The organism is Mucilaginibacter daejeonensis (genome assembly GCF_020783335.1).
In the GTDB taxonomy this organism is placed as follows: domain Bacteria; phylum Bacteroidota; class Bacteroidia; order Sphingobacteriales; family Sphingobacteriaceae; genus Mucilaginibacter; species Mucilaginibacter daejeonensis.
In genome coordinates, this window is sequence record NZ_CP086068.1 from 461,371 (window position 1) to 517,218 (window position 55,848).

Here is a 55,848-nt window from a genome sequence, read left to right on the forward strand (position 1 = left end):
TTGGCCATGATCTTCCACGGGAAAAGCGGACCCGGATCAGGTTTGCGTTTAGGCGCCCAGTCCTGGTGACCAATAAAGTTAGCGGTCGGGATGTTGTAGGTGGTCTTTAAATAGCCCAGTAACGCGATCAGGCTTTTCACCTGGCCATCGGTGTAAGGTTCAGAGCCGTTGTTATCGATCTCGATACCGATCGAGCAACTGTTCATATCTGTCACGCTGCCCCATTTGCCTATGCCCGCCTGGTTGGCGCGCAAATAATCGTTCACCATGTGCCATACCTTGCCATCCTTAGCCACTACGTAATGGGCACTCACCTGGCTCACTTTTACGGTGAACGTGCGCAGCGTTTGTTGGATCGAATCCTGCGCGGTATAATGGATGATCACATAGTTAGGCTTACGCATACCCAGGTTAACGGTGCCCACCCACTCTCCGGGCACGGCAGCACCCAAAGTGTCGATCAGGTTGGGTATAGCTGTTGAGGCCAGGTTAAGCGCAAAGCTATTAGCTACCGAGTCATAATACTTGTTAGTGACGGCGTACTTGCTGGCCACCTCCTTGTTGATAGTGCCTGCACCGATCTTCTTTTTAGAAGAGCAGGAAGCCAGTATGACGAGCGCTGTAAGTATGGTTAAGTAAGATCTGAGTTTCATAAACACTGCACACCAATTGATCAAAAGTGCAGAAAGCTAATATAGATCAAAGTGGTCACATTATCGGTCAACAAACTCAATTCAAACTCGCGCTCGTGAACGTGTTGCCTTGTTTGGGATCGCCGGTCTCATATCCTTTTTTGAACCAGTACATACGCTGCTCGCTGGTGCCGTGGGTAAAGGAGTCGGGCGATACTTGGCCTTTGGTCAGGCGGTCGTCGCCAATGGCGTTGGCCGCGTTCAGGGCCTCGTCAATATCCCCGGCATCCAGTACGCCTTTTTGCTGCTCGTAGTGGGCAAATACGCCGGCATAAAAATCGGCCTGTAATTCCAGTTTAACAGAGAGCTTATTGTATTCCTCTTCGCTCATTTGCTGGCGGGCCTGATCCATTTTGTCTGACACGCCCATGAGCTTTTGCACGTGGTGACCTACCTCATGAGCGATCACATAAGCGCGGGCAAAGTCGCCGCCTGCACCCAATTTTTGCTCCAACTCACGGAAGAAGGACAGATCGATATATACTTTTTGATCGCGAGGGCAATAGAACGGACCTGTTGCCGAGCCTGCAAAACCGCAGCCGCTCGTCTCTACCGCTTCCTCAAAAAAGTGAATGGTGGGTTCTTTATAGCTCGCGCCCATATCCCTGAAAAGCTTATGCCATATCTCTTCAGTATCGGCCAGTACCACCATCGAAAATTTTTCTTCCTGGGTACGGCCGGTGGCCAGCTTTTCGTTCTTTTGGTCGCCTCCGGATGGGTTGCCATCGCCACCACCCAATATTTGCGACGGATTAACACCTGTGAACAGGTAGATGATCACACCCAAGATACCTAAGATACCGCCGCCTGCGGCTATACGGCCACCGCCGCTGCTGCTTCCTGATTCGGCGTTACTGCTTTCACGCCTGCCCATCCATTGCATAGTGTTGTCTGATTTGGTCTTGTCAAATAACACCACCATGAAACAATTGTTCACAACGGGCAATAACAGCAGCAATTAAGGTAGTTTGGCTTTACCTATCGATCGCCGGTCTCTTCCTCAAAAATATAGCCCTCAACATGGTTACTTAAAATGAAGTCGTTATCGTATTCAGATATGCCTTCGGCGCCTTCTTCGCTCTCGTCGGGGTCGGCCGAAAAGTAGACCTTGCTGCCAATGTGATAGAACTTGCACGAATCGATCTGGTACTGGCCAATGGCTGGCGTTTCCTCAAAACCGTTCTTGAACACATCGCGGAACACCAGCATCACATCCGCCTCGGTATACGCCAGCTCGAACATGATACTGATCGTAGGGCTGCCCTCAACCTCATGCACTTTGTAATTCTTGACGATGGCGTTGAGCAGGGTAAGGTCGCCCGTGAGGTAGTTGATGATGTCCGAATCGTGGCCGATAAATTTCATGAGCAAGTGTAGGGTAAGTTCTATACACACTTACCAGATCTTGCTAATTTAGGCCAAAATATCATAAAGGCCGTGCACGAAGTTCTGGAAAGATACCTTACCGATAAAATAACGCTTACCACCGCAGATGTTGAACTGATTGGTTCGGTGTGTATCGTGAAAAAGTTGCGCAAAAAACAGTATCTGTTACAAGAGGGCGATGTTTGGAAGTACAATGCTTTTGTGGCAAAAGGCTGTATGCGCACCTATTCGGTAAACGAAAAGGGCCTGGAGCATGTCATTAATTTTGGTATCGAGAACTGGTGGATAGGTGACCGTGTGAGCTTACTCAGCGGCGAGCCATCAAGATTTAACATCGATGCGGTGGAAGACAGCGAAGTGGTACTGATCACCAAAGATAATTTTGAGATGCTTTGCAAAGCTATACCAGTATTTAATGATCTGGTGAACGCGATCATGAATAAAAGCTTTGCCGCCTCGCAGAACCGCATCCATGCCGCGATCAGCTTCAGCGCCGAAGATAAATACCTGGACTTTGTTAAACGGTATCCCGGTTTGGCCAACCGCATACCACAGGCCATGATCGCCTCATACCTGGGCATAACACCCGAAACACTGAGCCGCGTGCGCACGGCATCGGCCCGTAAGTAGGCTTGATGTATATCAATTTCTTTCTTATCCTATATCAATGTGCAGGCAAGCACGGCTACGCACCTTTGTAATGTTCTAACGAACGATAAACATTATAAAAGCATAATACCATGTCAAAAACTATTTTTATAACCGGCACCAGTACCGGTTTCGGCAAACTGACCTCCATCACCTTAGCTAATGCAGGCCACACCGTAATAGCCGGAATGCGCAACGTAGCAGGTAAGAACCAAGCAGCAGCACAAGAACTATCGGCCATACCCAACGTTGAGGTGGTGGAGATTGATGTGACCAGCGATGACTCTGTAAAACAAGCCTTTGATCAAGTGCTATCCAAACACGGCCACATCGATGTGTTGGTGAACAATGCGGCCGTAAGCGGCTTCGGTTTGCTCGAGGGCTATTCGCTTGATCAGGTACGCCATATGTTCGAGGTCAATTTTTACGGTGTGCTGCGTACCTACCAGGCCGTGCTGCCATCTATGCGTAAAGCTCAAAACGGCCTTATCATTAACATCACCTCCGGTGCAAGCGGCCACACCCTGCCTTTCATGGTGCCTTACCTGGCCAGTAAATTTGGGGTGGAAAGTATCACCGAGGGCGCGCAGGACGAACTGGCCGAATACGGTATCGAAAATGTGAGCATACAGCCGGGCGTATATCCTACCGAGGGCACCAACGGGTCAAAACAAGGTGTAAATGCCGATAAGGCTGATATCGTTGCTGAGTACGGCGACAGCGCCACTCAAAAGTTTAACGCGCTGGGTGCAGGACTGTTCGGTAAAATGGCCCAATTCGATATGGACCCACGAGTGATCGCCAACGGCATACTGGATCTGATCGAAATGAAAAAAGGTACTCGTCCGCTGCGGTTACCGCTGGATGCGATCGCTCAAGGCACCGACAAGGAGTTCATCGAAGCACGGGCCGCTATCAAAGCCAAATGGGTCGCAGCATATACTGCATAAGTGAACTTAAAACCAAAAAGCCGGCAAGATCATTGCCGGCTTTTTGATTTATTATAAGCCTTGTTCCTCAGCCTGATATTCGCCCAGATCGCCTACCTCTATCTCACCGATGAACACTTTTACGGCTGGGCCTTCCAGGAATATGTCGTTAAATTTCAAACCATCATAATGGAAGCGGATATTCATATCCCCGCCCAAAACCTTAATGGGAGTACTGATGTGGCCGGTCTGGTCGTTGGCCTGAGCCATGGCTAAAGCTACGGCCGTTACACCGGTACCACAGGCATAGGTCTCGGCCTCTACACCCCGTTCGTAGGTGCGCACAAAGTAGCCGTTATCCAAAGGTTCCACAAAGTTCACGTTGATGCCTTTAGAAAGGTAGGTAGTGTTATTGCGGATCGCGCGGCCTTCGGCAAAAACATCTTTATGCTGCAGGCCGGTGGTGAGTTGCACGTAATGCGGTGAACCTGTGTTCAGTACATAGGCCTCTGAGTCGCGGTCAACGGTATCCACATCGATCATTTGCAGGCTTACCCAGTCGCCACTATCTGAAATTTTGGCATAATGCGGACCATCTACTGCCAAAAAGTTGGTTTCAGAACCGATCACGCCCAAGTGCCTGGCAAAGGCCACTATGCACCGGCCACCATTACCGCACATGCTGCTCGGCTGACCGTCGGAGTTGTAGTATACCATCTCAAAATCAAAGCCTTCAACGTTTTGCAGGAACATCATGCCATCACCGCCTACGCCAAAACGTCTATCGCATACCTTGCTGATGAGCAATGGGTTACGGTGGTCGATGCTGCCGTCGCGGTTATCGATCAAAATAAAATCGTTACCGGCGCCTTGATATTTATAAAAATTAAGCTTCATTTACTACGGGGTGTTGCACGGGCCGACCATACGTAACAAGTGTGTAACAGCCTTGGCCCGACTTTAACATATTTTAACAAAAATGGCAATAACTTATTATTGTTCCTATCGTCTTAATGGTATTAAATTTGGAATGTACTACAGAACACAATAAAAGGATCAAGATAATATGAGAAAAATTGGTTTAACCTTGCTTACTGCCTTTGCTGGCGGGGCAATGGCCATCGGAGCCTATAAGGTATTCGAGAAAGATCCGGCCGAGGGAATGACCTTCGAGGATCGTCAGAAAGTTTATTTTGCCAGCAATAAAGGAAATACAGCTAACATGGTATCGTCGGCAGGCGATGTTGATTTTGTACAGGCGGCAGCGGCCGTAACGCCGGCCGTGGTATACATCCGCACCACTTATGCAGCCCAGCAGGGCCGTAGCGGCGGTGGACGCGATCCGCTGGAGGAAATGTTCGGCGATATGTTCGGGCAGCGTGTGCAGCCCCGTCAAAGCCAGCCTCAGCGTGCATCAGGTTCGGGTGTGATCATCAGTACTGATGGTTATATCGTGACCAATAATCACGTGGTGGCTAATGCCAGCAAGGTGGAGGTGACCACTAACGATCACCGCACCCTGCAAGCCAAAGTGATCGGTACCGACCCTAATACCGACCTTGCGCTGATCAAAGTAAGCGCTACTAACCTGCCTATCGTTAAGTTAGGTAACTCTGATGATGTTAAGGTAGGCGAATGGGTACTGGCCGTAGGTAACCCTTTTAACCTGAACTCTACTGTTACCGCAGGTATCGTAAGTGCCAAAGGCCGTAACATCGGTATCATTGGCAGCGAGCAGGAAGAGGAGCAAAGCCCATTTGGCAGCCGTACCCGTTACCAGCAGCAACAAGAGCCTCGTTTGAACAAGGCCATCGAGTCGTTCATTCAAACTGATGCGGCCATTAACCCTGGTAACAGCGGTGGTGCGTTAGTGAACACCAAAGGCGAACTGATCGGTATCAACTCGGCCATCGCTTCGCACACTGGTTCATATGAAGGTTACGGTTTTGCCGTGCCGGTTAACCTGGCTAAAAAAGTGTTGAACGACCTGGAGAAATTCGGTTCAGTAAAACGTGGTTATATCGGTGTTAACTTCAGAGAGCTGAACCCGGATGTGGCCGGCGAACTGAAGATCAGCACTACTAACGGTTTATACGTGGCCGACCTGGTAGACGGTGGCGGTGCTGCCGCAGCAGGCTTGCAAAAAGGCGACGTGATCACCAAGGTTGAAGGTCAGCCGATATACGAATCGTCAGACCTGCAAGAACGCGTAGGCCGTTTGCAACCTGGCGATAAGATCCGTTTGACCGTGTTGCGTGGCGGTTCTGAAAAGAACTTTACCGTGACCCTGAAAGGCGAACCGGCAGCAGGCAACCGTACATCAGCAGCCTCAAGATCGGCGGAAGAACTGTACAATAAATTAGGTGCAAGCTTCCAGCCGCTTACCCAACAGCAAAAAGCTAAATTCCGCTTGAGCTCAGGTGTGGTAGTTACCCAAGTACGTCGCGGTGGTTTCTTCGAGAACTATGATATACCAGAAGGCTCGATCATTACCAGCATGAACGGTATCGCGATCAACAGCGTGAACGACATCGATAAAGCGATCACCAACCTGAAGAATGGCCAAATGACCATTGAAGGTTATACCGCCGATGGTATGCGTTTCCGCAACAGCTTTGATGCCCGATAAGCATCGCTATTGATAGAAAGGTCCTTCCCCAAAAGGACCACAAAAAAAGGTCCGGCTACTGGAAACAGGCCGGACCTTTTTTATGGTATCTATGCAGATATGAATTCACAGCGAACTGTCCCCCAACAGTTTTGCACTGTTGCGAAGCATTGCTATTCGCTTATTAATATTCCCCTGTAGATAACATCACCAGCGTACAAGCCGATAGTGTTTCAATGCCTCGTTCGCGCGCCATGCGTCGCAGTTCGGGGTTCTCGGTACCTGGGTTAAAAATGATGCGTTTCGGGTTAGTGGCCAGTATGTAATCATACAGCGGCGGCTGGTTCTGCGGCCCAACGTACAGCGTTATGGTGTCGATATCGTCATGTACCGTTTCCGCTTTCTCGATAGCCACCCCGGCTACTTCTCCTTTTTTGATGCCCACATTCACGATCGGGTGGCCGGTACGCACCAAACGGTTGGCGGCCAGGTAGGCATAGCGCGATGGGTCGGGCGTGGCGCCCAGTATCAGGGTCTTTTTTTCGTTAGTAAGCATGGTTAATTCGGTTCAGTAAGGCGATCTGGCCGGCATGGTAGATCTGGTGTTGTATAAAGCCTTCAACAAGTCTTTTGTAGGTGGTCACCGGTTCTCCCTCTCCGCGTTCATCGTTGATCAGCTGATCCCACTGATCATTGGGCAGGGCTTGCATGGCTTTTACCAGATCGCTGTTGGCCTCATCCAAGTCAATAACCAGCTGATGCCATTTTTGTTCAGATGCCTCGCCCGGCTCAGGCCAGTCGCCACGGGCCGGGATCGCCGCATTGTTTCCTTTCAGGCGACTCACTGTCTCCTCGGTCCAGGCGGTCATATGCAGCACAATGTGAGCAATGCTATGCACTGCTCCGTGCGGTAAGTTAAAAGCTGCTATCCAGCTGCCTTCGGTAATGATGGTGCTGATCGGCGTTCCATACCAGGGGCGTCCTATAAATACATCCTCTAACTGGGCTTGTAATTGGTTGGCTGTTGTCATGCTACGGTCAACACTATGATCGTGCCAGATCTGGCTGTAACATGCGCCTCTCAGGTGGCTCTTACTAAAAAGTGACCGGCCAAGAATTTTTTTACATCGTTTAAAATGTTCGCGCCGGTGGTACGTCTGCCTTGATATAAACGAACGATATACACATTGATCACCGCCCTGATGCCCGAAGATAAGAACAGTTTTACCCTTAAAGCCATTAAAGAGTATGGCAAAGGGCTGCTGTCGTTCATACGGCGGAGGGTGAAAAGCGATGCCGATGCCGAGGACATACTGCAGGATGTTTGGTATCAGCTTACCTCGGTAGTGAATGCAGCACCCATCGAGCAAACAGGCGCCTGGCTGTATCGCGTGGCCCGCAACAAGATCACCGATAAGTACCGCAAGCGTACCGAAACACTGCTTGACGACCTTTTATTCGACAACGGCGAGGAGGATGAGGACAGCGCCGACCTGGCCGAGATGCTGATGAGCGAGCAGGCCACCCCTGAAACAGAGTACCTGCGCAGCCTGGTTTGGGAAGAACTTTTCGCGGCGCTGGATGAGCTACCGGCCGAACAACGGCAGGTTTTTGTTTGGCACGAGCTGGAAGACAAAAGCTTTGAGCAAATGGCCGAGCTAACGGGCGTGAACATTCAAACGCTGGTATCGCGCAAGCGCTACGCCGTTTTACACCTGAGGCAGCGGCTTAAACAATTGTATACCGACATTAAAGAACTTTAAGATATTAGTTGACACAACATGAAAAGAATATTTTTTGAACGGCCTTACCGGTTCGTGACCATACCGATCATGGCTGCCGCATTTTTAGGGCTCATTAGTTTGGCCGTAATGCAGCTTTGGAATAACCTGCTGCCACAGATCCTGCATGTGAGCGCCATTACCTTTTGGCAGGCCATGGGCATATTTGTGCTGAGTAAGATATTATTTGGCTTTGGCCGTGGTGGCGGCCGCTTTGGTGGTGGTGCTCCATGGATGAATAAGCGCATGGTAGAACGCTTTAAGAACATGACCCCCGAAGAGCGTATGCGTTTTAAGGAACGCTTTAAAGATCAGATGTGCCGTGGACGGGGCCGTGGAGGCTGGGATCAATACGAATGGCCCGAAACAGAGGGGCCGCGAGCCAAGGACGAGCAGGCCGATTAACACCGCTTGATGTTCTCCTCAAGACTTACACAGCTGACAATTTTCCTATCCAAATAGTAAAGCGAGGCGGCCGCGAGGGTCGGCTCGCTTTTTTTGCACCTTACCTGAACAGACCCCAAAAGATCTCCCAAAAAGTGCGCACCTGGCAGGGCACTTCCAGCTTCTCGTCTATCTGTGCCGAAAATTCTAAGAGTTCACGTTTCATAGCGGTAGGTATTTAAACAAATATAACTGTTTGTATACCAAAAACCAAAACGGTATTTTGGTAGGGTCTGGTAATTCAAAAGATACTTTATTCTACATCTTTCCTAATAAAGCCAACACCAAAGGAGCTATAACACAACAGCAAATAAAGCAATTAAGCCAGTCCGACCGTCGCTCATCGGTAAGACGTAGCCTTATGCTGCACTAACAAGCCAGAAGATCCCATACACGATATTGATCAGTGCCATGTAGAGAATCATAGATATCCAATAGCTCAACGTAATAAGGATCACTACATCTATGGTGCTGAAAACCATTGAGATACAGGTCAGTAAATAAATGCCTGTGAACGCATAAAATAAGCCTTTGTTAAGTTTAACAGTAGCGGTGGAGAATATCATGATCAGTAGTTGTTAAAAGGGAGCAACCATAAAGCTGCTCCCTTGGTGATATAGGTTAGGTTCAGTTCCAGTTGATCTTGCGCGAAAAGTACATGAGTGCAGCGATCACCACGAACAGGGCGATACTGCCCACAAGTAAGGAAAGCTCCTCCAGTTGAATGATCACGAACACAAAGCCGTAAAAGACACTCAGTATCACGGCAAAAAGTGCAGCTGCCTTACTGTTAAGTAACGATGCCGTGAACCATGCGATCAGCGCAATGGTGGCAACGGCCGCTATAAGATAGGCCCAATTGTAACCCACCTGCTCTGAAAAGGATAGCAGCAAGCTGTAGAAAACGATCATAGCCGCGCCGATCAGCGCATAATTGAACACGTGTACCGGCTTCTTTTGGATCACCTCGGTCAGGAACAAGGACACGAAAGTGAGCGCGATGATCAGTATCGCATACTTACTGGTGCGCATGGTCTTTTGATAATCATCTACCTGGATGTGCAGCTGTACCCCGAACAGCACATTATTATTGCGTTTAAAGCTGTTGAGCAACGTATCATTACCTACCCATTGCTGCGGGAACGGGCGGTTATAATTCAACATGCGCCATTTGCCATAAAATCCTGCCTTGCTGATGCTGCGCTCATTGGGTAGATATCTGCCATCGAATTTAGGGCTTGGCCAATTACCTTTCACTTCTACCTGGGTGGTCTTGGCCGCGTGGATGAATCGTAGGCTTTGGCTTCCTTTGAGTTGCAGGTTCAGGCTAAAAGGCAGGTCGCCGGGCGGGAGGGTGCTCAGGTCTATCTCCGCTTGCAAGCCACCTGTCAGCAGCCCATCGGTCACGGAACTGGCCGTGTATGAACGGTTCTGCACGCGGATGGTCGGGTCGGCCTTCAGGCCTTTCAGATCGCCCAGGCTGAACAGTAAACGCGCCTTTTGGTATTGGATCAGGCTGTTATCGATCTGCAGGCGAGCAATGTTGGCGGTGTTAAAACGGCCGTTCAGGCTCAGCAAGGCATCGTAAACGCCAATGTCATAAATGCCACGTTTAAGCGTGTCGCTTTTTACGTTGGCGCTAATGTTCAGGTCATCGGACAGCAGGTATAGGTTCTGCGTGTATTCCTTGATCACTTCTTTACCGGTGCTGTCCTTTTCGCGTACCGCCTTTTTGTAAGGGATCACTAACACGGGACCTTGTATCAATTGCCGGCCCGACCATTTGTCGGTATCCTCGTTCACGATCTGTTCCTGCCGGTCGCTGCGTTCGCGTACCAGTTCCTGTATCCATGAGGAGGGGATCAAAAGCAGGAGGGCGATCACCATGATCAAAAGCAGTTTCAGGAGTACCGACTCGCGGAGCCAGTTACCGGTCGGGTGTGGTTGGTCTATCATAATGTTATTTTTAAAAGAACTTTGAAAATGAAAGTTATTAGTCAAAAAAAACAGGCCGCTGCAACCTGGTCTTATTTTTTTTGTTGTTGAATGAGTTGTTCCAACGCATTTAGGTGTTCCTGGAAAGCCGTCTTTCCTTTATCTGATGCCTGGTAAGTGGTGTTGGGCTTACGGCCTACAAAACTCTTGTGTATGGTGATATAGCCCTCTTTTTCCAACGCTTTAAGGTTAGATGCCAGGTTGCCATCGGTAATATCGAGCAGATCGCGCAGCGAAGTAAAGTCGTACGACTCGTTCACCATCAGCACGCTCATGATCTGTAGCCTTACCCGATTCTCAAAGGCCTTATCCAGTTTATCGAACGGAACTTTCAACGTTCGTATTTTATATACATTAAACTACCGTAAACAATGTGCAGTACCCCAAAACCGATCGCCCAAATGAACAATCCGAAACCGGGAAGGGCCGCTGCGATGATGCCCAGCACGATCTGGCACAAACCTAAGTATTTTACGTCATTATAGGTATAGGCGCTGGCGCCTACCAGCGCAAGCCCATAAAAGGCCAGGCATGCGGGCGATATGATACCCAGATAGCCACGCCCCAGCAGCAAAATGATCAGCACCCCGCCGGTGATCAGCGGTGTGGCCATTTGGAATAAGAGCGCGCGGCTGGTCTTTCCCCATACGGGTTGCTTTTGCTTTTTGGCCTTACGTACCGTTAAGTAATAACCGGTAAGTAACGAGGCGAACAGCACGGCAAAGGCCACGAAGAACAATTGCAGGATCACGGGCGAGAACACCAGATCCTCCCAGAGTTGCGATTGCAGGTATGGACTCTGGCCCGGTGGCGCATAGTCGAACGAGTGACGGCCGGCAGGGTCATAAATGATCCGATAGGCCAGGCCTGCGCCAATAAGCGCATAAACTCCGGCCATTACGCCCGAAAGCCCGCTCAAGGAGATGAACTTTGATGAGCGCTCCATCATGTTGCGTATAGAGGCGAGGTCGTCGTGTAACTTTGAGTTTTCCACCAGAAAAGTACTTTTGTTTTCAAAGTAATGGAAAGTATTTGAGGTGTGCAAGAGTGAAATGAAAATAAATATGTGAGACGACATTTTATTACCCTCTTGAGAGGGCTGAGGGAGGTATGTGTAGTGGAAAGTGGGTGTGTTTAGATAAGCGATGTTTTGCATAGCGTCTAAACACACCCCTGACCCCTCTCAAGAGGGGAAGTATAGTGGCGATGCATGGCTTTTTGATAATGTACTTTTCATCCCCTCTTGAGAGGGGGCGCGTTGGGCAAGTGTAATGGAAAGGGGTGTGTTTAAATAAGCGATGAGACTCAAAACTTCCTTAGCTTTTTGTTCTTTCCTCTAAATAAGCTTCCAATGTTCGCAATACATTGATCATGTCTTTCATGACCTCAACTTCTGTAAACCTGAGAATCGTAAGGCCATATCTCATCAGCTCTGTATCCCTCAATTCATCAAGGTCTATCACATTCTCGTGATAATGCCCGTCCAGCTCGATCACTAATTCCAATTCTGCACAATAAAAGTCGACGATGTATCTCAACAACGGCTTTTGCCTGTGAAAGTCATAGCCGTGAAACCTCTTACCTTTCAACTCCTGCCAAAGCCTGATCTCGCCAAGTGTACTATCGTTTCGAAGTTTGGTTGCCAGCGGTTTTAAATTTGCATCATATGGGATGATCTTGCGCGGCATGGTCGAGTGATAACTGCGGTATTATGGTCTTATCTTTTTCATTCCCCTCTTGAGAAGGGGCGCGAGGGGAAGTGTTATGGAAAGGGGTGTGTTTAATGAAGCGATGTTTTGCATTGCGTCTAAACACACCCCTGACCCCTCTCAAGAAGGGAAGTATGATGGTATCTAAATGAATACACCTTAATGAGCTTCCAGCCAGTTGACGCCGGTACCCATCTCGACCATGATCGGCACTTCGGTCTTTATAGCGGTGCGCATATGGTGAGAGATGATCGGTTTTACGGTCTCCAGTTCATCCTTGCGTACATCGAACACTAACTCATCATGCACTTGCATGGTCATGCGACTGGCCAGTCCCTGCGCCTTGAACTCTTTATGAATGTTGATCATGGCGATCTTGATCATATCAGCCGCGGAGCCTTGGATAGGGGCGTTAATGGCATTTCGTTCGGCAAAGCCACGCACGGTGGCGTTGGCCGAGTTGATATCACGCAAGTAACGGCGACGGCCCATCAATGTCTTAACATAGCCGTTCTCGCGGGCAAAGTTCATGGTATCGCTCATGTAATTCTTGATACCCGAGTATTGCACAAAGTACTGCTCAATGATGTCGTTAGCTTCCTTACGTGGTATACCTAAACTTTGCGATAACCCGAACGACGATTGACCGTAAATGATACCGAAGTTAACGGCCTTGGCATTGCGGCGTTGATCGCTGGTCACATCGGCCAGGGCCACGCCGTACACATTGGCTGCCGTAGCGGTGTGGATGTCGAGGTTCTGTGCAAAGGCATCCAGCATGTTAGGGTCCTTGCTGATCTCGGCAATGATGCGCAACTCGATCTGCGAGTAATCGGCCGATAGCAGGATGTGGTCCTCATCGCGGGCAATGAACGCTTTACGCACCTCTCGGCCACGTTCGGTACGGATCGGGATGTTTTGCAGGTTGGGGTTTTGCGAGCTCAAACGACCGGTAGCCGCCACGGCCTGGTTGTATGAAGTATGAATGCGGCCGGTCTTTGGGTTCACCATCAGCGGCAGGGCATCCACATAGGTCGATTTCAATTTTAGCAACTGGCGAAAATCCAAAATATCACGCACGATGTCGCTCTTGGTGGCCAGGGCCAGCAGCACGTCCTCACCGGTTTGGTATTGGCCGGTCTTTGTCTTTTTGGCCTTAGGGTCCAGCATCAGTTTCTCGAACAGTACCTCACCCAGTTGCTTGGGCGATGAGATGTTGAACTTGACACCCGCCTTTTCATGCACGGTGCGCTCCAAACGGGTGATGTCGGTCTCCAGCTCTTTCGAAAATTCTTTTAGGGTCGGTTCATCAACGCGTACGCCCTCAAATTCCACGTCGGCTAAAACGTAGATCAGCGGATGCTCCATCTCGCTCAATAACTTGTCGGCCTCCACTTGTTGCAGTTTAGGCTCGAACACTTGTTTCAGTTGAAGGGTCACGTCGGCATCCTCACCGGCGTACTCTTTTACCTTTTCTACATCCACATCGCGCATGGTGAGCTGGTTCTTGCCCTTGGGGCCGATCAACTCAGTGATGGATACCGTTTTGTAGCCCAGGTAGTTCTCGGCCAGGATATCCATGTTATGGCGGGTATCAGGGTCAAGCACGTAGTGTGCCATTAGGGTGTCGAACAGTTTGCCTTTTACCTCGATGCCATACCACTTGAGCACGAGTATATCGTACTTAACGTTCTGGCCTACCTTGTTAATGGACTCGTTCTCCAACACCGGTTTGAACTCGTGCGCAATGGTCCTGGCCTCCTCAAAGTTGGCCGGTAGCGGTATATACCAGGCCTCGCCCGGGTTAATGGCGAACGACAGACCTACCAGCTCGCAGTTGTTGGCGTCGAGGCCGGTGGTCTCGGTATCGAAGGTGATCTCCGGCTCTTTCAGTAACGCAGCGATCAGCTCGGCGCGTTGCTCGGCGGTGGTCACCAGGTGGTATTGGTGTGGTACGTTGCTGATATTCTTGGCGGCAACGGGTGCTTCGCTCTCGGCAATATCGGTCACGGTAACGGCCAGGGTACGGCCGGTGCCTGGTGCCGGATCACCGAACAGGTCTTGCTGACCACCAACGGCCTTGATCTCGGTAATGCTGAAATCATCGCCAAATACGCGGCGCCCCAGCGTACGGAATTCCAGTTCGGCAAAGAGGGGCTCGAGCAGGTCCTTACTTGGAGCACAGATGGCCAATCCTTCTTCGTCCAGTTCCACCGGTACATCCAATATGATAGTAGCCAGCTTTTTCGACATAAGGCCCTGATCGGCAAATTTCTCCACGTTCTCGCGCATCTTGCCTTTCAGTTCATGGCTGTTCTTGATGATGTTCTCCATGGAGCCATACTGCTTGATCAGCGCCTTGGCGGTCTTCTCCCCAATGCCCGGTATACCCGGAATGTTATCCACGGCATCGCCCCATAGGCCCAAAATATCGATCACCTGGCAAACGTCGTCAACTTCCCATTTCTTTTTTACTTCCTCCACGCCCAGGATCTCCATATCGTTACCCATACGGGCCGGCTTGTAAATAAAGATGTTGGGCGACACCAGTTGGGCAAAGTCCTTATCAGGGGTCATGCAATACACCTGGTAGCCCTGCTGCTCGGCCTTTTTGGCCAGCGTGCCAATGATGTCGTCAGCCTCGTAACCGTCAGACGTGATCACCGGGATGTTGAAACCCAGGATCAGTTTGATCACGTAAGGCATGGCCTTGCTCAGATCTTCGGGCATGGCCTCGCGGTGGCCTTTATAGTCGGCAAAGTCGGTATGACGTTCGGTAGGGGCATCGGTATCGAAAACCACGGCCATGTGCGTAGGTTTCTCTTTACGCAACACATCCAGCAGGGTGTTGGTGAAACCCATCACGGCCGATGTGTTGAGCCCGCCTGAGGTGAACCGTGGGTTCTTGCTCAATGCAAAGTGGGCCCTGTACATCAGCGCCATACCGTCTAACAGAAATAGTTTCTTCATGTGTTTTGAACCGGAATTTTATGAATTCATAGAAGTACAGAATGGACCGTTATGCTTCTACGAACTACGGTCACAAAAATAGGATTAATGCTCATAACAAGCTTACATATGTTTATCGAACGAACAACCCTTGGTAAAGCATTCTGTTCATTCGGAAGATCCTTAAAATTCCGGTTCGGCTACTTGAACGCGCAATCCACCACGTGATCGTTCACCATGCCGGTGGCTTGCATGTAAGCGTAGCAAATGGTGGTGCCGAAGAATTTAAAGCCGCGCTTTTTCATATTCTTGCTTATCGCATCAGATATGGGTGTGCTCACGGGGATGCTTCCGGGTAAGTTGTTGACAGACCGACCATCGGGCATGAAGCTGTACAGGTATCGGTCGAACGAGCCAAATTCTTTTTGCACCTCCATGAAGAGTTTAGCGTTATTGATAGCGGCCAGTATCTTCAACCGGTTACGGATGATGCCTTCATCCTGCATTAGGCGTTCCACATCTTCGTCATCAAAGGCCGCTACCTTTTTCACATCAAAGCCAGCGAATGCTTTTCGGTAGCTTTCGCGGCGGCGCAAAATGGTGATCCAGCTCAAACCTGCTTGTGCCGATTCCAACACCAGGAACTCAAATAACACGTGGTCATCATGTGTTTCCTTGCCCCATTCCTCGTCATGATATTTCATGTACAAAGGGTCGGTGCCGCACCAGGAGCAGCGTTTGAGTTGGTTCGATTCTTTATTTGTCACAGATGGAGAAATTATTTAACGTTAGGCTTCCCGCTATTTAAGATCAGAGAGAACTTATTGATGTTTTGGGACTGTAAATTAGCGATCAGCAACTTTACTATAGAATAGGACTCCGCAGCGTCGGCCGCTATCCCTATCCGCATGTTGTTGCCATATTTGTGTTGGTATACTGCCTGCGTTTCCTTAATCCAATCAAATAACTCATTATTACGGCCATCGTTGATCGGTATGCCTTGGTTATTCTTGGCGTAAAGTAGTGGATGGGGTTGATGGATATACATTTTCAGGCTTTGCATAGATGCGCCAAAGGTTCCCATCTTAACGAATCGATCCTGTTCCTCGTCGGTGATGCTGACCCGATAGATCCGAGCCATGTTCTTAACGGCTTGTTTCTTAATTTCAGGGTCGGCTATGTCAATATATATCTTGTTGTCCTTTATAAATATAGTGGCCGGCATATTGTTCAATGAGCATTGACCAGGGCCATAGGCTTGTGGCAGTGCTACCTTGACCACATCTTTCTGGTTAAAGTGAGGAAACACCATAAAGAACACCAGCAATAAAAAACCTACATCGGCCATGGCGGTCATGTCGAGCGATAAGGTTCTTTGTGATGTTCGTTTGGCTAACATAGAGACAAGTTCGATGCAATATAGTCTTGCTGTTGTTATAAAGCAATCGTAAAAGATGTGATAACCTTTTATTTGTTGCACTCGCCACCATCGAATAAAAAAGGCGACCCCGGTCATGGGGTCGCCTTTTTTGTTGTTTGATAAGCTCGAGCTTACCAAGGGCACTCGTAATTATTTTCAGGGAACTCGTGGCTGAAGTATTTGCCGGTGGGGCCACCTGCGCCAAGGGTGGCGTAACTGGTCACGAACGCGGCCGAATCCTCCACCTTGAACGGGCCTGAGTTATTATTAAAATCGGTAGCGGTGTAACCAGGGTCGACCACGTTCACTTTAAAGTTGGTGTCGCGCAGCTCGTAAGCCAGCACCACGGTGTAGGCGTTCAACGCGGTTTTTGACGGACCGTAAGCCGCTGTTTTAACATGGTAGAACTTCGACTCCGGGTCGCTGTGGATGGTGAGCGAGCCCAGGCCCGAGGTCACGTTCACGATTACCGGCTGCTCTGAGTTCTTCAGCAGCGGCAAAAAGGCTTGTGTCACGTTGATCACGCCAAAAAAGTTGGTGTCGAACACCTCGCGGATCAACGCGGTATCAACCGTTTGGGCGCTCTGGTCATATCCGCCTAAAATGCCGGCGTTGTTGATCAGGATATCCAGCCCTTTACCTTTTTCGGCCACCGAACGTTGGGCAGCGTCAATCGAGACTTTATCGGTCACATCAATAAGCAGGAACTCCACATTGTCGATCCCTTCGGCCTTGATTTTTTCTACCGCCTCGTTGCCTTTGGCCGCATCACGTGCGCCCAGGTAAACGTGGTATCCTTGTTTGGCTAATATCTTAGCTTTTTCGAAGCCAATGCTTTTGTTGGCCCCTGTGATCAATACTGTTCTCATAGTTATTATTTGTTGAACAAATATAAGTGGGCCTACGGCTACCCGTACGGTACTTGCACAGGTTTCAATGGTACATTTCGCGGGTGGTTTGGCGGTAGGCCACCGGCGTGTCGCCGGTGAGGCGTTTAAAGAAGCGGTTAAAGTATGAGGCATCCTCAAAACCCAGCTCAAAGGCCACTTCTTTTACCGATCGCTCGGTATGGAAAAGCAGCCGGCGCGCTTCTACGATCAGCCGTTCATGAATGTGCGCGATCGCCGGGCGGCCGCTCTGATCTTTGATCAGCTCACTCAAATGACCGGCCGATAGGTTCATGAGCCCGGCATAATGCCCCACCTCATGGTGTTGCTTGTGCCAGGTATCTACATGGGCCAGGTAGCGGTTGAGCAGGGTGCGTTCGGGCAGTACCTTGCTATCGGTCAGCTGTTCGGTGTATAGCCGGCTCAGGTGTATCACTAATACCTTCATGTAAGCCAGTAACATGCTTTGCTGCCACTTGCTTTTGGCATGGTACTCGGCCATGATCTTGTTGAGCAGGTCATCAACAAAGGACACATCGGCATTGCTCAGCTTTAACTCATGCCCATGATCAGGGTTAGCGATCAGCGGCAGTTGCTTCAGGGTGCCGCTCTCATCTAACCCCAGGAACTCCTCAGTAAAGCTGAGGGTGATGCCGGTGAACGGCTGGGCGGCCTCTTTAAGGTGGATCTGCTGGGGCACCGTAAAGTAAAAGTGATCAGGTTTGATCACATAAGGCACCTGATCGATCCAATGCCTGCTGCTTCCGCGCCGCACCAACGACATAAAATAGTAGTTCTTGCGATGAGGCACCAGCATGTCTGACCGGCGGTAGCTCATAATGCAGTCGTTACGATCTATTCTGAATAGGGTGTTGCCCATTACCGCATCGGGTTCAAAGCTATACTGCGGAATGGTGGCGTCGGTGATCAGTTGCATATGATCAGGCTTCTGAAGCGGTCTCGTTCAACTCGTCCCAGTACTCAACAGCACGGCGGTAATGCGGGATCACGATCGATCCGCCCACCAGGTTGGCGATCATGAACACCTCATTCATCTCGGCATCGTTCACGCCCGCCTCGTGGCATTTGCCCAGGTGATATTTAATGCAGTCATCACAACGCAGCACCATACTGGCTACCAGGCCCAGCATCTCCTTGGTCTTTACGTCCAGGGCGCCGTCGGCGTAGGTAGTGGTATCTAAAGCAAAAAAGCGTTTGATGTTGGTGTTGGCCGTTTCCATGATCCTATCGTTCATCTTGGTACGGTAGGCATTAAAGTCGTTTATGAGTTGTCCCATGGGGTGTAATTATCGGTTAATAAAGCGGTATAGCTTACAAGCACAATGTTCGTTAAAATTTTGGTGCGGATAAATATCATGCTGCTATCTTTGACAGTAAAGCAACACAGCATGATCAAATTCAAGCGCGCCGATCACATCCACATTTGCGTACCTGCACAACGGCTGGAGGAGGCCCGACGCTTTTATAAAGACGTGATCGGCCTCACCGAAATGACCCGCCCGCCCGAATTGAAAGATAAAGGAGTGTGGTTAAAGATGGGCGACATAGAGCTGCACATTGGCGTGGAGCGTTCACGCTCGCCATCCATCAGGCATACGGCTTTTGAGGTAGAGGATGTAGATGCGGCGCTCAAACACCTGGAAGACCATGGTGTGCCGATCAGTCCGCAAACTTTGTTGCCCGGTCGCAGGCGTTTTGCCTTTCATGACCCTTTTGGCAACCGTATGGAATTATTGCAAATGGATGCTACAGATCAATAATCGAGCTCGATGGATGGGTCCCAGTTCACGGCCTTGAAGTTCTGGATCTTGTTGCCCACAAAGCTGATCCCTTCTTTTTCGAGCAGGCTTATGCGGTACTCGATGTTATCGGTGCTACCCGATAGGTGGCCCGAGCCGCTCACCACCCGCTGAAAGGGTACCGGTTCGCCCTCTGTAGGTAGCTGACCCATGGCATGCCCCACCTTGCGCGACCAGGTAGGCGCTCCCAAGAATTTGGCAATGGCACCGTACGAGGTCACCCGGCCCGGCGGTATCTGCCTCACCACCTCAAAAACATGCTGGTAAAAATTAGCGTCGTTGGCCATCGCTTTGTTCGTTATTCAAAGGAGAACTGTAGGTAATTGATGTTCTTATTGTCTTTCAGGTATTTCTTTTCGTAGTAGGTCTTGATGTTCAGCACCTCGTTGGCGTAAGGCGAATGATAAAGATCCTCGGTCTTGATGTGTAGTTTCAAACCCAGTTCTTCGATCTTTTCGGCGGTGTAAGCATGCAGCCCGTCATTATCGGTCTTGAGGTTCATGAGGCCGCCCGGTTTCAAAAGCAGTTTGTATTTCTCAAGGAAACGGGGAGAAGTAAGTCGCTTTTTCTCACGGCTGATCTGCGGCTGGGGGTCGGGGAAGGTGATCCATATCTCGTCCACCTCGCCGGGGGCAAAATAGTCGAGCAGGTTCTCGATCTGTATGCGCAAAAAGCCTACGTTGGTGATGCCTTCCTCTAAAGCCGTTTTGGCGCCGCGCCATATGCGGTTGCCTTTGTAGTCGATACCGATCAGGTCCTTTTCGGGGAAAAGCTTGGCCAAGTTGACCGTATACTCGCCTTTACCGCAAGCCAGCTCCAGCACTACCGGGCTATCGTTCTTAAAAAAATCACTTGACCATTTACCTTTATAAGGCTGGCCAGCCTCCAGCTGTACCACGTTGCTAAAGGTATCTACTTCGGCAAAACGTTTCAGTTTATCTTTTCCCACGTTAAAAAATGAGCTGCAAAGTTAACGAATGCGCTGATGAACGCCAAAGAGCGCAGGGCCTTTCGCTTGTGAGTAAGCACGGGAAAAAATTCCCCAAACGATAATTGTTGCAACACTTATCTCCCCATCGTTGTGGAATTGTGTCAACGCTTTCGCAACTAAATATGGCTTTGCCCCGTATGAATGGCCATTGGAATACCTTTTGCCTACCGTTCAACAATTATCAATATTTATATGAAACACCTTTTTACATTTGCCCTTTTAGCAGCCGCAGTATCATTTACGGCTTGCAAAAAAGATGGTGCCACCCAAGGAACGACGGAGCCAACTGCTCCCGTTAACAAGATCGCTCCTGACGGTTTCAACTTTTCGACCTCTAAGAATGTGACCTTGAACCTAAGCCTGAAGGCCGGTAATGATGAGGCACTGAGCGGCGTGGTAGTAAGCGTTTACCTGCCCGGCTCTACTTCTCCAATTTATAAAGGAGCTACCAATAAGAGCGGTGTGCTGCAAGGCGTGATCACCGTACCAAGCTCAGCTACCAAACTGATCATCGATCCTGCTTACGTAGGCGTGATGCGTAACGCACAAGCCGTGATCAGCTCAAGCAATACTATCACTGCTACCATAGGTGGCAAGGACGGCTTCAGCGGCGATGTGCAGGCCGAAGAGATCGTGGTGAACACCACCGGCGGTGCTGTTGCATCAAGCAAAGCCTCTAACGCAGTAGGTGATCCAACCTTTGCTTACCCAAGCCCTTACACCGCCTCGTCTAACGCGGTGATCAACACCAGCGCGTATCCGTTCAAATTAGGTCGTCCGGCTTATTTGGAAACTACTCCTGATAACATCGACGCTTCATTATTATCATACGTGAACGCATCGTTACCAGAAGGTAGCCCATTGCCAAGCACTCACCCTGAGTACCTGACCACCAGTGCCGTTCCTAACCTGAACATCACTGCCACCTCTGACGTTTGGATCACATTCGTAGCAGAAGGTGCCGGTTACATGAACTCACTGGCTTTTTATACTTACAAGACAGGCAGCGCACCTAACAGCCCGTCTGACATTGCCAACGCTACCTTGATCTTCCCTAATGCTTCGGCTTATGGTTCAGGTGGTGGCCTGCGCTCAGGCGATAAAGTGAAGATCGGCCGTTTCTCGGCAGGTACTTCTATCGGTTTCGTACTGATCCAAAATGCATGGACCGGTTCAGGTGTACAAACCGGCAACGCCAAATTCTACTCAGATTACAAGCTTAACCCTGAGACCAACGTTGCTAACAAGAAACACACTGTTACCCTTTGGGATGATGTACACAAATTGTTCCTGATCGGTTTCGAAGATATCAACCGTGAGAATGGTTCTGACCATGACTTTAATGACCTGGTGATCTACGCTTCTTCGAACCCGGTAACTGCTATCTCTAACGACGGTGTACCTGCTATCGATAAAGGTGGCGACAGCGACGGTGACGGTGTACAAGACGAACTGGATGCTTTCCCGACCGATCCTACCAAAGCTTACGTAAGCTACTATCCATCGGCTACCGGCTACGCCAGCATCGCCTTTGAAGATAACTGGCCTAAAAAAGGTGACTTTGACCTGAATGACCTGGTGGTTAACTACCGTTACACTTTCACCAGCAATGCCAGCAACCAAGTTGTTGAAATGAAAGGTGAGTTCACTCCTCTTGCTTCAGGTGCTTCTTTCCACAATGGTTTTGCGGTACAATTGCCGGTAGCAGCTTCGGCAGTTAGCTCGGTGAGTGGTCAAAAACAGATCAGCAACTACATCAGCTTTGCAGGCAACGGCGTTGAGGCCGGCCAAACCAAAGCCGTGATCGTACCTTTCGATAACCACGAAGCGTTGTTGAAGAACCCTGACGGTGCTTACTTCATCAACACCCTGATGGACAAAGCCAAAGTTACCGGCAGCACTGCTACTGTTAACGTGACCTTTGCTTCACCGGTGTCAGCAAGCTCATTGCAAGTGTCTTCTTTCAATCCGTTCCTGATCAGCGATCTGCGCCGCGGTTATGAGATCCACCTGCCAGGCTTTGCACCTACCGATAAAGCCGACGCTAAACTGTTCGGTACTGATGATGATACCTCAGTTCCTACAGCTAACAAATACTACTTATCAAAAGAGAACTATCCTTGGGCCATCAACTTTGTGGGCGAATACAAATACCCTGTAGAGTTGCAACCGGTTAACTCTGCTTACCTGCACTTCTCAGAGTGGGCACTATCAGGCGGTACTAACTTTGCCGACTGGTACAGCAACAGCACTGCCGGTTTCAGAGATAACTCTAAGATCTACTCGAAGTAAATTAGGTTGTTGTTATATAAGCGAACGGGACCGCCTTAAAAAGCGGTCCCGTTTCGTTTTTGGTGATGTGTAAGGTTAATAGGTAATATATAGGGTCAGTGATCAGCAGGCCAGCCTGTGCTGGGCGCGCATCGCGATCTTGCTTAACTTATTCTTCAACACGCCACGTGCACGGTGCAATGTGGTACGTGATACCAGCTCACTGATGCCCAGCGCCTCGCCGATCTCCTGGTGCGAGTAGCCCTCGATGGCATACAGATTGAACACGTTGCGGTAGGTATCAGGCAGCTCCGCGATCATGTTCAACAACTCTTTCTCTTCCATGCCGCTCTCGTTGTAGCTCATGTGTATGGTCACGCCTTCGGGTAATTCGTCGGTAAGCACTACTGGCTTTTGCTTGCGGAAACGTGATATGGCAGTGTGCACCATGATACGGCGGATCCAACCCTCCAGGCTGCCCTCGCCACGGTACTTGTGCATTGAGCCGAACACTTTGATGAAACCTTCCTGCATTATATCCTGCGCCTCGTCACGATCTTGGGCGTAACGGTTGCAGGCAGCAAGCATACGTGGGGCCAGTACCTTGTACAACATCTCCTGTTGTTTGCGGTCTTGTTTCAGGCATCCTTCCCATATGCGGTTCAAAGTTTGTTCGGTGATCATGGCTGTTGTTGTTATGTTGATACACCTATGCCAACTTTGGCACCAAATAGTTAATTAATTGATTGTCAGTTGTATAAATTTATGTTGACCGCTATGACCGTCCGCTACCGAACGGTATTCGCGCACAGCCGAACACTTTTTGCCCTGCCGTACAATGTGTATCTTTGCACCATCCGGGATAAAAACCCGGCAACGTTATGATGAAAGAGACCGAGATCGTGTGCCTGCCCGAGGAGCACGAAAATGAAGAAGCATTGACCAAATTAGCTGCCGCCTCCCTCAAGGTGCCGGTGCAGCGCATCACGGCCATTAAGGTCCGCAAGCGTTCTATTGATGCCCGTGGCCGCAAGGTAGTATACCGCATGCATGTGCAGGTATTTATGAACGAGCCTGCTCCCATTACCAGTTTTAATATCGAATACCCCAACGTGGCCGATCAAAAGCCTGTGGTGATCGTGGGAGCCGGTCCGGCCGGGATATTCGCGGCACTGCAGTGCATATTGTCAGGCCACAAGCCGATCGTGATAGAGAGGGGTAAGGATGTGAAGCAACGCCGCCGCGACCTGGCCAACATCAACAAACAAGGCCTGGTGAACCCCGAATCAAACTATTGCTTTGGCGAGGGCGGTGCCGGGACTTACTCTGATGGTAAATTATATACCCGCTCCACTAAACGCGGCAACGTGAACCAGGTACTGCAAATGTTCGTGGCGCATGGTGCCGATGAGGATATTCTGGTGGATGCACGACCGCACATTGGTACCAACAAGCTGCCGCAGATCATTACCGCCATGCGCGAGACCATCCTGAACGCGGGCGGCGAGTTCTTATTCGATACCAAGGTCACCTCTTTGGATGTCCAATTTAGTAAGATAGCCGGCGTACATACCGCCAACGGCGGCCACATCAAGGCCGAGGCCGTGATCCTGGCCACGGGCCATTCCGCCCGCGATGTATTTTACATGCTGCATGATCAGAACATATCGATCGAGGCTAAACCCTTTGCATTGGGCGTACGCATCGAGCATCCACAGCAGGTGATCGACCAGGCGCAATATCATTGTGATGTACGCGGACCATACCTGCCGCCATCGTACTACAGTTTGGTAGAACAGGTAGAGGAGCGGGGCGTGTTCTCTTTTTGCATGTGCCCTGGCGGCATTATCGCGCCGTGCTCTACCGAACCGGGCGAGATCGTGGTGAACGGCTGGAGCCCGAGCAAACGCAATAATCCCTTTGCTAACTCAGGCACCGTGGTGCAGATCGATCTGGGCGATGTGGCGGGCGATGAGAATGACCCTTTCCGGCTGTTGAAGTTTCAACAGCGAGTGGAACAGGCCGCATTTGCAGCGGGTGGAGGTGATCTGGTAGCGCCTGGCCAACGCATGGTCGATTTTGTGCAACGACGTAATTCGACCAGTATACCGGCCAACTCTTATTTACCGGGCGTTACCAGCGCCGATCTGAGCGAGGTATTGCCTAAGCGTGTGCACGAGCGGTTGCGTAAAGCGTTGCCGGTGTTCGGTAAAAAGATGAAGGGTTATTATACCAACGAGGCCTTGCTGGTGGGTGTCGAGTCGCGCACTTCGTCGCCGGTCAAGATCCCGCGTGATCCGCAAACCTTGCAACACCCGCAGGTGGCGGGGCTGTACCCATGTGGCGAAGGTGCCGGTTATGCCGGGGGTATCATCTCCGCCGCCATCGATGGAATGAACTGCGCACTGGCCGCTATCAAAAAATAATTAACACCTACCGGAATAAATTTTTCAAGCTGCCATCAAAATTGCCATGATGTCCATGGATCCTCAAAAAGTGTGTTTAGACATACATATGGGCACATAATGAGTTACGCCGAACAGATCTTGATTCGTAGATGGCATTAATAAATTGTAAAATAGATGTAACATCACGGCTACTTCTCTCATTTTTTTAAGTACTTCTATAGGTAAATCCTTTACAATGTATATATTTGCACCATGTAAGTTATTACTTACATATTGTGATAAGGTTTAGGTTGAAACCCTCCGAGCTGCAAGAGCAAGGAGGGTTTTATTTTTTGTACCGATCACATCGCCTGTTGCAGGTTAGCAGGCACAAAAAAAGGCATCACTTTCGTAATGCCTCACTGATCAGTATGATCATGTTATCCTGTTATTTTTTGATCAAAGTTTTGATCCAGGCCGCAAGGTCCTGAGCGGCCTTATCGTTCTCGTAACCGGCCGGTAGCCTTCCGTTGGTATACTCGTTATAAAGCCATGGATCGGCAATGGCTATAGCGGTTCCCTTACCATGACGGGCCATGGCGATCAGGGTGGCACCGGCGGCGTTCTTCAGCACCGGTTTAGCGGCACCGGTGGTGGTAATGTCGCAGGCATCCTTCATAAATATCTTACTGGCTGTTTTGAACACCGGGTTGTTACGGGTACTCACAGCGCCATCTTCAAAGTGGGCATCATCGGTAACATGGTTGGTGCGATCGTTGGTAAAGTGCATACCAAAGGCGGCTGCCAGGGTGTTAAAGTGTGGTAACTCCACGTTAGCGCTATCATTGGCCAGCATCACCAGCACTCCACCTTTTTTAACCCAGTTCGCTATGACGGTCACATGGGATGGCTCGATATAATTGGGCAAAGGATTCTCTTTTTTACTGTCGGGGTCAACGATCAGGTACACATTGCTGGCCGCCAGGTTAGCAGCGGTAGGGGCCGCATCCAGCGAGGCCAGCTTAAAGCCATGGGCCTTAAAGGCATCGCCCAATATCGAAAAGCCGGCATCATCCTTTTCTTCCCACAGGTAGTGGAAGCGTTCGGCCTCGCCTTTAACGTTCTTGCGCATTTCGTGATTAAAATGCTGGTCAAGAGTAATGGTTTGCGCCTGCAAGCCGGTGGCCGCTGCACATAATGCTGCCCCAAGGGCAAAACTCAATATCGATCTCATAGTTAAAATGGATATAATGGGTAACGCCCCTAAGCTAAATAATTTGAACCGAACTCCGGTACAATGTCAGCAGTACCCGGGATCGGCATTAGTTGGTAAGCCTTACTTTTTGACCGTTGGCGCTTTTTTTTGCTGTTCGCGGGTGCGGTCCTCGGCTTTCTTCACTTCATCTTTCTCACTGATGGGTTGCTGGGTCTCCAACTTTTCCTGTTCTGTGTTCTTCTTGGTGTCGTTAGGCATGGCGGTCACATTTATTAGCAGCTTTTAGGTGCCCGGTATATCTAATGAACACCGTATGATCTCGCTGGTTTTAATGTCGGGCGGTCGCCGCGTGATGATAAGTATTTTAAATTTAAAAAAACATTCTTTTGATAGAATCCTTTAACTATCAATTACAAAAGTTATATACCTATGGAAACTGTAGAAAGATCAATTGAAACTTTAAACGACCTGATCGAGATCAATAACGACCGCAGCGCCGGTTTTCAACGTGCCCTTAAAGACCTGGGCGACGGTGATGTGGACCTGAAATCATTATTTGAGGAATACAGCGAGCAGAGCCGCAAATTTGCTCAGGAATTGACCGCTATCGTGGCTCAATCAGGTGGCGACACTGAGACCGGTACCAGCGCATCAGGTACATTGCACCGCGCCTGGATCGAAGTAAAAGCATTATTCAGCGGCAGCGATCGTCACGCTATTTTAGCGGAGTGCGAGCGCGGCGAGGATGCGATCAAAAAAGCTTACCGTGATGCATTGACCTCAGAGTATGCATTATCGCCAGAAGCTTCACAGACCGTGTCGACACAAGCTCAGGCCATTGGTCAGGCACATGACCGTATCAAGGCCCTGCGCGATAGCCAATAATTTTTATTGTGTTACTGATAAATAGTCAATGGAGCTGCCCGAAAGGGCGGCTCTTTTTGTTTATTGATCTTGTTATATGCTTGTGCCCGGCTCAACCATAATGGCGATGGCTATTCGCTTATGGTCAGTGTTGACACCTAAGGCCGGCTGATCCAGGCAAAACTCGAAACGGCCCGGCCATGATGTTCCCTTGTCGGTCGGCTTGGCCATCCATTGTAATCCCTGCTCATGGCTCCAAAGTTGCAGTGCACGGTACGAATGATGCAGGTCCGTCCTGCTACCGCAATGCAGCGTGGTGGCGTATGTGCCTTGTGGTATAAGGCCACTCGTTACCCGCTCATCACCATCTACCTTTTCTGATACCGGGAAACCTACCTCTAATTCGGTCATTTCATGGTCGTTACTTACGGCACGATACCGGTAAAATAATGAGCCGGTCACCTTCACCTTCTTTTGAACGATCCAGGCGCTCAGGTCATGAATGGCTTTTGCCGTCAAATGCCATTGTGCCTTGCCAATGATCATGGCCATACTGATGTAAGGCTGTGCGCAACCAGTGTGCAGGCTGGGTATATGTGTGCTGTAGTGATCCATTTATATAGCATTGCCCATCCGCCATTATAAGCCCTGCTAGGAGGGTGGGCCTGCGGGCCTTTTTAGTGTTGACGAATGAGCCCGCCCAACATTTTAAATTTTATTGCGCTGCCGGCCTGAAGCTGATCATCCAGTCGACCCCGAACTTATCGGTCAGCATGCCGAACACATCGCCCCAAAACTCTACTCTTGGCGTATGGTTGGCCTGGCCGCCTGCCGATAGTTTGGCGTACAGCTCATGCACCTCTTCCTCGCTGCTGCAATTGAGCATGAGCGACATGTTTTTACCTTTAACAAGCGTTCCACCCATGCAATTATCGGCCGCCAACAATACCACGCCGCCATGGGTAAGGCTTGCGTGCATGATCAGGTCATGTTTTTCGGGCGGCATGTGATCTGCGGCTACCGATCCCCCAATGGTGTTGAACTGTAGCTCACCACCCAGGCATTGCTGGTAAAAGGTCATGGCCTCGCGGCATTCGTTCTCAAAAAATACGTAAGCATCGATACTTTTCATTTTATCTCTTTGTTTAGTGTGTTGTTCGGTTAGCGTGCATGGGTAGCGTTGTTATTAGATCGATCGGCTATCTCAGTTATCATTCATCCTTACTATATTAGTGACCACATGCCCCTGCACTTTACAAATGTAGCAGAGGGCCTATGTACAGCGGCGGTGCGGTATCCGACTTTTTGAGGGGCCGTTAACGACAATGATGACCTGAATTATTCCTGAAACGAACACATGACGAAGCACATTTCCATACTGGTACCGAAAGGCGCTATTTTGGGTAGCCTTGAGGGCTCCAGGCAGTTACTCACGCAGGTGAACCATTTTTTTGCGGCCAAAGGCATGCCCCCTGTTTTTGAGGTGCAGCTGATCGGTCTGGAAAAGAACACCCCTGTTGGCGGTACTCTATACACCGTTAACGCCGATGCCGTGATCGGCGAGGTGCAGGATACTGACCTGATCATCATCCCCGCTTTGGATGGCGATATAGGTGTGGCCTTGCAGAACAATGCCGACTTCATCCCTTGGATCATTGATCAGCATGAGCGTGGCGCCGAGGTGGCCAGCTTGTGCCTTGGTGCTTTCCTGTTAGCCTCGACCGGGTTACTCAAAGGCCGGCAATGTGCCACACACTGGATGGCCGCCAACGCCTTTAAGCAAATGTTCCCTGATGTGGAATTGGTGACCGAGAAGATCATCACCGATGATCGCGGCATTTACTCGAGCGGGGGAGCTTTCTCATACCTCAACCTGATCTTGTACCTGATCGAAAAGTTTGCGGGCCGGGAGATGGCCGTGTTAAGCTCCAAGGTGTTCGCCATTGAGATGGAGCGTACCACACAATCGCCCTTCATTATCTTCCAGGGACAAAAAGAACATACCGACGACCCGATCAAAAAAGCACAGGATTACATTGAGCAGAACTATCAGGACAAGATCACCGTGGAGCAACTGGCCTCCATGTTCGCCCTTGGCCGCCGCAACCTGGAGCGCCGTTTCAAGAAAGCCACTGCCAATACTGTGGTCGAATACATTCAGCGCGTCAAGATCGAGGCGGCCAAAGTAAGCCTTGAGACCTCGCGCGAAAGTGTGAACGAGGTGATGTACCAGGTGGGTTATACGGATAATAAGGCTTTCCGCAGCACGTTCAAACGGATCACCGGGTTATCGCCTATAGAATACAGGAATAAGTATCAGCGGGAGTTAGTGAATTGAGCTTCAGCAGGTCGTTAGCTGGTCGCTCTCATACCGCTTCTGGGCCGCGGGGACCCTTTGTTCTTTCTCTTGATAGGAAAGAACCAAAGATCAAGTCAATTCCCTACGCTTTTGCCGCACAGGCCATTGCCCTGCAGACCCCGGCAGTACCACGGGCTGTCCAGCTCTCGCCCCGCTGCGCTCGCACTCTGGCCCTCCCTCCAGCAAGACCTGAAAGGCCCTTTTCCCGACCGCACATGACCCGCTTGTGCTGCCCGTCTCTCGCCCAAAGCCGGGAAGTGACCTTTTGGGAAGTGGCAGGAAGTAGTGGCAGCTTTTGAGTGGCAGTAGCAGTAAACAGTGGCAGTGGTTAGCAGCGGTTGCAGTGCGGAGCACATGCGTTACGCGTGCGCCAGCACCAAAGGTGTGTTCAAATCCCCTCTTGAGAGGGGCAGGGGTGTGTCTATTGAAGCGATAAATTGAACACACGACCACATCCTGTAAAGAGAGGAGCGTGGGGCTGACCTGGCATTATTAGTTCAGTTATTTCACGAACATAGAGAATAGCGGCGAATGAGCGCCAAGCGATCCGTTAGTGCTTGCTCGACTTGCTACTTTTATGATGAGATGCCGAGCTGCCTCGGCATGACGGATAGGTTGGTTGGCTACTTATCCTCCACAGAGATGGCTTCGTTCCTCGCCATGACGGATAGGTTGGTTGGCTACTTGTCCTCCACAGAGATAGCTTCGTTCCTCGCCATGACGGGGGTAGTGAGGGCGCTCGATCTGCTCCTTCATAACGTGCCGACAAAGCCTACTTCGTGTATCGAAATGCTGTTACAGCCTGTAACAAAATTCCCCAACTTTCCCCACTTTTGGTCATTGCGAAAATCGTAAAAACCCAACTTTTTCCAGAAAAAGCATACAAAAAACCGAAATGTAACACCAGATGTAACACTTATGCACACAAATGTAACACCCGCATCGTGTGCTCGAGGCGCAAAAGGCACAGCTTTAAGACCTCGATGTTCCGGTTTTTGCGAATTTCATAATGCTCGAAGATCTACCTGGGCTTGCTCAGTAAATTGATGAATAGTCGGTAAGCGCCCGGCACCCCCGCAGGTAGTTGCCTGAAGAACGCTAATGAGGTGTACACAAAACGGCCTTTACCAAAGTCAGTATAAATAAGTGAACCTTTATTTGGTGCTTCACCCACATCATTCATCTCGAAAATGGTCTTGTACTCCGGTGAGATACTGCTGGTGAAATATAGACCACGTTCCTGTATCCAGCCATCAAAGTCGGCCTGCGTGATCTTATTAGGGTAATTCAGCAAAGCACTTTGCGGGTCGGTCACCGTCACTTTGGCGAACTCGTCGGTCACACGCTCGTTCACTACTCTAAAAGGATAGGGGCCAAGCTGCGGGGTCACTAACCCGGCCGGGTTGTTATATTGGATCACCAGGTTGCCGCCGTTCTTCACGTATTCCATGAGTTTGGGTTGTTCAAAGGCAAGTCGTGGTTCCACGTTATAAGCACGCACGCCCGTAACGATCGCATCGTAACCGGAGAGGTCAGTGTTCATGATCTCGTTCTCGGTGAGGATATGCACCTCGTAGCCTACCTGTTGCAGGGCCTGAGCTACCAGGTCGCCCGCCCCGTTGATGTAGCCGATCTTTTTGCCTGCGATCTTAAGGTCAAGGTTCACCAAACGCGCCTCTGCCGGCGGGAACAGCGTGATATTGGGGATATGCTCGTATTGGATACGCCTTAAACCTAAGCTGTAGGGCTTGCCACCAACGGTCACCACCGCCTCGGCTACGCCATTCTTGGCACCGGCATTTGGTGTGATGGTAAAATTGGCGGTCCACTCATCACCCTTTTGCTTGTCAGCAAAACTGATGCTGGACGGTGATACTTGCCAGCCGGCCACCGGTTTTAGCTGGATGGTGCCGCTACCGTTCACAAAGCTTTTAAGTTTCACTTGCAAGGTTTGCGCTTGGCGGGTGCTGAAAACATATACCTTATTATCAATAGTAGCCGTCACCGGTGGTGCGATCTCGATCGGTTGGTATAACTCGCCACGGACCGGATCGGTGTACTTGTACATCAGTTTACGTTCGAAACGGATGGGTTTACCCTCCATCATGAACTCGAACGCTACCTTGATGGCATCAGGGTTCTCAGGGTTGCCGGCCAGCTGGTCGTTAGGTAGAGTGTAGGCACCTATCCCGTGCGGTGCGTTGAGCCAGTAAGGCTGCGTGATCTTACCGGCGTAGGCTTTTAGCGTGTAGGTCTGTACCTGGTTGGCTGGTATGGTCTGGTCAATTTTCTGCGCCTTATCCTGAACACTGATGCTTTGAAGTTTAATGCGATCGTTATAGCGGTCGAGCACCTGAGAGCGTATAGTGATACTATCGCCCAAGGCATAAGAGGCTTCGGCAGCATACGCCTCGAACCAGAGACCAGCACAGGCTGCGATCAGGTCGTCTATCTCGGCCAGTTTTTGTTCACGCCAGTAGGCATCGCTGATCTTATCGATCTTACCACGCAACTGTACAAGGGCAGGTACCGATCCTGCGGGCTCCTGCGCGTCAAATGATCTTTTGATGGTAGCCAGTTCAGTAGCTATCTGGCTACCGCCCGCCACGCGTTGCCAGGTATCGGTAACACCATCCAACAGGTCGTTCTTTGGTGCATCGCCTAATATGGTCTTAAAATATTCATATGATTGTCCGCGCTGCCTGGCCGAGCCAAACCCTTGCGACCGGTGGTTCGAACGGCTTTCGGCCGCGATCTCGCCATAACCTTTACCAACTATAGGGTTATATACACCCACATCCACCTTGAATTGATCGGGAGATATAGTATTATTCCCGCCAAAATTAAAGGTGTTCCACAATAGGCGTTTGGCCTGCCATGGCTGTACATATTTTAATTGTTCAGGGTAACGCTTAGGGTCGGCCGCGGCCGCAAATGCTTCCTGCGCTAAAATGGCTGATGAGGTATGATGGCCATGACCGCCCTCACCTGTGGTAGGAAAACGGCAGATCATCACATCAGGCCTGAACTGGCGGATCACCCACACCATGTCGCCCAATATCTTATCACGATCCCATATCTTTAAGGTCTCTTCAGGCCCTTTTGAAAAGCCAAAGTCATTGGCTCGTGTAAAGAACTGCTCGGCGCCATCTACTCGGCGGGCGGCTAATAACTCTTGCGTACGGATCAGCCCTAATAGTTCGGCCTGCTCATTACCGATCAGGTTCTGACCGCCATCGCCCCGGGTAAGGGCGAGGTAACCGGTGCGATAACCCTTCTCCTGCGCCAGATAAGCTAACAGTCGGGTGTTCTCATCATCAGGGTGAGCCGCCACATACAGCACGCTACCCAGCACGTTGAGCTTCTTAAAACTCTGCTGAATGGAGTTCAGATCAGCAGGTGGGGCGGTTTGCGCGTGTAGGATAGATGTTGTTAAAGCGAGCGCAGCAAGTATGAACAGTTTCCTCATAGATAGTTGATGATCAATGTACAAATATTAAAAACAAATAAGTGAAGTTCGGCATTGCAATAAAAATATCGTGATCGTTGCCCTTATCGCTTTGAACCTATCATACCCATTTTACAAAAACATTACAATTACTTTTAATATCTAATCAATCGTTTGATTAATTTTGTTCATCGAAAGTAATGGAAAAGGAAAAGACAGATAAGAAGGATCACATTCTTGACGTAGCCGAAAAGGTGTTCGCCGAGCATGGGTTCGATAAGGCCTCTACCCGGCTCATCTCTGGTGAAGCTGGTGTGAACATGGCCATGCTCAATTACTATTTCGGCTCAAAAGAAGGTGTACTGATCGCGTTATTCGAAAGACGTACCTCACACTTTCACGGTTTGATCAAGGATATAGGCAGTAACGATACCATGAGCTCATGGCAAAAGGTACAGGCCTATACCGAAGCTTACCTGGACAGGGTGTTCACTAATAACTGTTTCCAAAAGGTGATCCAGCAGGAGCTGGCCATACGCCGCACCGGCGAACTGTCAGACCGTATCACCAAAATGGTGATGCAGAACGCACTTGAGTTCAGGAAGATATTGCAGGATGGTATAGAGCGGGGCGAATTCAAGAGTGACATCGATACCGATATGGTGGTGGCGACCATGTTCGGGATCAAGAACCAGATCATTAACGCGCCGGGCGTATCATCACTCATGTTAGGTTATGATGTGCAAGACGCTGATAACCGTGAGGAGAAACTTAAGCCACGTGTAAAAAGCTACCTGAACAAACTACTCAAAGGATATTTACTAATTGAAAATGACAACGCAAATTAATACGATCGCTATCACACATGCATTCAGGTCGTTGCCCCGTAGCATACGGCTGGGGGTGACCACTGTGCTGGCCGGCTTGCTTTTCAGCTCCGCCGCCGACGCACAGGACCGTACCATCACGCTGGATGAGGCCATCAAACTGGGCCTGGATAACAGCAAGACCTTAAAATTATCACAGGCCAAGATCGATGCCGCTGTATCACAATACAACCAGGCTAAGGATAGAGCCCTACCAACCGGTAGTGCCAGCTTTATGTACAGTCGCGCGCAGATCCCTGCCAATACGCTTAACCTTGGCGGCGAATCACTCAGTCTGCCTAAAAGCGCTAATGCCAACCTAGGTATCGTATCGGTGGAGGAAGTGATCTACGGCGGCGGACGTTACCGTTACGCTAAAGAAAGCACCGACCTGCTGGTGAACGTGGCCCGCCTGGACGTTGATAAAGACCGCGAGCAGATCGCTTATAACATCGTGAGCTCATACTATAACCTGTACCGCGTGCTGCAAAGCAAAAAGGTAGTAGAGCAGAACTTGAAGACCATTGACGAGCAGATACACCAGGCACAACGATTTTTTGAGCAAGGTTTGGTGACCAAGAACGATGTGTTGCGTTTCCAACTGCAACGCTCTAACATTGAATTGAACGGCATCGACCTTGAGAATAACCGCAAGGTGATCAACTACGATCTGCTGATCTTGTTAGGTTTGCCTGAGACCACCGAACTCAACATTCAGCAGTTGCCTGATGCTACCCGTAGCGTTGCTCCTTTGCAAAGCTACCTTGACAGTGCCATGATGGCCCGCGACGAGATTAAACAACAGGACCTGCGCACCAAGGTAGCCGAGACCAATATTAAGACCGTAAGGGCTGAAAAGCTGCCTACCTTGGCTGCTACAGCAGGTTTATATTACTTGGATGTGTCGGCTAACCCACTTCCAAGAAGCGGACAGTACATCACACCTCTGACAGCCGGCCTGTCATTGTCATGGAACTTCGGTTCCCTGTGGACCAACAAGAACAAGGTGACCCAGGCACGCATTGAACGTGAGGAGACCGTGATCAACAAAGGCATCATCACTGATAATGTTAAAACAGAGGTTAACCAAAGTTACCAGCAGTATGTTAAATCGTTGGATAAGATCAAATTGCTGGAGACCTCTATAGCTCAGGCCACTGAGAACAGCCGTATACTGGGATCCAAATATGCTAATAGCACTGCATCGGCCACCGATCGTGCTGATGCGGAGACCTTGTTATACCAGGCACAGATCAATCTGGAGCTGGCCAAGGCCGATGCCGGACTGGCGTACTACAACCTATTAAAATCTACCGGAAAACTCACTAAATAATCACGCTACTACAACGCACTAAATAAAATGGCACAAGAACAAGAAATACAGGAAAAAAAGAAACCTAATAAAGTTATCCCGATCATATTAGGTATCATCGTTATAGCCGGCCTCATCTTCGGCGTTAAAGAATATCTTTACTCGACCAAACACGAGGACACTGATGACGCGCAGATAGATGCCGACATTAGCCCGGTAGTGGCCAGAGTAGGCGGTTATGTTGACAGCATCTTTTTTGAAGATAACCAGCACGTTGAAAAGGGCCAGGTACTGGTCAAGATAGACGACCGCGATTACAAAGTAAAGTTAGAACAGGCACAGGCCGCACAACAAGGTGCCGGTGCTAACGTTGGTGTTACCGAATCACAGATCTTCAGCTCACAAGCTAACTCGGCCAGTGCTAAGGCTCAGGCTACTTCGGCCGCTGCCAAGCTGGAGAAAATGAGAAAAGATTACGCCCGTTATGCTAACCTGGTAAAAGATGGTTCGATCACTCAACAACAATTCGATCAATCGAAATCAGATCTGCAGGTAGCTCAGGCTAACTATCAGGCCGCTTTAGATCAGTACAAGGCCGCACAACAACAGGTAGGTACCGTGCGCAAGCAAGTAAAGGTGACCAATACCGGTGTTGATCAGCGCCAGGCCGATGTTGATTTTGCCAAACTGCAACTGACCTATACCACCATTAAAGCTCCTGCAAGCGGTGTCACCTCTAAAAAGAGCGTTCAGTTAGGCCAGTTGGTTCAGGCAGGTCAGACCTTGTTCTCGGTAGTGAATGACAATAGCTTGTACATTACCGCTAACTTTAAAGAGACCCAGTTAGAGCATTTACGCAACGGTCAAAAAGTAAAGATCGAGGTGGATGCTTTCCCTGATCTGGAACTGGAAGGTAACGTATATAACTTCTCGCCTGCTACAGGTGCCCGTTTCTCGCTGTTGCCTCCTGATAATGCTACCGGTAACTTCGTAAAGGTGGTGCAACGTGTTCCGGTAAAGATCAAGATCAATGCTAATAAAGAAACACTTGACAAACTGCGCGCAGGTATGAGCGTGAACGTGTCGGTGACCACCAAAGACTAATTTACCATGGCAGAAACAGGATTTAAAAAGTGGATCATCACCATTACGGTGATCACAGCTTCGTTATTGGAGCTGATCGATACCACTATCGTTAACGTATCCTTGCCAACCATACAGGGTAACCTTGGTGCTACGCTTGAGGACGTAGCCTGGATCACAACAGGCTACGCTGTAGCTAACGTTATCATCTTACCTATGTCAGGCTGGCTGGGTAGCTTTTTTGGCCGGAAGAATTACTTCCTGGCCTCGATCGTCATCTTTACTATCGCCTCCTTTCTTTGTGGCAATGCTACATCGCTTACCGAACTGGTGCTCTTCCGTATCTTACAGGGTATGGCAGGTGGCGGTCTGATCTCGACCTCGCAGGCGATCCTGCTCGAGACGTGGCCTCGCGATCAGGTGGGTACTGCCACAGCGCTATTCGGTTTGGGTGCGGTAGTAGGACCTACCGTTGGTCCTACCATTGGTGGTTACATAACCGACCACTACTCATGGCCGTGGATCTTTTACGTGAATATACCAGTAGGTATACTGGCCGCCATATTCACCATCATGTACGTAAAGCCTACGGCTCCTGATGGCAGGGGTAAACCCATCGACTGGTGGGGTATCGCCTTACTTGCTATTGCTGTGGGTAGTTTGCAAACTATTTTGGAAAAAGGTGAATCAGAAGATTGGTTCGCTACCCCGTACATCACTGTACTGACCGCTACCGCTGTTATTGGGGTATTGCTGTTCGTGTGGCGCGAGTTGAGTACCGATCACCCGATCGTTAACTTCGGCATCTTGCGCCACCGCAGTTTTGCCATCGGTATGTTCACCTCGTTCATATTAGGCTTCGGCTTATATGGTTCGGTGTTCGTGTTCCCGGTATTCTGCCAGGCGTTGCTCGGTTTTTCGGCGCAGCAAACGGGTGAGCTATTGTTCCCCGGTGGTATGTTCACCATTGCCATGATGCCTTTTGTAGGTAAGATGCTCAATAAGGGTGTGCCTGCTCAATTTATGGCCACAGTAGGGATGTTCCTGTTCTTTGTGTTCACCCACATGCTATCAAGCTCTACACTGAGCACAGGCCGCGAAGATTTCTTTTGGCCGCTGGCGATCAGGGGTATCGGTATGGCATTATTGTTCGTACCGTTGACCACACTGGCCATTGCCGACCTTAAAGGACCGGAGATAGGTCAGGGTACAGGTTTGAACAACATGATGCGCCAGTTAGGCGGATCATTTGGTATAGCTGCTTTAACTACGCTGATCCACATCAGGCAACAAGGGCATCGCAATAACCTGCTCATCAACATCAATGAGTATAACCCGGCATTCGTACAGCGGTTGGAAGCGGTGAAACGTGGCTTTATGGCACATGGCCACAGCCTGATCGATGCTACCAAAATGGCCTACGGTGCTATTGAAGGTACGATAACCAAGCAAGCCATGCTATTAACTTATGATGATGCTTACTGGCTAACCGGTTTGGTGATGCTGTTCTCGATACCGTTGCTATACCTGCAACCGTTCCGCAAGAACTTGAAACCGGCCGCAGATGCCCACTAAAATAAAAAAAACCGTTCTGGAGTCAGCAGAACGGTTTTGCATTACAATTAAATTGTTTTTGTTTTCGTACACAGGTACCGTGGTTGAAGGGTGGTACCTTTATGTGTACAAAAGGTGTTTAATCTCTGCCATAAATTTAGTGATCGATCTAACTTAAAGCAAATATTTTAGAATAAAAATAAAAAAAAGGATAGTGTTTAACGCACTATCCTTTTTTTTATAGGTAAAAATGGTACTTAAAAGATCACTTTACCTGTGGCGGTGATCAATGATGAAATACGTACCGCATCAAATATACGCTCTTCGGTAGTACCCAGTTTGATCAGTGAGTCCTCATGTGCGTTCACACACATCTCGCAGCCGTTCACGGCCGATATGGCTAAGCTCATCAGTTCGAAAAATTCTTTGCCGGTAACCGGTTTCATCATCAGCTGCATGCGTATACGTGCAGGGATCTGAGTGTACTTCTCTTTTTGGGTAAAGTGACGGAAACGGTAAAAAATATTGTTAGAAGCCAGCAACGATGCACAACCTACAGCCTCGGCTATCTCGGCAGCGGTAGCACCTTGCTCCTCGGCATATTTGGTGAAATATTGGGTAAGCGGTTTGTTAGTGTTGTTAACAGCCGTGCTCAGGGCGATAAGGCCACACTCCTTAGCACTCAGGTGTTCAGAGGTCAGTGTGCTGGCCAGATTCAGTTTCAGGTCACGCAGGTAACGTGATTCGCCTTTCTCCAGCAGGTTCAGGCTTTCGGTACGGTAATCTTTGTCAACGGCCACACTTTGCAGCAGTTCTTGTATGATCTCGGTGCTTTCGCTCATGGTATATATGCAGATGTTATCTGGCAATAAAAAAGCGTCATCACGAGGAGTAAAGCGTTCTTTGAACTATGCTTAAACAGTTGCTTGTCTACGCAGAGGTCGCTTCGTTCCTCGCAATGACGCGATAAAATGATGGTTATTAAATTATACGGTCAAAGTTTCCTGGCCTTTTTCCCAGTTGCAAGGGCAAAGTTCGTCGGTTTGTAAACCGTCAAGTACACGCAATACTTCTTTAACGTTACGGCCTACGTTCAGGTCGTTAACACATACCCAACGTACAACGCCGGTAGGGTCAATGATGAAGGTAGCACGGTAAGCGATCTTTTCGGTAGGCTCCAGGATGCCCAGGTCTTCAGCTAATGATTTTGAAGTATCGGCCAGCATTGGGAATTTAAGGTCACGCAGGTCTTCGTGATCTCTTCTCCACGCAGCGTGTACGAACTCAGAATCGGTAGATGCACCGATCACGCGGGTGTCGCGGTCACGGAATTCACCGTAAGCTTTGTTGAACTCAGCGATCTCGGTAGGGCAAACAAAAGTGAAATCTTTTGGCCACCAGAACATTACGGTCCAAACGTTATCGTCGTTCACTAAAAAATCTGAAGTAATGTCTTCGAACTCTTTACCTTTTTCGATGCTTACTGCAGCTTTTTTATTAAAAGCGGGAAATTTTTCGCCTACTGTTATCATAATGGTTGTTTTATTATAAGTATGACAAAGATAAGCAATACTGCTCAACCATTTTATCTTAAAGATCGATAGCCTATAGCTATTATCTATATTGATCACTTTAAGTTATAGCTGCCTTTAGCAGGTATGTTAGTTAACTTTGCAGCGCATTTTTATCTTGTTGAACAAGCTATGCGAAAACACATACGCCTGCACGCCCGCCGCACCCGCTACATCATATACAAGGAGACCATGATCGATCTGAAAGAGCATCTGATCACCTTCATAGGGGCGTTCTTAGGAATAGGAGCGATCGGTTTCATGAGCAGCCAGCATTTTACAGCTTATGATAACCTGTTCCTGATCGGGTCCTTCGGGGCATCGTCCGTATTGGTTTACGGTATACCCAACAGTCCTCTGGCTCAACCACGTAATGTGATCGGTGGCCACGTGGTGTGCGCTATCATTGGTGTGATCATTCATAAGTTGATCCCAGGGGAAGTGTGGTTGAGTTCGGCTCTATCGGTCTCGTTATCGATCGTGCTCATGCAGATCACCAAGACCCTGCACCCACCGGGCGGGGCCACTGCGCTGATCGCCAACATTGGCTCGGCCAAAATTCAGGCACTGGGTTTCTTTTATGTGATCAGCCCGGTGTTTCTGGGTGTGTTGTTCCTTACACTGGTGGCTATCGTATGCAACAATGTAGGCGGTCACCGCAGCTACCCGCGCAACAAGCACTGGTACAAGGTATGGAAACGTCGGTACGCTTATCTGAATTCGGCCGGTAAATAGTTATAAAATAGAAAAGGCATCTGATCAACAGATGCCTTTTCTATTTATGGTTATGTTTCCCGCTTATCGACCTTTTTTAGCCGCAGGGAACTTCATTTTATAATCAACTTTTACCGCGCCGCGTGAAATGTCGTTCAGGCGTTTTTCCAGTAAACGTTTCCGTAGCGGGCTTAGCTTATCGGTAAATAGTTTACCCTCAATATGGTCATACTCATGTTGGATGATGCGGGCCGCCATGCCTTTGAAGGTCTCCTGGTGGTGTACCATGTTCTCATCATAATAGGAAAGTAATACCTCGGGCTTGCGCGACACATCCTCTCTAACGTCAGGAATGCTCAGGCAGCCCTCGTTAAAGTTCCATTCCTGGCCGTTCTCCTCCACGATCTGCGCGTTCACAAATGCCTTTTTAAAGTCCTTCAGCTCCGGCTCTTCATCATCAAATGGGCTGGCATCAACCACAAAAAGCCGTTTGCTTAACCCTACCTGAGGGGCGGCCAGCCCAACGCCGCGCGCGCTGTACATGGTCTCATACATATCGGCGATCAGCTGTTTCAGTTCAGCGGTCTCATCTGCTTCAAAGTCGGCGGCTTTTTTTCTTAAAACCGGGTCACCGTAGGCAACTATAGGCAATTTCATTCTGCAAAGTTACGGATCTGTGGCGTTATTGAAAATTTGAGCCTGATAACACTGTCATTTTTAAATGTATCACCAAGTGGTGAACTATTTATCTTTGGTGTAAGCAAAGGTGCGTCCGCCTTGTTTGAGCGTCATTTGGCTGGTGGCCGGATCAAACACCATTACGATACCTGCCGGCTCGAACTTGAACTGGTGATCGCCCATCGCTTCCAAAGCAAACGCAGCCTGCCCTGTGGCCTGAGCCTTCAAGGTCGAACCATCCTTGGTAACGGCGATCTTTAGAGGTATCTGTGTGCTGGAATAATTACCAAGGTACTTATCCAACTCCTCGGTCTTAAGGGTCAATGTTTTAAAGGTCGGTATCTGGTAAGGTTTGTTGAATACGATACTCAATAAGCCGATCATGATATTATTGATATTGCCGTTCACACCGTTCGATACTTCTGCCAAGGCAATACCGTCCTCTGGGAAGTAAGTGGCTTGGGATTGAAAGCCATCGATGCCGCCGGTATGGCCGTAGGCCGTGTGGTCGTCAAATTTGAAAGAGAACAGGTTCATGCCGTAGCCATCTTTAATGGTGCGCATCAGCTTCAGGTTCTCGGCACTCACCACCTTGCCATTGAACAGGGCATTCATAAAAGTGGTAAGGTCGGTAGGGGTAGATACCAAGGCTCCGGCACCACCGGGTATGCTCATATCGGTCTCGGTAGATGGTTTCCAGGTATTATCGGCCCAGGTATAGGAATATGCCTCATTGGCCGATGCCCTGATCTTGCCGCCGTAATAGGTGTCTTTAAGATTAAGTTTCTTGGTAATGCGAGCTTCCAGACTTTTGGCGTACGGCCTTTTGTCGAGCTTCTCGATAATATAGCCCAGCAGCACAAAGTTGCTGTTGCTATACTCATGCTTGCTTCCCGGCTCAAACTCTGACGCGCCGGTCATTTTAGCGATCAGTTGAGCCGGTGTAGCGGGTTTATTAAGCCAGGTCTTGTAGTCAGCATCCGAAGTGAAGCTATGGATACCGCTGCTATGGTCCAGCATATGCGCAATAGTGATCTTGGCCGCATTCGGGATCTGCGGATAAAGATCAGACAGCGGTGTAGTAAGCTTCAGCTTTCCTTCCTGAATGAGCTGGAAGATCATGGCCGCCGTAAATACTTTGGAAATGGACCCGATGCGGTACTTAGTTTTGGTTGTAGCTGGTATCTTTTGGTCGCCATACCATGCATAGCCAATGGCACGGCTGTAGAGCACTTGCCCGTTACGGGTAACGGTCACGCTCATCATGGCGCGATCATTTTTGGCCACTGCATCAAAAAGACTGTCGGCCTTGGCTTTGTTGAAGGTTTGACCAAAGCTGTTAGCCGTTTGCAGTGAAGCGGCCGCTAATACAATAAAGGTAAATTTACGAAGCATAGTGATAACGTTTGCCTTTGAGACGCCGGTGCGAGCACCGAGGTTACATCAAAGTTCAATATCATCACCAGGCTTTGCAGATGTGTTTACTCGTCCTTAGGTTCGAACAGTAAGGTGATCATTTTTGCAGGGTCGAATATCTCGTTACTGATCTCGAGCACTTGCTCGGCCGTCACGGCGTTGATCTTGTCATACACCTGTTGCAACGAGTCGATGCAATTGAAATCGAGCAGGCTTTTAGCCATGGAGATGATCAAACTCAACCGGTTCTCCTCGGCAAGTGCGATCTGACCGATGAACTTTTGCTTGGCCTGATGCAGCTGTGTGGTACTGATCTGGTTATCGCGCAGTTTCTTGAGCTCCTTGTGGACCAGCTTCAGGGCCTTGCCGGCCTTTTCCTCATCAGTGCCAAAGTAAATGTTGAAGATGCCCGTATCGGTCAGCGGTGTGTAGCTTGATTCGATAGTGTAAGCGATGCCATGTTTTTCGCGTATCTCGAGGTTAAGCCTGCTGCTCATGCCCATGCCGCCCAACAGGTTGTTCACCAGCAACAGACCGCTCTTGTAAGGGTGCGACGAGCTATAGGCGATGCTACCCAATACGCCATGTACCTGCGCTATGGGTTTGTATTCCGTAACGGTATCAGCAGTGATCGCTTGTGGTGCCACGCGGTGCTTAGCGGTATCATTGGCAGCGATGTGACCCAAATACTTTTGTACAAGTTTGATCAATTTCCCGAACTCGTAGTTTCCGCTTACCGCGAACACCATTTGGTGGGTGTTGTAGTTAGCCGTCATATAAGCATCGATGTCTGGCTTTTCTAATTGCTCTACCGACCTGGCAGTACCCAGGATGTTGTTGCCCAAGGTATGACCGGCAAACAGGAGTGCTTCAAAATCGTCCTGAATGGCTTCCTCGGGCTGATCCTGGTAGGAGGCGATCTCGTCCAAAATCACGCCACGCTCTTTTATGATCTCTTCCTGCGGAAAGGTAGAGTGGAAAATAATATCCTCAAAAAGGTCCAGTGCACGCTCCAGATGCTGGTGCAAAAGCGAGGCATGAATGCAGGTGTATTCCTTAGTGGTATAGGCATTCAGATCGGCACCTACCACTTCCAGCCTGTTCAGGATCTGGTTGGTATTGCGCTTTTCGGTCTGCTTGAAAAGCAGGTGTTCAATAAAATGAGCCAGTCCGTCCTTCCCCTCTGCCTCGTCGCGGGCACCCGCATTAACAATAAAACAAGTGTGCGTTATATCTGATGGTGCCGGCTTAAACAACAGTCTGATACCGTTGTCAAGCGTATGTACCTGATGGTCTGTCATGAGCGTACAAAGATACGCTAATTTATATGGATGGTTGTGTGGGTTTTAGGTAGCTATTATGTATAATTGTGTGTGAATGGCAGCTCGTACGCACATTTTACATTATATTTACGGTAAGTAGACGTCAAAACATACGGAGTTATATGAAGATCGCTGATCTGACATTTGAAGTGTTGATAGAGGCCGGCTCCATCGCTAAACGCGTTGATCAGCTGGCTCAACAATTGAATACCGAGTATGCAGGCCGTACGCCTATATTTATAGGTGTGCTCAACGGTAGTTTCCTGTTCGTGGCCGATCTGGTAAAACGAATGACCATCCCGTGCGAAGTGACCTTTACCAAACTGGCCAGCTATTACGGCGGTACCAGCACCACCCGCAAGATCCGCGAGGATATCGAACTCAGCGTAGATATCAGCGGCCGTCATATCATCATCCTTGAAGACATCGTGGATACGGGTAATACCCTTAGCTATTTGATCGAAAAGTTGAAAACACACGCGCCTGCTTCGGTACAGGTGTGCTCTTTACTGTTAAAGCCCGGTAAATTGGAAAGCTCCATAGAAGAACTACGCTATGTTGGTTTTGAGATAGAGAATGAGTTCGTGGTGGGATATGGCTTAGATTACCAGGAGCTTGGCCGTAACCTGCCTGATATTTATCGTCAGATCAGCTGACCTGTTAATTTTCTTAAAGTTTAATTTATCCTCTGGCTGTTCTGGCCATAATGCATCTTGCGACCCAACACGATGTGGAATAGTTGTGTCCTTTTCATAGAAGCATCAGGTGAATAAGCACTAAAGTTAAGTATCAAAAACCTAATAGCTGATAATGGAAAGTTTATAAAAAAGCAAAGCCCCCTGATGGGCAGGGAGCTTATACTAACCAATTATAAACCTAAATTATGAGAAGACTTTTTTGTTTGTATTTTCTAATACGGTGTAAAGATAACACTTAGTTATTCTTGCACCAAATTTATTTGAAAATATTTTATTAAAAATTTATTCGCTTTAGCATTGCGCTATAAATATGATACGAATATCCATATAATTTTGCCAATTGCTAAAATAAACTAAACGTTGTAACACGTTTAATACATAAAGGTCAATTTTACACTTATATGGAGTTTTTATAACGATCGCCATTTGTGTTTTAGCATTTTTGCATTGAACTTTTTTTCATCTATTTTATGTCGTCCGTAACCTCAGCTTCACAACCACATAAATTAACACCACTGATCCTGTGGGTCATGACACTGGCCACTGGGTTAGTAGTGGCCAATATATATTACAACCAGCCGCTGTTGGGCGACATCGCTAACGCGTTTCACATCACCAAAGCGCAGGCCGGCCAAATATCCATGTATACGCAAATGGGATACGCCACCGGGCTTTTGCTCATCGTCCCCTTGGCCGATATGTTCGAGCGTAAGCGATTGATGATGATTGATCTGGCGTTGGTGGTGCTCGCCTTGCTCATCGTAGCCGGTGCTCAGCAGGTTTGGTTGCTGTCGGTAGCCAGTTTTCTTCTGGGTGTTACTTCAGTGGTCCCGCAGATACTGATCCCAATGGCCGCACATTTGGCCGAACCGCACGAACGCGGTAAAAAACTGGGCGTAGTAATGAGTGGCTTGCTTATCGGTATCCTACTCTCACGTACCATCAGCGGTTTTGTGGGGGAGCATTTTGGCTGGCGAAGCATGTTCTATATAGCCGCCGGCTTAATGATCATGATGTGGTTGCTTATGTTATTAGTGGTGCCCAAGGTACAGCCTGATCACAAAGGTTCGTATTCTGAACTAATGCGATCGCTTATCACCCTTGTAAAAAGGGAACCCAAGCTGCGTCTGGCGGCATTTAGAGGGGCATTATGTTTTGCCTGCTTCAGCGCGTTCTGGACAACGCTCGTGTTCCTGTTGAGCGAGCCACCATTCAATGAAGGCAGCGCTGCTGCTGGTGCCTTTGGTTTGGTGGGTGCGTTCGGGGCGTTGGCCGCCGGATTGATCGGCCGGTTGAGCGACAAGATCGATACCCAGAAACTGATCACCTACACTGTACTGCTGCTGTTGGTATCGTTCGTTATCTTTTTGTTGTTCAGCCGTAGTTGGATAGGGTTGATCATTGGTGTGATCCTGATGGATATGGGGGTGCAGGCTACGCATATCTCTAACCAGGCGATCATCTTCTCCTTGGATGGCGCTGCACGTAACCGGATCAATACCGTTTATATGGTGTGCTACTTTGTGGGCGGTTCGGCCGGTACCTTCATGGCGGCACATGCCTGGGGTACCTATCGTTGGGCCGGAGTTTGCGCCATCGGTATCATTCTGTCGGCCCTTGTGCTCATCGTACACTTGTTTAGCCTTCGCAGCAGGACACTTAGCTGACAAACTATACAATTTCTGACCATTCTATAACACAGAGGCTGTTCTTTCATTAAGTTCCGCACAGCTTTTTTATGACCTCTTTTTTCGTTCTGTGTATATATTTTATGCTGATATTCAATTTATTGTAAAATATAATTCGGGTGATGGCAGGTTTTGGCATTGGTTTGGAGTAAGCTTAAACAAATCGACCAAACATTTTAACTGAAGATATGAACGGACAACCGGACGAGAGCCAGGAGCAAAAATGGGAAAACCCACAAAATCCTGAACAACCTGCTGACCGCCGTGACGATGAGCAGTTACAAAGGCAATATGAAGAGGCCAAACGCAGGAAAGACAACCTGACCGAGACCGACCATATTGACAAGGAAGATGTAAAGAAACAATAACTTTTAACCTAACATCGAAAACATGAAAACTTACAGCCAACCTTCGATAAGCAAATTAGTAGCACGTTTTGATAATGAGTTGAAAACACTTTTGCTACAAGACCTAAATAACGCCAAAAAAGCTAAAGAGCAATTGGTGGAGACCATCAAACAAGCCATCAGTAAAAAAGGCCTGTCGGCAGCTTAATTATAACATCTTTCAACATCTACCTATATAACACATCTACCTATGAAAAGCAATACTACACCAGCTCCAAGCAAGTTGCTTAAAAAATTCGACGCTACCTTGAAAGACCTATTGATGGCCGATCTGGCCGCCTTCAAAGCTAAAAATGCTTTTGAGGGTAAATCAATCATCGCCAAAGCAGCATAATTAGCATCTACTACATCTATCTATAAAACGCTTTTTAGCATCACCTATGAAAACGATAAAGCTCCGCAACTTGCGGGGCTTTATTTTTTTATAGCATAGCCAATGATCAGCGAGGCTGTTTTGGCCGATGCGCCCGGCTGGCCCATGATATGACGCAGCGCAGCATGGTCATCCAGTATGCGCTGGCGATAGCTACCATCAGGCAGTAATTGGTTAAGCTCGTAAGTAAGGGTTTGGGTATTGCATTCTTCCTGGATCAGCTCTTTTACTACAAGCTTATCCATGATCAAGTTGACCAACGACAGATATTTGATCTTTAGAAATTTGCGTCCCGCCGTTACCAGTATAGGGTCTGCCTTATAGACTACTACCTGGGGTACATCAAATAAAGCTGTTTCTAAAGTGGCGGTACCTGATGTCACTACCGCTGCACGTGCATAATGCAACAGGTTATAAGTTGCATTGAACAATACAGGCAGGTTGGCCCCGTTCATAAATCGCTGGTAATAGGCCAACTCAAAAGAAGGTGCACCAGCCACTACAAAATGTTGATGTGGGAACTGTGCTGCAAGTTTGACCATCTCAGGTAGTATTCGAGATATTTCCTGTTTTCGACTGCCGGGCAGTAAGGCCACTATCGGCTTATCGGTAAGCCGGTGTTTTTGAACAAAGTCGGGGTCGGGCTTGAAGGTGGCGATGGCATCAAGCAACGGGTTGCCCACGTAATCTACCTTCATGCCGAACTGCTTGTAAAAATCCACTTCGAAAGGAAGGATGCAAAACAGGTGGTCGACCACTTTCTTGATCTTGAACACCCGCTTTTGGTTCCAGGCCCAAACTTTGGGCGATATGTAAAAGCATACCAATATGCCCTGAGTCTTAGCGAACTCGGCTATCTTCAAATTAAAACCCGGAAAATCGATCAGGATCAGTACATCGGGTCGGTGAGCAAGTATGTCCTCCTTACAGTTGCGCATATTACGCAAGATGGTTCGCAGGTTCATTAGTACTTGTACAAAACCCATGTAGGCCATGGTGCTGTAATGCTGTACCAATGTTCCGCCTTGTGCCTGCATTAGGTCGCCGCCAAAATAGCGTAGTTGGGCATCAGCGTCCTTTTCTTTAAGGGCTTTGATCAGGTTTGCGCCATGCAGGTCGCCCGATGCTTCGCCTGCTACCAAGTAATATTTCATGTAAGCCTGATCTTAAAAATGAAAAGAAGCAGCATACTTAAAAAAGTTGCCATCATTACGCCCTTACCGGTATCGTCAGTATTCTTCTTGTTGCAGATCCTGATGATGACCAGGTTTATGCCCAAAGCGATGAAGTAGGGCATGGTCGGTTTGTTCAATATTACCACGTTGGTATAGATCACATTAAAAAACAGCCACGCCAACGCAGGAGGAAGCATACCGATCAAGAAGCCTGTTATCACTGAATTTTTTGCGGGCATAATTATTCAAAAGTACGATACTGTTGGCTTTTTCCTTTACTTTTAAGAACGATAAATGTGACCATAAACACCATGCAAAAGATCACCCTATCCATTGCTTTGATATTAGTAGGCCTGACCACAAAGGCGCAAAAGGCCGTGCCGCAGATCACAGCAGGTACGGTACTGAACTATACGGCATACGCACGTGCGTTCGGGCAAACGCTGCCTGCGGTGCTGACTATAACCGACGTGAATGCCCCGTTGCGCATGAAATGGTCGATAGGGGGATTGGGTACCGGTACGTTCGAGATATCAGCAAAGGCCATACAAAGCGCCGACCGGATGGCGCTGCGCGAACCTGGTTTTGAAGAGGTGACCAAGCTCAGAGACAATGAGACCATCGCCTTCCTATCAAAAGACACCTTTAACGCGTTGATCACCGATAAGGCCTTTGAGCTGAACGGACAAAAGTTCGCGGTGGTGCCTGATGCACCAGCATTTGTATTAGACACCAAGGAACTCGACAGCTTTTACGCTGAGACCGAAAATAAGAAGACCAAGATCTGGGTATTAAATAATCCAGCCTTTCCATTGATCATGAAGCTGGAAGGTGCGAAACAAGGGATAGACCTGGTGCTGAACAGTGTGAAATAGAGCTCAGAACAGATCCAAAACAAAAAGCCAGGTCAATATGCCTGGCTTTTTTGTTTTCTTCCGCTTTTGGCTTAAATCAAAACTTCCAGCCGTTAAGCACCGATATGGCATGGTGAGCGGTCATATCGAATTGGACCGGCACTACCGAGGCATAGCCATGGTCCAACGCCCAGTTGTCAGTATCCTCACCCTGATCGTTCAGTTGGAACTCACCGGTTAGCCAATAGTATGGGCGCTTGTGCGGGTCAAGGCGTTCATCAAACTCCTCGGCCCATTTACCATGTGCCTGGCGGCAGATCTTGATGCCTTTGATGTGCGCTTCTTTAGGGAAATTAACGTTCAGTAATGTGCCTGTTGGCAGGCCATGTTCTAGTATCTTTTTGGCAATGCTCTCTACAAAAGGAGCACATGGCGCAAAATCAGCTTGTAAAGTAAAATCGTCCAGCGAGAAACCTACCGAAGGTATCCCCTCGATCGCGCCTTCTACTGCGGCCGACATCGTACCTGAATAAAGTACATTGATCGAGTTGTTGAGTCCGTGGTTGATGCCAGATACGCATAGATCAGGCTTTTTACCTCTGAAAATACGGTTAACGGCCAGTTTCACACAGTCTACCGGTGTACCTGAGCATTTGTACATCTCAACGCCTTCGTAAAGTTCCACCGGGTCAAGGCGCAGAGGTTTGCCTATGGTGATCGCATGCCCCATGCCTGATTGCGGACTATCGGGCGCTACCACTACCACGCGGCCTAATTTTTTAACGGTATCGATCAGGGCTTTGATGCCCGGCGCGGTGATGCCGTCATCGTTCACCACTAAAATGGTCGGGTCGGTCTTTTTCATAAGTAAGGCAAAGCTAACCATTATCGGTCAAAGCCCGGGAGGGCAACTTCGGCATCCATCTAAATATATTTTAAAATAAACCGCACAAACCTGGATCGCGTACGTATACACCGGTCTGACCATCCAACTTCATAGCCTAAGGTTGTACCTGTGCTAAATAAGTGTTAGATCTGCATTAGATCGGCTGGTTTGTTGTAAATCATACAAATAATTGAATATTTAATTATAATTTGGTTCTATCATTATGAGACCCGTTTCTATACCAGCGTATATTAATGATTATTTTTATAATAAGCAGGACCCCAGTAAGGTCAAGCAGGCATATGAGCGGTTGTATAAGGACGGTCGTCCCGATGTATCCATCGTGATGCCGGCCTATAATGAAGAGAGCACCATCGTACAGACACTGGCATCTTTGTGTAACAATGAGACCAAGTGGTCGGTAGAGGTGATCGTAGTGAACAATAACTCCAAAGACAGGACGGAAGAACTGGTAAAAGCCTGTGGCGTGACGTGTATACTTGAAACCACGCAGGGCATCACCGCGGCCCGTAATCGTGGTTTGGCCGAGGCGCGCGGTAAGTACATCCTTAACGCCGATGCCGACACCATTTACCCTAAATACTGGATCGAGGAAATGATCGCGCCGCTGGCCGATGGCACCAAGAGGGTGGCCATCACTTACGGCGGATTCGCATTTATTCCGGTGGGTAGTACTGGGCGGGTCACTTATTTCTTTTATGAATACCTGTCAGACCTTACACGATCATATAACAAGTATTTCAAGAACGAGGCCGTGAACGTTTACGGTTTTGATTCGGGGTTCAGGCGTGAGCAGGGGTTGCAGGTAGATGGCTTTAACCATCCGCCTGGCACCAATGAGGACGGTTACCTGGCACTAAAACTTAAACAAAAAGGATTTGGGAATTTACACAGAGTGAGCAGCGCAAGATCCATCGTATGGACCACCGACAGGCGTATACAAATTGACGGCGGTTTGTGGAAAGGTACGATCAAAAGATTGAAGCGTGTTTTTTTCTCCTGACGATCCCGGTAACACAACCTTTAACAAATATTTCCGTAACAGGATGAAAACGAAAGTATGATACCTGTTATTAACAACCTATTAAGCACAAACAATAGCAGATCCACACGTATGGGATTTTCAGACACTGGGCAAACTAAGATCTTGATCATCGAGGATGATAATTATATGCAGCTCATTCTTCGTAAGTTCTTAGGCAAAGCATATGAGCTCGAGATATGCCCATCGGCCCTTGAAGCACTTTCGTTCTTGCAGAACGGCAACATACCCGATCTGGTGATATCAGATCTGAACACGCCCAACCTTACCGGGCTCGACTTTATAACCCAGATCAGCAGTAGTGATTTTTTCCGGTCAATACCGGTGATCATCGTATCAGGCGAGGATAGTTCAGAAACGCGTATCAGGTGTTTAGATACCGGTGCCGATGATTTTATAGTGAAGCCATTTAACCCGGCCGAACTGGAAGCAAGAGTTAGAGCGATCTTAAGAAGAATAGGCAAGAGCGTACAAAGTTTATGAGCGTTGATGAACTTGGCCACAAAAGGCAGATCATTGCACTGATCAACCTGAGCGATAACCTTACCATCTCGATCAATCAGTGCAATTTTAAGGACCGCCAACTTATGCATTTTAAAAATGGGATGCAGATGTTCTCGGCCTGGCAGGAGCAAAAGCTCAATATAGCCGCGGTGATATCGCAGGATGAGATCCTGGCATCATCAGGTGTTACACTATACGAAACGCTCAAGAAGAACAACATGGGTAACATCCCGTTCTTCATGATCATTAACCACTTCAATAGCAACCTGCGCGAGTTAGCGCTTAACGCAGGCGTGGCCGATGTTTTTAAACTGCCGGTCAATGTCAAAAATATTGAGACCCGTGTCAATTTCCTGATCGATCACTGGCAGCCGCTTAAGGCCAAGTCGTCGCAAACATCGCAGGCCACCTACAGCGTTCCGGTAGGTAAACGTGCTTTCGATATCTTTTTTTCAGGATTGGCCTTGTTGATGCTGTCGCCATTCTTTTTGGTCGTTTACCTGTTGGTAAGGCTCGAATCAAAAGGTCCGGCGTTTTACTATTCGTTGCGGGTAGGTACCGGTTACCAGGTGTTCAAATTCTACAAGTTCAGGTCGATGTACGTAAATGCTGATAAACGACTGAAAGATCTGAAGCACCTTAACCAATATGACGTTGATGCCGCTGCCGCTAAAAAAGACAACGAGCAAGGTAAAGAAGTGATCGAGAATACCGCGATGCTTTGCTCAGAATGTATGGGTGCGGGTAAATGCCAGTTCCCGATGTATGCTGACAACGTGCACTGGTGCGAGCGCGAGTATGTAGATAATAAGAAGACCAGCGCAGGTTCAGCATTCTTCAAGATCAAGAACGACCCGCGGATCACCAAAGTGGGTAACTTTATCCGTAATACCAGTATCGACGAACTTCCACAGTTGTGGAACGTGTTTATTGGGGATATGAGTATTGTGGGCAACCGCCCGTTGCCACTTTATGAAGCGGAGAAACTGACCACCGATAAATACGCCCTGCGCTTTCATGCACCGGCAGGTATCACCGGCCTTTGGCAGGTGGAAAAACGTGGTAAAGGTGATATGAGTGAAGAAGAGCGCCTGATGCTTGACAATGTTTATGCCCAAAACCACAGCTTAGTGAATGACGTAAAACTGATCTTAAAAACGATCCCTGCGCTATTGCAAAAGGAAAGTGTATAACTCAGATCCTCAAAAATATAAAGGCCACTCGTGATCGGGTGGCCTTTATTGTTCTTGACGTTTCTGTATGGATCGTTCTTGCTGATCAGTGTAAGCAGATCACACCGCCACCCAGATCGTATCCATGAACCAGTTCTTGCTATCGCAAAAATGACCTGCCGGTTTAAAGCCTGCATGTAAGGCCATGTAATTCACTTGTGATACGGTGTATTTCTGCGATATTTCCATGTAGATATATTCGTCTTTGGCAAATTCCACTGTGTGGTCGCATAGTTCTACCTGCTGATCGGCCAGGCTGATCAGGTAGCTTTTGCATGAACCCGTCTCAGGATCATACATGGGGTAGTGCTCAAATTTATCAAGGTCAAAGTTGGCATTCAACTCGCGATTGATGCGTGTCAGTAAGTTCAAGTTGAACTGGCGGGTATTACCCTCTGCATCATTATAAGCGGCTAAAATGGTACGCGGATCCTTCTTCAGGTCAACACCCATTAAAACGATATCGCCGGGCGACAGGTGCGAGCGCAGCTCCATGCAAAAGTTCTCGGCATCGGCCACAGGCATGTTGCCAATATTAGATCCCAGGAACATCACCACCTTGCGTTTAGGCGATAAGGTAGTGGCCTTGTTGAGCATATCAAAGTACTCGCCGGTAAGGCCGTTAAGGCGCAGGCCGGGCAGGGTAATAGGCAAAGTGTTTTGCAAATAGCTGATCACATGGCCCGAAATATCGATAGGCAGGTAGGTGAACTTTGCGTCTGCATTTAAAAGGTAGCGCAATAAATGGGTAGATTTCATGGCATCACCTGCACCCAGCTCGATCAGGTCAAATGGGTCGCCGTTGGCCATGATCGCTTTGGCCAGTTCAGCGGTTTGCTCCGTAAAGATCTCCAGTTCACAGTCGGTAGGGTAGTACTCAGGACTATTCATGATCTTTTGGAACAACTCATCGCCGGTGCTGTCATAAAAATATTTAGCCTCCAAATATTTTGGCGTAGCGGTAAGCCCTGCGATCACGTCATCGCAAAACTGCTGTTCAGCACTATGGTCGATCACTTGTTGCTCGGTTGGTAAGGTGGTATGCATGTTCTTCATTGTGTAGGTGATAAGGTAGTTACTTGGCCAGCCTGATGCCTGTAAAATGCCAGCGCAGGTTAGGGTGGAAAAAGTTTCGGTAGGTGATGCGTTCATGTCCGGGCGGTGTGGCCTCTGAGGCACCACGCAGTACCTTTTGATTGACCATGAACTTGCCATTATATTCGCCTATGGCTCCGGGAGCTTTACTAAAACCTGGGTAGGGCAGGTAAGCGCTCTCGGTCCATTCCCAGCTTTTACCCCATTTGAATTGGGGAGCAGCGGCTTCCCACTCAAATTCGGTAGGTAAGCGCATTCCTTTCCATGATGCGTACGCATAAGCCTCATAAAAGCTGATATGGCCAACGCTATCATGCAGGTGAACCGGCTCCAACCCACGGAAAGTGTAAACATGCCACTCCCCATCAATGTTGTGCCAGTACATGGGAGCGGTAACCTGGGTGGTCTTTACCCAATCCCAGGCCTCGGCGTGCCAGTATCTGAAATCCTGGTAACCACCGGCCTCAATAAACTCGAGATAATCGGCATTGGTCACCAGTTTGCTGCTGATCTGATAGGTGTTCAAGTATACCTTGTGCCTGTTCAGTTCATTATCGAAGCAAAAGCCGCTTCCGTTATGCCCTATCTCATAAATGCCTTCAGGCATGTTGATGAAACCTTCCTGACCTTCATCTTTAGGTGACGAATAAGCTTTGTTATACGCAGGGAACAGTGGGTTGTGACCCAATATGTACTTGATATCGTAATACAACAGTTCCTGGTGCTGCTCCTCATGATTAAGGCCGAGTACTAAAAGCTCTTCAACATCGGGCGATGGCTCATGGCATAAGAACCTGTACATGGCCTCGTCCACATACTCGCGATAGCGATAAATGTCCAGTACGGTAGGCCGGCTCAAGTTGCCCCTATCAGTACGGATCACGCGGGCACCTACCGTTTCATAATAGCTGTTAAATACAAAATTGTAGCTGGCATCATACTCCTGGTACCCCATAAAATAAGGTTTGAGTATGAAGGTCTCGAAGAACCATGTGGTATGCCCAATGTGCCACTTAGGTGGACTCACATCTACAACAGGTTGTACAACATAGTCTTCGGTTTGTAGGTAACTGCAAATATCTTCGGTGTGCCGGCGAACGGCTTTATAACGATCGACCAGTGTCATTTACTATTAGTTCGTTTCCAAAAAGCGTTTGAGGTCTGAAATTGTTTTAATACCCAACTCATTCGAGCGCTGCTTGAGCATCATCAGCGCATAGGCGTTATTGAAGCCGATAGGCTTTAACCAGCTGATCTTATAGCGATCAGCGAACTGCTTTTTCACGTAAGCATAGGTCTTATCCTTATCGGCACCCACCTGCTGCAACAGCTCGGCAGACGGCTGCAACAGCACTAATAGCCCTGTGCCGGTATATTCGGGGTATAGGTCGATCTGGTCGTTGGTCAGCGCATCGAAACAGATCTTGGTCCCACCCAGTCCGGTCTTGGCCGATGTGGTATAATCGGTGTTGCCTTCGATCAGCATTTTGTACATGGCAGCCAGTATATATTGTTCTCCAAAAACCTTAGAGCCTATACGAATAACACCGGCCTGGCCATTCCGGCTCGGTTTGTAGAGACCCTGCGCGACCAGGAAATCTTTGGCCACACGTTCTGGTGTTTGATGCAGGTTATCGGTACGATAATTCAGGTCGGTCATGATGCTGTCGGTAATATGACCGGCCAACAGATCAAGCGCCGCCTCGAGTTCCGGATATTTTTTCAGGGCATCTTCCCTCACTATGGGTGCCGCATAGTATGGCGGAAATATATGCTTATCATCTTCCAAAGTGATCAGCCCGTAAGCCTTTAGCCGGCCATCGGTCGAGTATCCGCTGATCACATCGATCTGCTTTTCATAGGCGGCCTTATACATCACCGCATCGTTGATCACAATAGTGTTGATCTTGAGGCCATACTTTTGCTGTAGGCCTAAGTTGCCATCCTGTCGGCCCATAAATTCGGGAGTGAAACCGGCGGTCAGTTTATCGGTCTTGGTCTTTGGTATCACATAGATGACCGCCAGCACAATGACCGCTACTGGTGCAGCATACATGATCAGTTTAAGCTTTTTAAAGCTGGTACGCTGAATAACTGCCAATAACACATCGAACAAAATGGCTAAAAGTGCTGCTGGTATTGCCCCAGCCAATATCATGTTTGAATTATTGAGCGATATTCCGCCGAAGATAAATTCACCCAGTCCTCCTGCAGCAATGTAGGATGCCAGGGTAGCAACGCCAACATTGATCACGGTAGCGGTGCGTATGCCTGCCAGTATCACAGGCATGGCTAAGGGAAGCTCAACCTTGAACAAGATCTGACCACTGCTCATACCCATGGCCTGGGCGGCTTCTTTAACGGAAGCATCAACACCGGTAATGCCGGTATACGCGTTGCGGATGATAGGAAGCAACGCGTAGAGGAATAGTGCAACGATGGCAGGCGTAGCGCCAATACCCAAGAGTGGGATCATAAAACCGAGCAAAGCGATACTGGGAATAGTTTGCAGAACACCCGCAATGCCGAGCACTGTGCCAGACAGTTGCTTTT

Annotated in this window: 60 protein-coding genes (2 of these 60 cut by a window edge); 24 read left to right on the top strand and 36 right to left on the bottom strand. The window is 48.9% G+C overall.

The genetic code is table 11. The features are described 5' to 3' along the window. The 3 genes from LLH06_RS02030 to LLH06_RS02040 form a co-directional block, all read right to left on the bottom strand. Nucleotides 1-653: the 5' portion of an N-acetylmuramoyl-L-alanine amidase gene (locus LLH06_RS02030; RefSeq protein WP_228171594.1), read on the bottom strand. Its footprint begins 217 nt before the window's first position; the window shows 653 of its 870 coding nt (coding positions 1-653); the start codon lies at nucleotides 651-653; the stop codon falls past the left edge of the window. Between the two features lie 76 nt (nucleotides 654-729). Next, on the bottom strand, nucleotides 730-1,575 hold the full coding sequence (ypfJ, locus tag LLH06_RS02035) for a KPN_02809 family neutral zinc metallopeptidase (RefSeq protein ID WP_228173253.1): 846 nt from the start codon (nucleotides 1,573-1,575) through the stop codon (nucleotides 730-732). 95 nt (nucleotides 1,576-1,670) lie between these two features. After that, nucleotides 1,671-2,057 (bottom strand): hypothetical protein, encoded by a 387-nt coding sequence (locus LLH06_RS02040; RefSeq protein WP_228171595.1) that lies wholly within the window; start codon nucleotides 2,055-2,057, stop codon nucleotides 1,671-1,673. 72 nt (nucleotides 2,058-2,129) lie between these two features. Between LLH06_RS02040 and LLH06_RS02045 the strand changes: the two genes are divergently transcribed. Both LLH06_RS02045 and LLH06_RS02050 read left to right on the top strand, forming a co-directional pair. Next, nucleotides 2,130-2,708, top strand: a complete 579-nt coding sequence (locus LLH06_RS02045; RefSeq protein ID WP_228171596.1) for a Crp/Fnr family transcriptional regulator — start codon at nucleotides 2,130-2,132, stop codon at nucleotides 2,706-2,708. A 110-nt stretch (nucleotides 2,709-2,818) separates the two neighbouring features. Beyond that, on the top strand, nucleotides 2,819-3,676 hold the full coding sequence (locus LLH06_RS02050) for an SDR family oxidoreductase (protein WP_228171597.1): 858 nt from the start codon (nucleotides 2,819-2,821) through the stop codon (nucleotides 3,674-3,676). Nucleotides 3,677-3,727: 51 nt separating this feature from the next. Here the strand turns inward: LLH06_RS02050 and dapF are convergent, their stop codons facing one another. Further along, entirely contained in the window at nucleotides 3,728-4,552 is an 825-nt protein-coding gene (gene dapF, locus LLH06_RS02055; RefSeq protein ID WP_228171598.1) for a diaminopimelate epimerase, read from the bottom strand. Nucleotides 4,553-4,721: 169 nt separating this feature from the next. Here dapF and LLH06_RS02060 point away from each other — a divergent pair, with 169 nt between their 5' ends. Further along, a complete protein-coding gene (locus tag LLH06_RS02060; protein ID WP_228171599.1) occupies nucleotides 4,722-6,284 on the top strand; it encodes a Do family serine endopeptidase in 1,563 nt (520 codons plus the stop codon). 163 nt (nucleotides 6,285-6,447) lie between these two features. On the opposite strand, the gene LLH06_RS02065 is transcribed toward LLH06_RS02060, so the two are convergent. Both LLH06_RS02065 and LLH06_RS02070 read right to left on the bottom strand, forming a co-directional pair. After that, nucleotides 6,448-6,819 carry a CoA-binding protein gene (locus LLH06_RS02065; RefSeq protein ID WP_228171600.1) on the bottom strand — a complete coding sequence of 124 codons (372 nt, stop codon included), beginning with the start codon at nucleotides 6,817-6,819 and terminating at the stop codon, nucleotides 6,448-6,450. Next, complete coding sequence (locus LLH06_RS02070) at nucleotides 6,809-7,294, bottom strand: DinB family protein (RefSeq protein ID WP_228171601.1); 486 nt, start codon at nucleotides 7,292-7,294, stop codon at nucleotides 6,809-6,811. The genes LLH06_RS02065 and LLH06_RS02070 overlap by 11 nt, the downstream gene beginning before the upstream one ends. Before the next feature lie 156 nt (nucleotides 7,295-7,450). On the opposite strand from LLH06_RS02070, the gene LLH06_RS02075 reads away from it, so the two are divergent. Together LLH06_RS02075 and LLH06_RS02080 are read left to right on the top strand one after the other, a co-directional pair. Further along, nucleotides 7,451-8,026, top strand: coding sequence for an RNA polymerase sigma factor (locus LLH06_RS02075; RefSeq protein WP_228171602.1), 576 nt, complete (start codon nucleotides 7,451-7,453; stop codon nucleotides 8,024-8,026). Between the two features lie 18 nt (nucleotides 8,027-8,044). Next, on the top strand, nucleotides 8,045-8,449 hold the full coding sequence (locus LLH06_RS02080; RefSeq protein WP_228171603.1) for a hypothetical protein: 405 nt from the start codon (nucleotides 8,045-8,047) through the stop codon (nucleotides 8,447-8,449). A 398-nt stretch (nucleotides 8,450-8,847) separates the two neighbouring features. Here the strand turns inward: LLH06_RS02080 and LLH06_RS02085 are convergent, their stop codons facing one another. From LLH06_RS02085 to LLH06_RS02135, 11 genes are all read right to left on the bottom strand, one after another. Then, nucleotides 8,848-9,054, bottom strand: coding sequence for a hypothetical protein (locus LLH06_RS02085; RefSeq protein ID WP_228171604.1), 207 nt, complete (start codon nucleotides 9,052-9,054; stop codon nucleotides 8,848-8,850). Between the two features lie 61 nt (nucleotides 9,055-9,115). Further along, nucleotides 9,116-10,444 carry a cell envelope integrity protein CreD gene (creD, locus tag LLH06_RS02090; protein ID WP_228171605.1) on the bottom strand — a complete coding sequence of 443 codons (1,329 nt, stop codon included), beginning with the start codon at nucleotides 10,442-10,444 and terminating at the stop codon, nucleotides 9,116-9,118. A 71-nt stretch (nucleotides 10,445-10,515) separates the two neighbouring features. Then, entirely contained in the window at nucleotides 10,516-10,818 is a 303-nt protein-coding gene (locus LLH06_RS02095) for a winged helix-turn-helix domain-containing protein (RefSeq protein WP_228171606.1), read from the bottom strand. Continuing rightward, nucleotides 10,815-11,477, bottom strand: a complete 663-nt coding sequence (locus tag LLH06_RS02100; RefSeq protein ID WP_228171607.1) for a hypothetical protein — start codon at nucleotides 11,475-11,477, stop codon at nucleotides 10,815-10,817. Before LLH06_RS02100 ends, LLH06_RS02095 begins: the two co-directional genes overlap by 4 nt. Nucleotides 11,478-11,799: 322 nt before the next feature. Next, nucleotides 11,800-12,171 (bottom strand): endonuclease domain-containing protein, encoded by a 372-nt coding sequence (locus LLH06_RS02105; RefSeq protein ID WP_228171608.1) that lies wholly within the window; start codon nucleotides 12,169-12,171, stop codon nucleotides 11,800-11,802. A gap of 180 nt (nucleotides 12,172-12,351) precedes the next feature. Beyond that, nucleotides 12,352-15,162: a DNA polymerase I gene (gene polA / locus LLH06_RS02110; RefSeq protein ID WP_228171609.1), complete on the bottom strand. Its 2,811-nt coding sequence runs from the start codon at nucleotides 15,160-15,162 to the stop codon at nucleotides 12,352-12,354. 179 nt (nucleotides 15,163-15,341) lie between these two features. Further along, complete coding sequence (locus tag LLH06_RS02115; RefSeq protein ID WP_394800324.1) at nucleotides 15,342-15,845, bottom strand: DNA-3-methyladenine glycosylase I; 504 nt, start codon at nucleotides 15,843-15,845, stop codon at nucleotides 15,342-15,344. Nucleotides 15,846-15,919: 74 nt separating this feature from the next. Next, entirely contained in the window at nucleotides 15,920-16,540 is a 621-nt protein-coding gene (locus LLH06_RS02120; protein ID WP_228171611.1) for an ExbD/TolR family protein, read from the bottom strand. Between the two features lie 152 nt (nucleotides 16,541-16,692). Further along, nucleotides 16,693-17,430, bottom strand: a complete 738-nt coding sequence (locus LLH06_RS02125) for an SDR family oxidoreductase (protein ID WP_228171612.1) — start codon at nucleotides 17,428-17,430, stop codon at nucleotides 16,693-16,695. A gap of 64 nt (nucleotides 17,431-17,494) precedes the next feature. Then, nucleotides 17,495-18,385 (bottom strand): AraC family transcriptional regulator, encoded by an 891-nt coding sequence (locus LLH06_RS02130; RefSeq protein WP_228171613.1) that lies wholly within the window; start codon nucleotides 18,383-18,385, stop codon nucleotides 17,495-17,497. Between the two features lie 4 nt (nucleotides 18,386-18,389). Beyond that, nucleotides 18,390-18,746 carry a carboxymuconolactone decarboxylase family protein gene (locus LLH06_RS02135; protein WP_228171614.1) on the bottom strand — a complete coding sequence of 119 codons (357 nt, stop codon included), beginning with the start codon at nucleotides 18,744-18,746 and terminating at the stop codon, nucleotides 18,390-18,392. A gap of 111 nt (nucleotides 18,747-18,857) precedes the next feature. Between LLH06_RS02135 and LLH06_RS02140 the strand changes: the two genes are divergently transcribed. Continuing rightward, a complete protein-coding gene (locus LLH06_RS02140) occupies nucleotides 18,858-19,229 on the top strand; it encodes a VOC family protein (protein WP_228171615.1) in 372 nt (123 codons plus the stop codon). Here the strand turns inward: LLH06_RS02140 and LLH06_RS02145 are convergent. After that, nucleotides 19,223-19,555 carry an MGMT family protein gene (locus tag LLH06_RS02145; RefSeq protein ID WP_228171616.1) on the bottom strand — a complete coding sequence of 111 codons (333 nt, stop codon included), beginning with the start codon at nucleotides 19,553-19,555 and terminating at the stop codon, nucleotides 19,223-19,225. The genes LLH06_RS02140 and LLH06_RS02145 overlap by 7 nt on opposite strands. An 11-nt stretch (nucleotides 19,556-19,566) precedes the next feature. After that, nucleotides 19,567-20,217, bottom strand: a complete 651-nt coding sequence (gene trmB, locus LLH06_RS02150) for a tRNA (guanosine(46)-N7)-methyltransferase TrmB (RefSeq protein WP_228171617.1) — start codon at nucleotides 20,215-20,217, stop codon at nucleotides 19,567-19,569. A gap of 234 nt (nucleotides 20,218-20,451) precedes the next feature. Between trmB and LLH06_RS02155 the strand changes: the two genes are divergently transcribed. Next, nucleotides 20,452-22,551 carry an LruC domain-containing protein gene (locus tag LLH06_RS02155; RefSeq protein WP_228171618.1) on the top strand — a complete coding sequence of 700 codons (2,100 nt, stop codon included), beginning with the start codon at nucleotides 20,452-20,454 and terminating at the stop codon, nucleotides 22,549-22,551. A 102-nt stretch (nucleotides 22,552-22,653) separates the two neighbouring features. Here LLH06_RS02155 and LLH06_RS02160 read toward each other — a convergent pair whose 3' ends face one another. Next, entirely contained in the window at nucleotides 22,654-23,214 is a 561-nt protein-coding gene (locus LLH06_RS02160; protein WP_228171619.1) for an RNA polymerase sigma factor, read from the bottom strand. A 197-nt stretch (nucleotides 23,215-23,411) separates the two neighbouring features. Here LLH06_RS02160 and LLH06_RS02165 point away from each other — a divergent pair, with 197 nt between their 5' ends. After that, a complete protein-coding gene (locus LLH06_RS02165; RefSeq protein ID WP_228171620.1) occupies nucleotides 23,412-24,956 on the top strand; it encodes an NAD(P)/FAD-dependent oxidoreductase in 1,545 nt (514 codons plus the stop codon). A gap of 409 nt (nucleotides 24,957-25,365) precedes the next feature. Here LLH06_RS02165 and LLH06_RS02170 read toward each other — a convergent pair whose 3' ends face one another. Further along, a complete protein-coding gene (locus LLH06_RS02170; protein WP_228171621.1) occupies nucleotides 25,366-26,151 on the bottom strand; it encodes a hypothetical protein in 786 nt (261 codons plus the stop codon). 102 nt (nucleotides 26,152-26,253) lie between these two features. Next, on the bottom strand, nucleotides 26,254-26,391 hold the full coding sequence (locus LLH06_RS02175; RefSeq protein WP_228171622.1) for a hypothetical protein: 138 nt from the start codon (nucleotides 26,389-26,391) through the stop codon (nucleotides 26,254-26,256). A gap of 171 nt (nucleotides 26,392-26,562) precedes the next feature. Between LLH06_RS02175 and LLH06_RS02180 the strand changes: the two genes are divergently transcribed. Beyond that, on the top strand, nucleotides 26,563-27,018 hold the full coding sequence (locus tag LLH06_RS02180) for a ferritin-like domain-containing protein (RefSeq protein WP_228171623.1): 456 nt from the start codon (nucleotides 26,563-26,565) through the stop codon (nucleotides 27,016-27,018). A gap of 72 nt (nucleotides 27,019-27,090) precedes the next feature. Here LLH06_RS02180 and LLH06_RS02185 read toward each other — a convergent pair whose 3' ends face one another. Then, complete coding sequence (locus LLH06_RS02185; protein ID WP_228171624.1) at nucleotides 27,091-27,612, bottom strand: GyrI-like domain-containing protein; 522 nt, start codon at nucleotides 27,610-27,612, stop codon at nucleotides 27,091-27,093. Between the two features lie 100 nt (nucleotides 27,613-27,712). Beyond that, nucleotides 27,713-28,129, bottom strand: a complete 417-nt coding sequence (locus LLH06_RS02190; RefSeq protein WP_228171625.1) for a VOC family protein — start codon at nucleotides 28,127-28,129, stop codon at nucleotides 27,713-27,715. 225 nt (nucleotides 28,130-28,354) lie between these two features. Here LLH06_RS02190 and LLH06_RS02195 point away from each other — a divergent pair, with 225 nt between their 5' ends. Further along, on the top strand, nucleotides 28,355-29,335 hold the full coding sequence (locus tag LLH06_RS02195) for a GlxA family transcriptional regulator (protein ID WP_228171626.1): 981 nt from the start codon (nucleotides 28,355-28,357) through the stop codon (nucleotides 29,333-29,335). A gap of 1,042 nt (nucleotides 29,336-30,377) precedes the next feature. Here LLH06_RS02195 and LLH06_RS02200 read toward each other — a convergent pair. Beyond that, on the bottom strand, nucleotides 30,378-32,825 hold the full coding sequence (locus LLH06_RS02200) for a PIG-L family deacetylase (RefSeq protein ID WP_228171627.1): 2,448 nt from the start codon (nucleotides 32,823-32,825) through the stop codon (nucleotides 30,378-30,380). 179 nt (nucleotides 32,826-33,004) lie between these two features. Here LLH06_RS02200 and LLH06_RS02205 point away from each other — a divergent pair, with 179 nt between their 5' ends. The 4 genes from LLH06_RS02205 to LLH06_RS02220 are packed head-to-tail and all read left to right on the top strand — an operon-like array spanning nucleotide 33,005 to nucleotide 37,640. Continuing rightward, nucleotides 33,005-33,652, top strand: a complete 648-nt coding sequence (locus LLH06_RS02205) for a TetR/AcrR family transcriptional regulator (RefSeq protein WP_228171628.1) — start codon at nucleotides 33,005-33,007, stop codon at nucleotides 33,650-33,652. Continuing rightward, the gene (locus tag LLH06_RS02210) at nucleotides 33,636-35,003 is read left to right on the top strand and encodes a TolC family protein (protein WP_228171629.1); all 1,368 of its coding nucleotides are present in this window, start codon (nucleotides 33,636-33,638) and stop codon (nucleotides 35,001-35,003) included. Before LLH06_RS02205 ends, LLH06_RS02210 begins: the two co-directional genes overlap by 17 nt. 27 nt (nucleotides 35,004-35,030) lie before the next feature. Then, nucleotides 35,031-36,086 carry an HlyD family secretion protein gene (locus LLH06_RS02215; RefSeq protein WP_228171630.1) on the top strand — a complete coding sequence of 352 codons (1,056 nt, stop codon included), beginning with the start codon at nucleotides 35,031-35,033 and terminating at the stop codon, nucleotides 36,084-36,086. Between the two features lie 6 nt (nucleotides 36,087-36,092). After that, entirely contained in the window at nucleotides 36,093-37,640 is a 1,548-nt protein-coding gene (locus LLH06_RS02220; RefSeq protein ID WP_228171631.1) for a DHA2 family efflux MFS transporter permease subunit, read from the top strand. Nucleotides 37,641-37,876: 236 nt separating this feature from the next. Here the strand turns inward: LLH06_RS02220 and LLH06_RS02225 are convergent, their stop codons facing one another. Beyond that, nucleotides 37,877-38,461 carry a carboxymuconolactone decarboxylase family protein gene (locus tag LLH06_RS02225; RefSeq protein ID WP_228171632.1) on the bottom strand — a complete coding sequence of 195 codons (585 nt, stop codon included), beginning with the start codon at nucleotides 38,459-38,461 and terminating at the stop codon, nucleotides 37,877-37,879. Nucleotides 38,462-38,605: 144 nt separating this feature from the next. Further along, entirely contained in the window at nucleotides 38,606-39,151 is a 546-nt protein-coding gene (locus LLH06_RS02230) for a peroxiredoxin (protein ID WP_228171633.1), read from the bottom strand. Nucleotides 39,152-39,322: 171 nt separating this feature from the next. Here LLH06_RS02230 and LLH06_RS02235 point away from each other — a divergent pair, with 171 nt between their 5' ends. Continuing rightward, complete coding sequence (locus tag LLH06_RS02235; protein ID WP_228171634.1) at nucleotides 39,323-39,925, top strand: HPP family protein; 603 nt, start codon at nucleotides 39,323-39,325, stop codon at nucleotides 39,923-39,925. 63 nt (nucleotides 39,926-39,988) lie between these two features. Here LLH06_RS02235 and def read toward each other — a convergent pair whose 3' ends face one another. From def to LLH06_RS02250, 3 genes are all read right to left on the bottom strand, one after another. Next, on the bottom strand, nucleotides 39,989-40,561 hold the full coding sequence (def, locus tag LLH06_RS02240) for a peptide deformylase (protein ID WP_228171635.1): 573 nt from the start codon (nucleotides 40,559-40,561) through the stop codon (nucleotides 39,989-39,991). Between the two features lie 84 nt (nucleotides 40,562-40,645). Further along, entirely contained in the window at nucleotides 40,646-41,977 is a 1,332-nt protein-coding gene (locus tag LLH06_RS02245) for a serine hydrolase domain-containing protein (protein ID WP_228171636.1), read from the bottom strand. Nucleotides 41,978-42,063: 86 nt separating this feature from the next. Then, nucleotides 42,064-43,299, bottom strand: a complete 1,236-nt coding sequence (locus tag LLH06_RS02250) for a M16 family metallopeptidase (RefSeq protein ID WP_228171637.1) — start codon at nucleotides 43,297-43,299, stop codon at nucleotides 42,064-42,066. 143 nt (nucleotides 43,300-43,442) lie between these two features. Here LLH06_RS02250 and hpt point away from each other — a divergent pair, with 143 nt between their 5' ends. The 5 genes from hpt (at nucleotide 43,443) to LLH06_RS02275 (ending at nucleotide 46,447) form a co-directional block, all read left to right on the top strand. Further along, nucleotides 43,443-43,976 carry a hypoxanthine phosphoribosyltransferase gene (gene hpt / locus LLH06_RS02255; RefSeq protein WP_228171638.1) on the top strand — a complete coding sequence of 178 codons (534 nt, stop codon included), beginning with the start codon at nucleotides 43,443-43,445 and terminating at the stop codon, nucleotides 43,974-43,976. A gap of 512 nt (nucleotides 43,977-44,488) precedes the next feature. Further along, nucleotides 44,489-45,685 (top strand): MFS transporter, encoded by a 1,197-nt coding sequence (locus LLH06_RS02260; RefSeq protein WP_228171639.1) that lies wholly within the window; start codon nucleotides 44,489-44,491, stop codon nucleotides 45,683-45,685. A gap of 209 nt (nucleotides 45,686-45,894) precedes the next feature. Further along, nucleotides 45,895-46,074, top strand: coding sequence for a hypothetical protein (locus LLH06_RS02265; RefSeq protein WP_228171640.1), 180 nt, complete (start codon nucleotides 45,895-45,897; stop codon nucleotides 46,072-46,074). Between the two features lie 22 nt (nucleotides 46,075-46,096). Further along, nucleotides 46,097-46,261 carry a hypothetical protein gene (locus LLH06_RS02270; RefSeq protein ID WP_228171641.1) on the top strand — a complete coding sequence of 55 codons (165 nt, stop codon included), beginning with the start codon at nucleotides 46,097-46,099 and terminating at the stop codon, nucleotides 46,259-46,261. A 42-nt stretch (nucleotides 46,262-46,303) separates the two neighbouring features. Next, the gene (locus tag LLH06_RS02275) at nucleotides 46,304-46,447 is read left to right on the top strand and encodes a hypothetical protein (protein WP_228171642.1); all 144 of its coding nucleotides are present in this window, start codon (nucleotides 46,304-46,306) and stop codon (nucleotides 46,445-46,447) included. A gap of 80 nt (nucleotides 46,448-46,527) precedes the next feature. Here the strand turns inward: LLH06_RS02275 and lpxB are convergent, their stop codons facing one another. After that, nucleotides 46,528-47,640, bottom strand: coding sequence for a lipid-A-disaccharide synthase (lpxB, locus tag LLH06_RS02280; RefSeq protein WP_228171643.1), 1,113 nt, complete (start codon nucleotides 47,638-47,640; stop codon nucleotides 46,528-46,530). After that, the gene (locus LLH06_RS02285; RefSeq protein ID WP_228171644.1) at nucleotides 47,637-47,900 is read right to left on the bottom strand and encodes a hypothetical protein; all 264 of its coding nucleotides are present in this window, start codon (nucleotides 47,898-47,900) and stop codon (nucleotides 47,637-47,639) included. Before LLH06_RS02285 ends, lpxB begins: the two co-directional genes overlap by 4 nt. A 72-nt stretch (nucleotides 47,901-47,972) precedes the next feature. On the opposite strand from LLH06_RS02285, the gene LLH06_RS02290 reads away from it, so the two are divergent. After that, on the top strand, nucleotides 47,973-48,536 hold the full coding sequence (locus tag LLH06_RS02290; RefSeq protein WP_228171645.1) for a hypothetical protein: 564 nt from the start codon (nucleotides 47,973-47,975) through the stop codon (nucleotides 48,534-48,536). Nucleotides 48,537-48,612: 76 nt separating this feature from the next. On the opposite strand, the gene surE is transcribed toward LLH06_RS02290, so the two are convergent. Further along, nucleotides 48,613-49,380, bottom strand: coding sequence for a 5'/3'-nucleotidase SurE (gene surE, locus LLH06_RS02295; protein WP_228171646.1), 768 nt, complete (start codon nucleotides 49,378-49,380; stop codon nucleotides 48,613-48,615). Nucleotides 49,381-49,624: 244 nt separating this feature from the next. Between surE and LLH06_RS02300 the strand changes: the two genes are divergently transcribed. The 3 genes from LLH06_RS02300 (at nucleotide 49,625) to LLH06_RS02310 (ending at nucleotide 52,161) form a co-directional block, all read left to right on the top strand. Continuing rightward, nucleotides 49,625-50,425 carry a glycosyltransferase family 2 protein gene (locus LLH06_RS02300; protein ID WP_228171647.1) on the top strand — a complete coding sequence of 267 codons (801 nt, stop codon included), beginning with the start codon at nucleotides 49,625-49,627 and terminating at the stop codon, nucleotides 50,423-50,425. Nucleotides 50,426-50,536: 111 nt separating this feature from the next. After that, complete coding sequence (locus LLH06_RS02305) at nucleotides 50,537-50,947, top strand: response regulator transcription factor (protein ID WP_228171648.1); 411 nt, start codon at nucleotides 50,537-50,539, stop codon at nucleotides 50,945-50,947. Then, on the top strand, nucleotides 50,944-52,161 hold the full coding sequence (locus LLH06_RS02310) for a sugar transferase (protein WP_317206712.1): 1,218 nt from the start codon (nucleotides 50,944-50,946) through the stop codon (nucleotides 52,159-52,161). Before LLH06_RS02305 ends, LLH06_RS02310 begins: the two co-directional genes overlap by 4 nt. A 99-nt stretch (nucleotides 52,162-52,260) precedes the next feature. On the opposite strand, the gene LLH06_RS02315 is transcribed toward LLH06_RS02310, so the two are convergent. The 3 genes in view from LLH06_RS02315 to LLH06_RS02325 are tightly spaced (at most 19 nt apart) and all read right to left on the bottom strand, a layout consistent with a single transcriptional unit that may run on beyond the window. Further along, nucleotides 52,261-53,256, bottom strand: a complete 996-nt coding sequence (locus LLH06_RS02315; protein WP_228171649.1) for an L-histidine N(alpha)-methyltransferase — start codon at nucleotides 53,254-53,256, stop codon at nucleotides 52,261-52,263. A 19-nt stretch (nucleotides 53,257-53,275) separates the two neighbouring features. Beyond that, the gene (gene egtB / locus LLH06_RS02320) at nucleotides 53,276-54,421 is read right to left on the bottom strand and encodes an ergothioneine biosynthesis protein EgtB (protein WP_228171650.1); all 1,146 of its coding nucleotides are present in this window, start codon (nucleotides 54,419-54,421) and stop codon (nucleotides 53,276-53,278) included. Between the two features lie 6 nt (nucleotides 54,422-54,427). Continuing rightward, on the bottom strand, nucleotides 54,428-55,848 hold the 3' portion of the coding sequence (locus LLH06_RS02325; protein ID WP_228171651.1) for an ABC transporter permease/substrate-binding protein. The gene runs 151 nt beyond the window's last position; only the last 1,421 of its 1,572 coding nucleotides appear in the window; its start codon lies beyond the right edge, outside the window — the gene reads right to left on this strand; it ends in the stop codon at nucleotides 54,428-54,430.

Excerpts from the sequence above, each read along its gene's own strand:
- creD (WP_228171605.1), bottom strand. The coding sequence starts at position 10,444 with ATGATAGACCAACCACACCCGACCGGTAACTGGCTCCGCGAGTCGGTA.
- LLH06_RS02060 (WP_228171599.1), top strand. The coding sequence starts at position 4,722 with ATGAGAAAAATTGGTTTAACCTTGCTTACTGCCTTTGCTGGCGGGGCA.
- LLH06_RS02125 (WP_228171612.1), bottom strand. The coding sequence starts at position 17,430 with ATGAGAACAGTATTGATCACAGGGGCCAACAAAAGCATTGGCTTCGAA.
- LLH06_RS02050 (WP_228171597.1), top strand. The coding sequence starts at position 2,819 with ATGTCAAAAACTATTTTTATAACCGGCACCAGTACCGGTTTCGGCAAA.
- LLH06_RS02130 (WP_228171613.1), bottom strand. The coding sequence starts at position 18,385 with ATGCAACTGATCACCGACGCCACCATTCCGCAGTATAGCTTTGAACCC.
- LLH06_RS02040 (WP_228171595.1), bottom strand. The coding sequence starts at position 2,057 with ATGAAATTTATCGGCCACGATTCGGACATCATCAACTACCTCACGGGC.
- LLH06_RS02270 (WP_228171641.1), top strand. The coding sequence starts at position 46,097 with ATGAAAACTTACAGCCAACCTTCGATAAGCAAATTAGTAGCACGTTTT.
- dapF (WP_228171598.1), bottom strand. The coding sequence starts at position 4,552 with ATGAAGCTTAATTTTTATAAATATCAAGGCGCCGGTAACGATTTTATT.
- LLH06_RS02120 (WP_228171611.1), bottom strand. The coding sequence starts at position 16,540 with ATGTTAGCCAAACGAACATCACAAAGAACCTTATCGCTCGACATGACC.
- LLH06_RS02080 (WP_228171603.1), top strand. The coding sequence starts at position 8,045 with ATGAAAAGAATATTTTTTGAACGGCCTTACCGGTTCGTGACCATACCG.
- LLH06_RS02275 (WP_228171642.1), top strand. The coding sequence starts at position 46,304 with ATGAAAAGCAATACTACACCAGCTCCAAGCAAGTTGCTTAAAAAATTC.
- LLH06_RS02245 (WP_228171636.1), bottom strand. The coding sequence starts at position 41,977 with ATGCTTCGTAAATTTACCTTTATTGTATTAGCGGCCGCTTCACTGCAA.
- LLH06_RS02210 (WP_228171629.1), top strand. The coding sequence starts at position 33,636 with ATGACAACGCAAATTAATACGATCGCTATCACACATGCATTCAGGTCG.
- LLH06_RS02135 (WP_228171614.1), bottom strand. The coding sequence starts at position 18,746 with ATGGGACAACTCATAAACGACTTTAATGCCTACCGTACCAAGATGAAC.
- LLH06_RS02200 (WP_228171627.1), bottom strand. The coding sequence starts at position 32,825 with ATGAGGAAACTGTTCATACTTGCTGCGCTCGCTTTAACAACATCTATC.
- LLH06_RS02285 (WP_228171644.1), bottom strand. The coding sequence starts at position 47,900 with ATGCCCGCAAAAAATTCAGTGATAACAGGCTTCTTGATCGGTATGCTT.
- polA (WP_228171609.1), bottom strand. The coding sequence starts at position 15,162 with ATGAAGAAACTATTTCTGTTAGACGGTATGGCGCTGATGTACAGGGCC.
- LLH06_RS02085 (WP_228171604.1), bottom strand. The coding sequence starts at position 9,054 with ATGATATTCTCCACCGCTACTGTTAAACTTAACAAAGGCTTATTTTAT.
- LLH06_RS02290 (WP_228171645.1), top strand. The coding sequence starts at position 47,973 with ATGCAAAAGATCACCCTATCCATTGCTTTGATATTAGTAGGCCTGACC.
- LLH06_RS02215 (WP_228171630.1), top strand. The coding sequence starts at position 35,031 with ATGGCACAAGAACAAGAAATACAGGAAAAAAAGAAACCTAATAAAGTT.
- LLH06_RS02105 (WP_228171608.1), bottom strand. The coding sequence starts at position 12,171 with ATGCCGCGCAAGATCATCCCATATGATGCAAATTTAAAACCGCTGGCA.
- LLH06_RS02180 (WP_228171623.1), top strand. The coding sequence starts at position 26,563 with ATGGAAACTGTAGAAAGATCAATTGAAACTTTAAACGACCTGATCGAG.
- def (WP_228171635.1), bottom strand. The coding sequence starts at position 40,561 with ATGAAATTGCCTATAGTTGCCTACGGTGACCCGGTTTTAAGAAAAAAA.
- LLH06_RS02190 (WP_228171625.1), bottom strand. The coding sequence starts at position 28,129 with ATGAAAAGTATCGATGCTTACGTATTTTTTGAGAACGAATGCCGCGAG.
- LLH06_RS02305 (WP_228171648.1), top strand. The coding sequence starts at position 50,537 with ATGGGATTTTCAGACACTGGGCAAACTAAGATCTTGATCATCGAGGAT.
- LLH06_RS02310 (WP_317206712.1), top strand. The coding sequence starts at position 50,944 with ATGAGCGTTGATGAACTTGGCCACAAAAGGCAGATCATTGCACTGATC.
- LLH06_RS02155 (WP_228171618.1), top strand. The coding sequence starts at position 20,452 with ATGAAACACCTTTTTACATTTGCCCTTTTAGCAGCCGCAGTATCATTT.
- surE (WP_228171646.1), bottom strand. The coding sequence starts at position 49,380 with ATGAAAAAGACCGACCCGACCATTTTAGTGGTGAACGATGACGGCATC.
- LLH06_RS02235 (WP_228171634.1), top strand. The coding sequence starts at position 39,323 with ATGCGAAAACACATACGCCTGCACGCCCGCCGCACCCGCTACATCATA.
- LLH06_RS02170 (WP_228171621.1), bottom strand. The coding sequence starts at position 26,151 with ATGAGATCGATATTGAGTTTTGCCCTTGGGGCAGCATTATGTGCAGCG.
- LLH06_RS02220 (WP_228171631.1), top strand. The coding sequence starts at position 36,093 with ATGGCAGAAACAGGATTTAAAAAGTGGATCATCACCATTACGGTGATC.
- LLH06_RS02225 (WP_228171632.1), bottom strand. The coding sequence starts at position 38,461 with ATGAGCGAAAGCACCGAGATCATACAAGAACTGCTGCAAAGTGTGGCC.
- LLH06_RS02070 (WP_228171601.1), bottom strand. The coding sequence starts at position 7,294 with ATGACAACAGCCAACCAATTACAAGCCCAGTTAGAGGATGTATTTATA.
- ypfJ (WP_228173253.1), bottom strand. The coding sequence starts at position 1,575 with ATGCAATGGATGGGCAGGCGTGAAAGCAGTAACGCCGAATCAGGAAGC.
- LLH06_RS02065 (WP_228171600.1), bottom strand. The coding sequence starts at position 6,819 with ATGCTTACTAACGAAAAAAAGACCCTGATACTGGGCGCCACGCCCGAC.
- hpt (WP_228171638.1), top strand. The coding sequence starts at position 43,443 with ATGAAGATCGCTGATCTGACATTTGAAGTGTTGATAGAGGCCGGCTCC.
- LLH06_RS02315 (WP_228171649.1), bottom strand. The coding sequence starts at position 53,256 with ATGAAGAACATGCATACCACCTTACCAACCGAGCAACAAGTGATCGAC.
- LLH06_RS02165 (WP_228171620.1), top strand. The coding sequence starts at position 23,412 with ATGATGAAAGAGACCGAGATCGTGTGCCTGCCCGAGGAGCACGAAAAT.
- LLH06_RS02300 (WP_228171647.1), top strand. The coding sequence starts at position 49,625 with ATGAGACCCGTTTCTATACCAGCGTATATTAATGATTATTTTTATAAT.
- LLH06_RS02145 (WP_228171616.1), bottom strand. The coding sequence starts at position 19,555 with ATGGCCAACGACGCTAATTTTTACCAGCATGTTTTTGAGGTGGTGAGG.
- LLH06_RS02230 (WP_228171633.1), bottom strand. The coding sequence starts at position 39,151 with ATGATAACAGTAGGCGAAAAATTTCCCGCTTTTAATAAAAAAGCTGCA.
- LLH06_RS02205 (WP_228171628.1), top strand. The coding sequence starts at position 33,005 with ATGGAAAAGGAAAAGACAGATAAGAAGGATCACATTCTTGACGTAGCC.
- LLH06_RS02185 (WP_228171624.1), bottom strand. The coding sequence starts at position 27,612 with ATGGATCACTACAGCACACATATACCCAGCCTGCACACTGGTTGCGCA.
- LLH06_RS02250 (WP_228171637.1), bottom strand. The coding sequence starts at position 43,299 with ATGACAGACCATCAGGTACATACGCTTGACAACGGTATCAGACTGTTG.
- LLH06_RS02175 (WP_228171622.1), bottom strand. The coding sequence starts at position 26,391 with ATGCCTAACGACACCAAGAAGAACACAGAACAGGAAAAGTTGGAGACC.
- LLH06_RS02195 (WP_228171626.1), top strand. The coding sequence starts at position 28,355 with ATGACGAAGCACATTTCCATACTGGTACCGAAAGGCGCTATTTTGGGT.
- LLH06_RS02260 (WP_228171639.1), top strand. The coding sequence starts at position 44,489 with ATGTCGTCCGTAACCTCAGCTTCACAACCACATAAATTAACACCACTG.
- LLH06_RS02140 (WP_228171615.1), top strand. The coding sequence starts at position 18,858 with ATGATCAAATTCAAGCGCGCCGATCACATCCACATTTGCGTACCTGCA.
- LLH06_RS02160 (WP_228171619.1), bottom strand. The coding sequence starts at position 23,214 with ATGATCACCGAACAAACTTTGAACCGCATATGGGAAGGATGCCTGAAA.
- LLH06_RS02115 (WP_394800324.1), bottom strand. The coding sequence starts at position 15,845 with ATGAAATATCATGACGAGGAATGGGGCAAGGAAACACATGATGACCAC.
- LLH06_RS02265 (WP_228171640.1), top strand. The coding sequence starts at position 45,895 with ATGAACGGACAACCGGACGAGAGCCAGGAGCAAAAATGGGAAAACCCA.
- egtB (WP_228171650.1), bottom strand. The coding sequence starts at position 54,421 with ATGACACTGGTCGATCGTTATAAAGCCGTTCGCCGGCACACCGAAGAT.
- lpxB (WP_228171643.1), bottom strand. The coding sequence starts at position 47,640 with ATGAAATATTACTTGGTAGCAGGCGAAGCATCGGGCGACCTGCATGGC.